The 49819-nt window shown below is 65.4% G+C and carries 38 protein-coding genes (1 of these 38 running past the window's edge); 13 read left to right on the top strand and 25 right to left on the bottom strand.

Features of this window, described 5'->3' with window-relative positions; translation table 11 throughout:
• On the top strand, window positions 1–797 hold a 797-nt coding region (locus HPY83_03970), incomplete at its 5' end, for an MFS transporter (protein NPV07108.1).
• A 28-nt stretch (window positions 798–825) separates the two neighbouring features.
• Here HPY83_03970 and HPY83_03965 read toward each other — a convergent pair.
• The 5 genes from HPY83_03965 to HPY83_03945 form a co-directional block, all read right to left on the bottom strand.
• Window positions 826–4701: a tetratricopeptide repeat protein gene (locus tag HPY83_03965; GenBank protein ID NPV07107.1), complete on the bottom strand. Its 3876-nt coding sequence runs from the start codon at window positions 4699–4701 to the stop codon at window positions 826–828.
• A gap of 60 nt (window positions 4702–4761) precedes the next feature.
• On the bottom strand, window positions 4762–6990 hold the full coding sequence (locus HPY83_03960; GenBank protein ID NPV07106.1) for a trypsin-like serine protease: 2229 nt from the start codon (window positions 6988–6990) through the stop codon (window positions 4762–4764).
• A 74-nt stretch (window positions 6991–7064) separates the two neighbouring features.
• Complete coding sequence (locus HPY83_03955; protein NPV07105.1) at window positions 7065–9359, bottom strand: trypsin-like peptidase domain-containing protein; 2295 nt, start codon at window positions 9357–9359, stop codon at window positions 7065–7067.
• A gap of 74 nt (window positions 9360–9433) precedes the next feature.
• Window positions 9434–10021 (bottom strand): hypothetical protein, encoded by a 588-nt coding sequence (locus HPY83_03950; protein ID NPV07104.1) that lies wholly within the window; start codon window positions 10019–10021, stop codon window positions 9434–9436.
• An 11-nt stretch (window positions 10022–10032) separates the two neighbouring features.
• Complete coding sequence (locus HPY83_03945) at window positions 10033–10980, bottom strand: PrsW family intramembrane metalloprotease (GenBank protein NPV07103.1); 948 nt, start codon at window positions 10978–10980, stop codon at window positions 10033–10035.
• Between the two features lie 643 nt (window positions 10981–11623).
• Between HPY83_03945 and HPY83_03940 the strand changes: the two genes are divergently transcribed.
• A complete protein-coding gene (locus HPY83_03940) occupies window positions 11624–12781 on the top strand; it encodes a Gfo/Idh/MocA family oxidoreductase (GenBank protein NPV07102.1) in 1158 nt (385 codons plus the stop codon).
• Between the two features lie 120 nt (window positions 12782–12901).
• Entirely contained in the window at window positions 12902–14371 is a 1470-nt protein-coding gene (locus tag HPY83_03935) for an L-fucose/L-arabinose isomerase family protein (protein NPV07101.1), read from the top strand.
• 64 nt (window positions 14372–14435) lie between these two features.
• On the opposite strand, the gene HPY83_03930 is transcribed toward HPY83_03935, so the two are convergent.
• From HPY83_03930 to HPY83_03840, 19 genes are all read right to left on the bottom strand, one after another.
• Window positions 14436–15143, bottom strand: coding sequence for a hypothetical protein (locus tag HPY83_03930; protein ID NPV07100.1), 708 nt, complete (start codon window positions 15141–15143; stop codon window positions 14436–14438).
• 20 nt (window positions 15144–15163) lie between these two features.
• Complete coding sequence (locus HPY83_03925) at window positions 15164–15901, bottom strand: methyltransferase domain-containing protein (protein ID NPV07099.1); 738 nt, start codon at window positions 15899–15901, stop codon at window positions 15164–15166.
• Window positions 15898–16698 carry a creatininase family protein gene (locus HPY83_03920; protein ID NPV07098.1) on the bottom strand — a complete coding sequence of 267 codons (801 nt, stop codon included), beginning with the start codon at window positions 16696–16698 and terminating at the stop codon, window positions 15898–15900. The genes HPY83_03925 and HPY83_03920 overlap by 4 nt, the downstream gene beginning before the upstream one ends.
• A 10-nt stretch (window positions 16699–16708) precedes the next feature.
• Window positions 16709–17290, bottom strand: a complete 582-nt coding sequence (locus tag HPY83_03915; GenBank protein NPV07097.1) for a hypothetical protein — start codon at window positions 17288–17290, stop codon at window positions 16709–16711.
• 108 nt (window positions 17291–17398) lie between these two features.
• Entirely contained in the window at window positions 17399–19120 is a 1722-nt protein-coding gene (locus HPY83_03910; protein NPV07096.1) for a polysaccharide deacetylase family protein, read from the bottom strand.
• A gap of 133 nt (window positions 19121–19253) precedes the next feature.
• Window positions 19254–20030, bottom strand: a complete 777-nt coding sequence (locus tag HPY83_03905; GenBank protein ID NPV07095.1) for a sugar phosphate isomerase/epimerase — start codon at window positions 20028–20030, stop codon at window positions 19254–19256.
• A 139-nt stretch (window positions 20031–20169) separates the two neighbouring features.
• Entirely contained in the window at window positions 20170–21030 is an 861-nt protein-coding gene (locus tag HPY83_03900) for an AAC(3) family N-acetyltransferase (GenBank protein ID NPV07094.1), read from the bottom strand.
• 145 nt (window positions 21031–21175) lie between these two features.
• Window positions 21176–22342, bottom strand: a complete 1167-nt coding sequence (locus HPY83_03895) for a DegT/DnrJ/EryC1/StrS family aminotransferase (protein NPV07093.1) — start codon at window positions 22340–22342, stop codon at window positions 21176–21178.
• A 113-nt stretch (window positions 22343–22455) separates the two neighbouring features.
• Window positions 22456–23478 (bottom strand): Gfo/Idh/MocA family oxidoreductase, encoded by a 1023-nt coding sequence (locus HPY83_03890; GenBank protein NPV07092.1) that lies wholly within the window; start codon window positions 23476–23478, stop codon window positions 22456–22458.
• A 23-nt stretch (window positions 23479–23501) separates the two neighbouring features.
• Window positions 23502–24668: a Gfo/Idh/MocA family oxidoreductase gene (locus tag HPY83_03885; GenBank protein NPV07091.1), complete on the bottom strand. Its 1167-nt coding sequence runs from the start codon at window positions 24666–24668 to the stop codon at window positions 23502–23504.
• Window positions 24669–24843: 175 nt separating this feature from the next.
• Window positions 24844–25746, bottom strand: coding sequence for a carbohydrate ABC transporter permease (locus tag HPY83_03880; GenBank protein NPV07090.1), 903 nt, complete (start codon window positions 25744–25746; stop codon window positions 24844–24846).
• 4 nt (window positions 25747–25750) lie between these two features.
• Window positions 25751–26686: a sugar ABC transporter permease gene (locus HPY83_03875; protein NPV07089.1), complete on the bottom strand. Its 936-nt coding sequence runs from the start codon at window positions 26684–26686 to the stop codon at window positions 25751–25753.
• Between the two features lie 185 nt (window positions 26687–26871).
• Entirely contained in the window at window positions 26872–28251 is a 1380-nt protein-coding gene (locus tag HPY83_03870) for a sugar ABC transporter substrate-binding protein (protein NPV07088.1), read from the bottom strand.
• A 164-nt stretch (window positions 28252–28415) separates the two neighbouring features.
• Window positions 28416–29708: a DegT/DnrJ/EryC1/StrS family aminotransferase gene (locus tag HPY83_03865; protein NPV07087.1), complete on the bottom strand. Its 1293-nt coding sequence runs from the start codon at window positions 29706–29708 to the stop codon at window positions 28416–28418.
• A 134-nt stretch (window positions 29709–29842) separates the two neighbouring features.
• Window positions 29843–30904, bottom strand: coding sequence for a Gfo/Idh/MocA family oxidoreductase (locus HPY83_03860; GenBank protein ID NPV07086.1), 1062 nt, complete (start codon window positions 30902–30904; stop codon window positions 29843–29845).
• Window positions 30905–30965: 61 nt separating this feature from the next.
• Window positions 30966–32225 carry a DegT/DnrJ/EryC1/StrS family aminotransferase gene (locus tag HPY83_03855; protein NPV07085.1) on the bottom strand — a complete coding sequence of 420 codons (1260 nt, stop codon included), beginning with the start codon at window positions 32223–32225 and terminating at the stop codon, window positions 30966–30968.
• A gap of 181 nt (window positions 32226–32406) precedes the next feature.
• On the bottom strand, window positions 32407–33588 hold the full coding sequence (locus HPY83_03850; protein ID NPV07084.1) for an ROK family transcriptional regulator: 1182 nt from the start codon (window positions 33586–33588) through the stop codon (window positions 32407–32409).
• Between the two features lie 214 nt (window positions 33589–33802).
• Entirely contained in the window at window positions 33803–34483 is a 681-nt protein-coding gene (locus HPY83_03845) for a hypothetical protein (GenBank protein ID NPV07083.1), read from the bottom strand.
• 146 nt (window positions 34484–34629) lie between these two features.
• Window positions 34630–35880 (bottom strand): DegT/DnrJ/EryC1/StrS family aminotransferase, encoded by a 1251-nt coding sequence (locus tag HPY83_03840; protein ID NPV07082.1) that lies wholly within the window; start codon window positions 35878–35880, stop codon window positions 34630–34632.
• Between the two features lie 298 nt (window positions 35881–36178).
• Between HPY83_03840 and HPY83_03835 the strand changes: the two genes are divergently transcribed.
• From HPY83_03835 to HPY83_03820, 4 genes are all read left to right on the top strand, one after another.
• The gene (locus HPY83_03835) at window positions 36179–37609 is read left to right on the top strand and encodes an extracellular solute-binding protein (GenBank protein ID NPV07081.1); all 1431 of its coding nucleotides are present in this window, start codon (window positions 36179–36181) and stop codon (window positions 37607–37609) included.
• Between the two features lie 178 nt (window positions 37610–37787).
• Window positions 37788–38600: a sugar ABC transporter permease gene (locus HPY83_03830; GenBank protein ID NPV07080.1), complete on the top strand. Its 813-nt coding sequence runs from the start codon at window positions 37788–37790 to the stop codon at window positions 38598–38600.
• Entirely contained in the window at window positions 38600–39664 is a 1065-nt protein-coding gene (locus HPY83_03825) for a carbohydrate ABC transporter permease (protein ID NPV07079.1), read from the top strand. The genes HPY83_03830 and HPY83_03825 overlap by 1 nt, the downstream gene beginning before the upstream one ends.
• A 205-nt stretch (window positions 39665–39869) precedes the next feature.
• Window positions 39870–42071, top strand: coding sequence for a response regulator (locus HPY83_03820; GenBank protein ID NPV07078.1), 2202 nt, complete (start codon window positions 39870–39872; stop codon window positions 42069–42071).
• On the opposite strand, the gene HPY83_03815 is transcribed toward HPY83_03820, so the two are convergent.
• Window positions 42001–43173, bottom strand: a complete 1173-nt coding sequence (locus HPY83_03815) for a response regulator (protein NPV07077.1) — start codon at window positions 43171–43173, stop codon at window positions 42001–42003. The two genes, HPY83_03820 and HPY83_03815, sit on opposite strands and share 71 nt — an antisense overlap.
• Window positions 43174–43607: 434 nt before the next feature.
• Between HPY83_03815 and HPY83_03810 the strand changes: the two genes are divergently transcribed.
• The 6 genes from HPY83_03810 to HPY83_03785 form a co-directional block, all read left to right on the top strand.
• Window positions 43608–44420, top strand: a complete 813-nt coding sequence (locus HPY83_03810; protein ID NPV07076.1) for a sugar ABC transporter permease — start codon at window positions 43608–43610, stop codon at window positions 44418–44420.
• 69 nt (window positions 44421–44489) lie between these two features.
• A complete protein-coding gene (locus tag HPY83_03805; GenBank protein ID NPV07075.1) occupies window positions 44490–45323 on the top strand; it encodes a carbohydrate ABC transporter permease in 834 nt (277 codons plus the stop codon).
• A gap of 81 nt (window positions 45324–45404) precedes the next feature.
• Window positions 45405–46781 carry an extracellular solute-binding protein gene (locus HPY83_03800; GenBank protein NPV07074.1) on the top strand — a complete coding sequence of 459 codons (1377 nt, stop codon included), beginning with the start codon at window positions 45405–45407 and terminating at the stop codon, window positions 46779–46781.
• A 93-nt stretch (window positions 46782–46874) separates the two neighbouring features.
• Window positions 46875–47939, top strand: coding sequence for a hypothetical protein (locus HPY83_03795; GenBank protein NPV07073.1), 1065 nt, complete (start codon window positions 46875–46877; stop codon window positions 47937–47939).
• Window positions 47940–48014: 75 nt separating this feature from the next.
• Window positions 48015–49145, top strand: a complete 1131-nt coding sequence (locus HPY83_03790; GenBank protein ID NPV07072.1) for a hypothetical protein — start codon at window positions 48015–48017, stop codon at window positions 49143–49145.
• Window positions 49146–49259: 114 nt separating this feature from the next.
• Window positions 49260–49819: the 5' portion of a hypothetical protein gene (locus tag HPY83_03785; GenBank protein NPV07071.1), read on the top strand. Its footprint extends 541 nt past the window's final position; the window shows 560 of its 1101 coding nt (coding positions 1–560); the start codon lies at window positions 49260–49262; its stop codon lies beyond the right edge, outside the window.

Below are 49819 nucleotides of genomic sequence, written 5' to 3'. Positions count from 1 at the left end.
TGGTGCCGCCTCACCGGTTGGGGGTCGCCTTCGCCATCATCTTCACCGGCACCACCTTGGGGGGAGCGGCGGGCAACCTGGCGGCTGCGGCCGTCATCAGGGAGCGGGGCTTCGGCGCCCTGGGCGTGCTCGCCATCGTGGTAGGAACGCTGGTCTTCCTGGGGGTCGGCCTCGCCATTCCCGACCGGCGCGCGAGCCTGTCTGACCGCAGGGAGGCCGCCCTCACCACCTACCGGGCGCTGGTCGCCCGACCGAGAACGCTGCTGCTTCTCTGTCTTCAGGCCGTGCCCACTGCGTACTACGGGGCGGCGGTCCTGCTCATGCCTCTTCTCATATACCGCGTGTCCGGTCGCCCGTCGGATTCGGCACACTACGCTACGCTGACGCTAGTGGGCTCTTCCATCGGGCAGTTACTGGCTGGGAGGCTCATGGACCGCCACGGGGCTAGGCGCCCGCTGGCGGTCTTGGTGGCAGGCATCGCTGCTGTGTCGCTGTCGACGGCGGCCCTCACGGGCAGCTTCATCGGGCTGTTTGCCTGCGGAGTGACAGGTGTATCGCTGGCATGGGCGCTGTCGGTAGCCTACCCAGTGCTGGTGAAGGAGCTATGCCCTGGGCCGGAGCACGGCCGCATGCTGGGGCTCCTCTACCTGGCCTGGAGTGCCGGTATGCTGCTGGGCACGCAGTTGGGCGGGTTGCTCGTCGGCTGGGGAGGTGGAGTGCCGTTCCTCGTGCTGGGGGCGGCCAACCTGCTGATCCTGCCCCTGGCGGTCAGGCTAGTGCGGGCGATAGCTCACTGAGGCGGCATCGCGGCAGGGCACGAGGCCACTAGCGTGGTCGAAGAGTGGCGATTCGGGCCAGGGCGCGGTCGCGTGCGGCGGCCATGGAAGCATCGCAGCCGATAGCGGCCTCAAGATACGGGCCGGCCTCCTCCTCGCGCCCGGCAGCGTACAGCGCCACTCCCAGCTGGTGGGTGGCGCGAGCGTAGTCGGGCAGGGCGGCCACAGCTTCCTCGGATAGACGGACAGCCTCCTCGAACTCGCGCCTAGCTTCGGCCTCTCGCCCCAAGTGCTGATAGGCTAGACCGAGGTAGATACGGATCGAGACCGAGATGGTGTGGGCCGGATCGGGAAGGGCGGCAGAGTAGGCGGGCTCATGCTCAAGCGCCTCTCGGAGGTAGTCCAGCGCCGACTGCGGGTCGCCACGCTGGAGAGCGATCGCTCCCAGGCCGAGGTACGCGGTGCTGTCGTCGGGCATGTGTGCTAGTGAGGTACGGTAGGACGTCTCCGCCGCGGCCAGATCCCCGGCCCAATCCTGGAACTGGCCCAAGGCGCTCCAACCGAGCGCGAACGTGGGCATCAGACTGACCGCTCTGTCGGCTTCAGCGATGGCCTCGTCGAGGCGACCCTGGCGGTAGTGGAACCAGGCAACCAGGTAGTGTGCGCCGGCCAGGTCTGGGTATGCGCTGAGCAGGGCTGAGTAGGTCGTCGCGGCGCCGGCCGGGTCGCCCTGGGCCTCCTGTAGGCCGGCAAGCGTGGCCAAGTACTGCGCCGAAGGCGTGCCGTCACCCCCCAAGCTGTCTAGCGTGGCCCTGGCCTCATCCAGTCGGCAGAGCTTACTCAGCGCCCCGGCCAACGCGATCCGGATCGGTTCCTCGGCGTCCTCATCGGGCAGCGCCGCCAGGGCAGCCTGGTACTGAGCCACTGCCGCCTCCACATCATTGGTGGCCTCATAGAGTGCGGCCAGTGACAAGCGGGTGTAGGGGTCGTCCTCGATGGCGAGGAGGCGGCTGTAGGAGGAGATGGCCGCCTGTGTCTCGCCCATGGCCTCGTAAGCTTCAGCCAGGCCGGTCAGGGCGGCCACGTGCTCCGGCTCGAGCTGAAGCACTGCCTGGTACTCAGCCACTGAACGGCCATACTCGTGTAGCATGTAGTACACGCTAGCCAGCAGGTAGTGGCCTGCCGAGTCGGGATTGAGGGACACGGCCAACTCGGCGGCCTGGCGAGCGCCGTCGTAGTCCTCGAGCATGAAGGAGATGGCACCGAGCATGTAGGCCACCCCGGCGTTATGAGGGTCGCCGGCGAGGTAGGTGCGGGCTCCCTGGGCAGCTTGCTCGTAGGCGGCTTTCGCTTCTTCGGGGCGCCCCTGCTGCTCTAGGATCTCGGCGATGGAGTTCCAGGCAGTGAAGTCGTCGGGGTCGGACTCCACTGCTGCCCGGTACTCAGCCAGGGCTTCGTCAAGCTGGCCGCGCTGGAGGTACAGGTTGCCTAGAAGGCCACGGGCGTTAGCGTTGCAGGGCTGGCGTGCTACCGCTGTCTCGAAGTGCGCCTGGGCTTGCTCCAGGTCGCCCAAATGCTCATAGGCTATGCCGAGGGACACGTGGTCGCTATAGAGGCCCGGGGCCATAGCCGCTGCCTGTCCGTAGGCGGCAGCCATCTCCGCCCAGTCCTCCTTCTCCCAGTAGCCCATGCCCAGCGACCGGTACAGCCAGGCCAAGCGCTCCCGCCTCAAACCGAGCGACTCTGCCCTCTCGATGGCGCGCCTGTACTCGGCCAGGGCGCCATCTACGTCGCCCTGGCTCAAGCGGATGTCCCCCTTAGCTGCGATGGCCTGCGGTTCGTCTGCCTCAGCGGTCGGCTCCGCTGCCAGCCGCGCGGCCTCAGCGTACTCGGCTTCCGCCTCCTGCTCGCGGCCGAGGTGGAACAGGGCCTCGGCCAGGGCGCTGTGGGCGGCCGCGTCCGTCGGATCGAGACGCACAGCTTCGGCGAGGGACGAGGCTGCCTCCTGCCAGCGGTTGTCGGCGGACAGGAGCAGGCCGTGGAGCACATGGGCATCGGCGCTGTCGGGCCTCAGGCGGACTGCCTCTCGGGACTGCTCGAGGGCACCATTGGGGTTGCAGTAGGCGTTATAGGCGATGGCTAAGTTCCGGCGAGCCTCGTAGAACTCGCCGTTGATAGCGACTGCGGCCTCCAAGGCCGCCACGGCCTGATCGAAGGCGTAAAGGTTGAAGTGACAGGAGGCCTTGTAGAGCAGTATCGCCTCTTTGCCCATCAGCACCGCTTCGCCCGGCACAGACTGTAGCGCGGCGTCGAAGAAGCTCAGGGCTTGGGCGTCTTGGCCGTCGGCGAAGTAGACTAGGCCTATGGTGGCCGTGGCCAAGTAGCTCAGCTCGCGCAGTTCCTTGTCTAGCCGCACCTCAAGGTGGTCTAGGCTAGCCAATCCAGCCGACGATTGCCTCACGATAGGGGCGTACTGCTGAGGGGCGTTAACCAACTCGAAGCGCGGGTTCACTCCGGCATCGTCGTACCAGCCGTAGATGACGATGGCAGCTTTGCGAGAGGCCGCTCGCCTGCGAGCATCTGACTCGGTGTAGACCTCATCGACCCGCTCCACATAGACCCCCTCCACCCCCAGCTCGGCCAGCGCCTGGTTGAGCCCAGCCTCGATTCGGCGGGCGTAATCCACGCTCTTGGAGCCGGGCACTCGATCGAAGGAGGAGATCAGGACGATCAGTCCTTTGGGTGGCCGGGTCATGTCGTAGACGGTCCAACCGCCCCAGCCTGCTGCTGCCAGAAGCGTGATGGTCAGACCACCTGCCGCCAGGATGCGCTGCCTTCTGGTGAAGGCCCGGGGCCGCGCCAGCACGTAACCGGCGCTCAGGACCATAGCCCCCACGCCTATCCCTACCACTACCAGGCCCACCAGCGGGTTCCGCAGCAGGCCCACCGCGTGGATGAACTTGTCTATGAGGGCCATCACGGCAGTGAAGATGGCCAGAATCTGGACCAGGAACTGCCGGATGCCTTCCCTGGCGGGCTTGGCGGGCGACCCTTCGGGCCCGGAACCTGGGCGACCGTCCTGGGCCGAGGTTGGCGGAGGCGTCGCAACTGCCGCAGCTTCCGGAGGCGCCTGAGCGAACTCCGGAGACGCTTTCAGGGAATGCTCCAGGGCGGCCACCAGTTCCGCCGCCGTCCGAAAGCGCTGAGCCGGGTCGGGGTGCAGGGCGCGCAGCAGCACCGGGGATGGCGCCGTCTCCTGTCCTGGGACGGCGCTCGCCTCGCTGGCAGGCGGGGAGTGGCCGACCAGGAGGTGGTAGGCAATGGCCCCTAAGGAGTAGACGTCGGCACGCGCGTCGGTGGGGCTGTCCTCGGTGAGTTCGGGCGCCCGGTAGGGATCGGGACCCTCGCGCCCGCTCATCCCGAGTGTAGCTCCGAGCCCGAAGTCTGTCACCGCTGGCTCGCCTTTCGGGCCGAGAAGGATGTTGGCGGGCTTGAGGTCTAGGTGTGTCACTCCTCGGCGGTGGGCGTAGTCAAGGGCCGCAGCCACGGCCCGGAGGATGGCCAGGGCGCGCTCCTGGCTCAGCTTGCCGCCGCTCACTTGCAGGCGGGCCAGCTCCTCTTCCAGGCTATGGCCCTCGATGAAGGGGGCAGCTAGATAGGCGATCCTTCGGTCGCCGGCGGTGACCACATCGTAGGCGGTGACCGGGAGGATGTGAGTGTGGTGCAGCGAGGCTGCCGACCGCGCCTGGCGCCAGAAGCGCTCCACCAGGGCATCGCCGTCGGCGGCATCGGGGTAGATGACCTTCAGGGCGACTTCCGATCCGGACTCAGTGTCGTGCCCCAAGTAGAGCTCGCGTAGCCGGTCGCCTCGCACTCGCGAGGTGATCTGGAAGCAACCAAGGGTCCATCCAACTAGGTCCTGCATGACGTCAACACCCGCCGGGCACTGCTTCAGGAGAACCCGGTGCCTGGATCCCTGAGCGTCTCACCGCACCCGCTGCAAGGCTACCGATAGCTCGACAGGGCTCTCGACCCCCTCGCTGATGTAGACATCATCCTCGGCGACGCTGTAGTAGCCGTCGGCGCCCACGATGATGCTGTAGGTCTCACCTCGTACCAGGGGCCGGACCAGCTCGTAGTAGCCCCACTGGTCCGCCTCGCCCCAGCTGTAGACCTGATCCTCCACCCACTCGAAGTCGTCGACGTAGATCCCGGGCTGAAGTACCAGTACAAAGGCTCCCGGAATGCCCCGCCCGGTGGCAGCGTCCACGATGTATCCATACATCTGCAGGTCGCCGGTGCGCGGTACCGGGGTGGGAGTAGGCCGACCGCTACCCACGATGGAGCAGGTAGCCTCCCGAACTGTCCTGCCCAGGACGGACAGCTCCAAACGGTACTGCCCTGCGGGTAGAGCGTCGTCACTGCTGATAGCTACCCAGAAAGCTTGCCCGCTCTCACCGAAGGCCCAGGTGTCGTCCATCGAGGTAAGGGGCTCGCCGTCCAGAGACCACTGACGGGACCAGTACCAGCCGTCCTGCATGCGTTCGTAGTCGAAGAAGGCGTAGAGCTCCGCGATGCCGTACGGAAACGACGTCCCCGGGTTGACCGGATCGCCTCTGCGGTCCACCCCTTGGGCGAAAGTCACCGGGCCGAAGAAGCTGTCCTGCTCGACGGTGCCGCCGGCGAGAAAGTCGCTGGTGGCGGCGAGCGTCTCGCCCAGGTAGAGCTCCAGGCGATAGGTCCCCGGCTCAAGGCCACCGGCCTGGCTCAGAGTCACGGAACCGACGCCGGACGCTCCTGGCAGCGGCTCCCCCGAGGCACCCTCTATGCGCTCGCGGTCGCGGTACCAAACGTACGACCACTCCTGGCCGGTGCTCACACCCTCGTAGGTGAAGCTGGCCCGCACGTCCTGTCCCCCAGCTGGCAGGACGTACCCCGTGTGGCCGTTGGCCTCAAACATGATGTCAAAGAATGCGGGCTCGGCCACGACGGGCCCGCCCACCTCAACCGAGGCAGAGCCGATGAGCATCCCCTCGTAGTTGATCAGGAACTCATAGGTGCCATCCGCCAGGGGCTCATTGTGGATGCTGATCCATGAGGTGCCGCTTGCGCCGCCGGCCCAAGAGGCGGGGGCCCAGACGTCGTCGTAGGTCTCGCCCTCGTACACCAGCACCGGTTGCCAGGCGGCACCGTCATCGAAGCCGCTGTAGTCGAACAGCATGTATATGTCTTCCACGCCGCTGGGGAAGGACCGCGATACCGTAATCGGCTGGTCGTACTGGTTGACTGCCGGGGCAAAGATGAGACGACTGACTGAGGCCTTGCCGCTGGCGGGTTGCCTGGAGGGCTCGGAGGTAGGGGAGGGCTGCATGTGCAGTCCTCGTTGGGCGGCGTCAATGAGCGGAAGGGCCAGGTTGATTGGACGCAGGGCATTGATGAAACCACCCATGGGTATGCAGGCATCGTTCTCGTCTATCCTGCCGTCGTTGTTGGTGTCGGCGTAGGGACGGCAGTCCAGCCGTAGGTCATCGCCGGAGCCGAACTTGGTGGGCACACCGACCAGGAAGCCCTGGTCGTCCACCGCAGTGCCGCCGCTGTTTCCCCCGGCTACGGTGGCGTCGGTCTTGATCCAGGCGCGCCCCTGGATGCCCCGGGCGCTAGAGAAGCCGCTGACGTTGCCGCTGGTGAAAGTGATGGTCTCGCCGCCTATCCCGGGATACCCGAAGATGGACACGGTGTCGCCTATCTCGAGTTGATCCGAGTCCCCAAGGGGCACGTAGGGCAGGTTGAGGCTGCCGGGATCTATGGCCGATCCGTCGATGCTTCTCGCGAGCCTCACCACGGCCAGGTCCAAGTCAGGGCTGTATTGCACCACCTCGGCTATGTACGTGGGCCGCGGTGGCTCGTCTGAGCGTATGGTGATGGCCACGATGAGCAGGTCGTACTCGAACTCAGCCCCGCCGTACATGGATACGGGATTGGCCACGTGGCAGTTGGTGAGCACCAATCCGTCGGGGGAAACGATGGTGCCCGAGCCCGTCCACTTGGGGATCAGGACGCCTCGCCTGCCCTCGTCCACGGCGATGAACTGCACCACGGCGCTCATCACCCTCTGGGTAGTGGGGCGGTCCAGGGCCTTGGCGGCCGGCGAGATCAGCAGCGAGACCATGACAACGGCGAGGGCCACGATCGGTAGACTGCGCCTCAGTCCCATTCTCCCTCCGCGTCCATACCCATCGCGGTGGGCAGGGGCGCTGGCCACGCCCTGGCGCCCCTGCCCACCAGCGTCTACCTTATGCGAGTCAAGGCGATGTCAATCTGGTACGACGGCTCGGCGTCCTGGCCGATGTAGATGCCATCCTCGGCGATGAGGACATAACCTTCGGCCCCCACGATCATGCTGTAGGTCTCGCCGCGCACAAGGGGCAAGGCCAGTTCGTAGTAGCCCCATTGGTCCGTCTCGGCCCAGGTGTAGACCTGATTCTCGTCCCAGGTGAACGTGGCGGTGGTGATGCCAGGCTGAAGGACCAGGAAAAAGGCTCCCTTGATGCCGCGCCCGGTAGCGGCGTCGTAGATCGTGCCGTACATCTCTACGCCGGCTCTGGGCGGCAAGGGAGTGGGCGTAGGCGCTGGGCCGCCGCCGATGGTGCAGGTTGCCTGCTGCACCAACTCGCCTCGCACATAGAGCTCCAGCAGGTACTCCCCTTGAGGCAGCGGGTCCCTGCTGCTGTTGATGGCAACCCAGAAGTCCTCGCCGCTTTCGCCGAAGGCCCAGGTGTCGGCCATCGAGGTCACGGACCGGCCATCTATGTACCACTGACGGGACCACTCCCAACCATCTTGCATGCCTCGGTAGTCGAAGAAGGCATACAATTCCTTGAGGCCGTACCGGAACACGGTTCCCGGGTTCACTGGCTGGTCGTTGCGGTCCACACCTTCGGCGAAGGTGATGGGACCGAAGAAGTCCTGCTCTGCCTGGCTGGTGGCCAGGAAGTCAGAGGTGGCCGATAGGCGGTCTCCGACATAGAGGTCCAGCCTGAAGACACCTTCCTCCAGGCCTCCTCGCGCCGTCAGGGCGAAGTCGGCAGTACCCGAAGTGCCGGGCAGGGTCCCGCCCTGGCCGCTGTCGATCTCTTCACCGTCGAGATACCACACGTAGGACCAGCTGTCGCTCGGCGTCATGTTACGGTAGTCGAAGGTGACATCAACCCGGTCGGCGCCGGCGGGGAGCAGGTAACCCTTCGCGCCTCCGGCGGTGAAAGTTATGTTGGCCAGCGACGGTCCGGTATCGGCCGGACCCCCCACTCTGACAGAAGCGGTCCCCACCTCCTGGTTGTCGAAGTACAGGATGAACTGGTAGAGGCCATCAGCAAGGGGTTCGGCATGGATGCTAAGCCAGGATGTGCCCGTTGGGCCCCAGCCCCAGCTGTATGGGGACCATATGTTGTCATAGAGCGTACCCTCGTAATCCAGCATGGGCTGGAAGACGGGGCCATCCACGAACCCAGCGAAATCGAAGACAAGGAAGATGTCCTCGGTGCCGCTGGGGAAGGACTGCACCACGGTGACGGGTTGGTCGTACTCGTTGATCGCCGGGGCGAAGATGGCGCGGGTGATTCGGGGACCAACGGGCCGTGGTGTGGGCCTAGGTCCGGGCGTGACGGTGGCCTCCGGTTCTGGGGTGACGGTAGGCTGCGGAATGGCCGTGGGAAAGGGTAGCGAGGTTGGCTGGGGCTCCACGCCAAGGCTGGCCGCCTGAATGATGGTCGCGGCCAGGTTGATAGGCCGGATGGCGTTAGTGGAGCCACCGGTGTTGGTGCACTGGTCGTTCTGGTCCACCAGGCCGTCGCCGTTGGTGTCGTCCATGTAGCGGCAGTGGAGCACGTCGTCTGCAGATCCGGCAGCGCCGACGGCCACCACCCCCACGACTGATCCCTGTGCATCGAAGGCGGGGGCGCCGCTGATGCCACCTCCCAGATCGGCATCTGTACCGATCCAGGCGCGGCCGGCAACGCCGCGTCCACTGGCAAACCGGGTCACCTGGGCCTCAAGGGAAGCCATATCAGCGCCTAAGCCTGGGTAGCCCAGGACCTGGAGCGAATCGCCAGCCTGCAGGGCATCGGAGTCGCCTACGGAGGCAAAGGGTAGGCCGAGCGACCGTGGTGTCACCGGGCTGCCATCGAGCCTCTGAGTGATGCGCGCCACCGCCAAGTCGAGGGCAGCGTCGTACTGCACCACCTCGGCCACGTAGGTCGGCTGCGGGGGTTGACCCGGCTGCACCACCAGGGAGACGACCAGCAGGTCGTAGTCGAACAGACGATCGTCCCAGATGACGCGTGGGATGGCGACCTGGCAGTTGGTGAGTATCAGGCCGTCCGCGGAGATCAGGGTACCGGTTCCCGTCCACTTGGCGGTGAGCCGGCCGCCGCGGCCCTCGTCTACCGCGGTAAGCTGAACTACAGTCGGCAAGTTGGCATCGTGTTGGCGGGGACCCTGCGCCGCGGCCATATCGGAGCCGAACCAAGCCAATAGCACCATCAGGGCCAGTGCTACCAGCGGAAGATGCTTCGCTCTCATGCTCATGGCTTCCTCCCTTCGTGTCGGGAAGCGCTTGGCTGCACCGGTGCTCCCACGGGCAGAGCGCTGTCAGCAAATGCTCACTTCGGCGACGAGCGCAGGAACGCGTGGAGATCCTTGAGGGCCCGGTCGAAGTTGGCCTCGGCCGCGGTCAGTGTCACCACCTGGACGTTCTGGCCGACAACGAAGAGGTACTCCTCCCCCAGCATTACCACCGGAGCCGCCTTCAGGAACGGGTTGGCGTTGGTCTCCACGTAAGCGAAGGTCACGCGCAGCGCCTCCCGCCCGGCGACTGCAGCGGAAGGCTCGACCTCGAGGACGCGGTACGCGGTCCAGGTTCGGCCTCGCTCCAGCGTCAGGGCCTGGTGAACGGCGTTCAGGGGGCTGGCCGCGTCGGCAGTGACAGGGCGGCGCTGCAGAGTCAGGGTAGTGCGAGCGGGGCTGTCAAGCTTCTCCACTTGCAGGAGCACCGGCGGATCGGCAGTCGCTCTTATCCAGCCGGCCGGATAGGGTATGCGCAGCCCGTCAACCTCGTGTACCCACGTGCGGCCCTCGGCCACGGCCTTCACAGCCCAGCCCAGCAGCAGAGCCACGATGACAAGGCCAACCACGGCCCAGGAGGCCCAACGATCGCGCCTGACGGCGAGGGCAGTCGCTTCGGTGTCCATATGTGTGCCTCCTATGCCCCTACGGCTTGCGGGGCCCGGCGAGCGAGGCGCCGGATGAGGTAGAAGAGGACGGCGAAGGTGAGAGCCGCCACCACCGTGCCCAGGATGAGCCCGGGCCAGGGATTGTGGGTGCCTCCCTGCAGGGTGATGCCCGTGGTGCTAACCTCGCCGAGGAAGTAGACGAAGAGGCCGTTGAGGGTGGCTGCCAGGGCAAGGCCGGCCGGCATCCACCAGATCGGCTCATCGTCGAACTTGCAGCGCCCGAGGAAGTAGCCGCTGAGGCCGCCGAAGCTGGCCAGGGCAAGGGCCGTCACGGCCACGCGAATGGCTCCGGACGTCAGGTCCAGTCCGCCGCTCTGGACCACGAACTGGACGTTCACCAGGCTGGCATAGCCCAGGCCGGCAGCGGTCCCGTAGATGATGCCATCCACCCGCTCATCGAACTCCGACGTGGGGTAGACGCTATAGCGGACCGCGGCATAGATGAGGAACTGCTCGGTGAAGCCGATGATCAGGATGGCACCGAGGATGTGGTAGAGGACTCCGGCTGTCAGCCAACTGCGGACCTGGAACACGCCCTCAACCAGAGGAATGCCCACAGCCCGTGCCAGTAGCGCTGCCAGGACGAACACGCCTAGCACCATACGTTTGGGCTCGGGCTCGCGGACGTCCTGCAGGTAGAAGACGGCCATCCAGATCAGCGCCGGAACCAGCGCGAGCAGCACGCTGACGACGAGCAGCGCCGATCCCTGCAGGCTTGGCTGTGCCGAGCGGGCCAGGAGGGCCACCACCGCCACGAAGACCGCGGTGGCCACTACGCCGACCAGGCTGGCCCACCACAGCCCTCCGCGGTCGCGATCCACCCGCGCCTGACAATCAGCGCAGTATCGGGGCCCACCTGCCTCGGGGGGTGTTCCCATCAGAGGCTTGCCGCATGCGGAGCAGATGTCACGATCCATGAGCACCTCCCACGCGAGAACAGTGGACTGGGCGGCAGTCGAGGATTCGATGCCGCGGGCGGTAGCCCAGCCAGAGGAGCGACAACCATGGCGCCTTGGCGATGCGTCGCAGACGCCACCGGCGGCGCCCCGGGCGGGCAGCGACGACGTCCGTACTCAGCGGGTCACGTGGCGGATGCCGTGCCCCACGGTGGGAGCAACAGGCCCGCCGGCTAGAACAGGCGGCAGTCCGGGGCGCGCCTGCCGTGGCCGAAGCCAAAGAGCAGACGCGTAGACCCAAGGCGAGTGCCTGTCAGAGGCACCCATGGGCGGGTCACGAGGCAGAGTGTGCCGAGCGCCGACAGGTGCTGTGCCAGCGACGGTCACCATCGCCTACCCTCCAAGCGGTGGCAGCCATCGGGCACAGCGCTCCCGGCACGAAGGCACAGTCTACATGATAGTCAAGATGGCACCCGCCATCAATGCCAACAGGCGGGAAACTGGGCGCCATTGTGCCTCCAATGGGCAGATGGGCGAGACGGATGGCGCTGCGAGAAGCGTGCTTTCGCCACGTTGTTGCGGCTGGACAGACGGGATGCGGAAGGATAGGTTACCGGTAGCTGGGAATCGCGCTGGGCGCAAGGCGGAGGTGCAGGCTCACGCTATGGCTGAGATCGGTGTTGGGATAGTGGGATACGGGTTCATCGGCAGGATACACGCGCTCGCCTATCTTTCTGTTCCCTGGACCTACCCGGGAGCTCCTCGGGTGCGGCTGGTGGGCGTCAGCACGGCCACCGAGGAGAGTGCGGACCGGGTGCGGAGGGAGGGTGGCTTCGAGCTGGTGACTACAGACTACCAGGAACTCCTGGAGCGCGACGACGTGCAGGTGGTGAGCTGTTGCGCTCCCAACGATGCTCATCGGGAGATCGTCTTGGCTGCCTTGGCGGCGGGCAAACACGTGTATTGCGATAAGCCGCTGGCGCTGAATCTGGCTCAGGCGGAGGAGGTGGCTGGAGCGGCCGCCGGCACCACGTCGGTGTGCCAGATGACCTTCCAGTACAGGTTCGTGCCTGCCATTCGCCGAGCGCGTCAGATGATCGCCGAGGGTTTCCTGGGGCGTCCGCTGCAGTTCCGGGCCGCCTATCTCCACTCCGGGTACGTGGACCCGCAGCGTCCCCACTCATGGCGCCTGGATCGGAAGCGTAGCGGGGGCGGGGCGGTGATGGACCTGGGGGTGCACGCGGTGGACCTGGTGCGGGCCCTCTGGGGCGAGTTCCGCTCGGTGGCGTGCCTCCAACGCACCTTCATCCCGTGGCGGCCGCGTCCCGATGGTGCAGGCCTGAGCCACGTGGATGTTGACGATGTCAGCCTGGCCCAGGCGGAGCTGGCGAACGGAGCCGTGGGCACGCTGGAGTTCTCTCGTCTCGCCACAGGGAGCGAGGATGAGTTGCGGATCGAGCTCTACGGCGACCGGGGCGCCCTACGGTTCAACCTCATGGAGCCAGACTGGCTCTATGCCTATGACGGCCGACCACCCGATCAGCCCCTGGGCGGGGAGCGAGGCTGGCAGCAAGTCGCGGTGCTGGGGCGGTACCCGGAGAAGGGGGCCCTGCCCGGAGCCAAGTGCACTCAAGGCTGGATGCGCTTCCACGTAGCCTCCGCCTACGACTTCCTGAACAATGTGGCCCGCGAGGAGATGTCCTGGTACTCCCCTGGCTTCAATGAGGGGCAGGAGGCGCAGAGGGTGGTGGAGGCCCTACAGAGGTCAGCGACCAACAACGGCGCGTGGGTTTCGGTGGGCGAGGTGAGGGGCCAGGGCTGAACAAGGGGGCCGGAGATCTCTCGCCGATCCTGAGGTCGGAGCCCCTGCGGGCGACCCGACCGGGGCCAGGAGGGGGTATTGGTGACGGCAGTGGCAAGCGAAGTCGGGCGAGGAGGCGAACTGCGACTTGGGGTCTTCGGCTGCGGCTGTTGGTTCTACTGGGACCAGTTCCCGGGCCTCAAGGAGCGGCTATTGGCCCACCAGGCCTTCTTCGAGGAGAGGCTGCGCCAGGCCGGGGTGACGGTGGTGTCGGGCGGCCTGGTGGACACGGCGGAGGAAGCGGTCCGGGTGGGGAACCGCTTCCGGAGCGAAGGCGTCGGGTTCCTGCTCTGCTACATGAGCACCTATGCCCTCAGCAGCACCGTGCTCCCCGTGGTGCAGCGGGCGGCGGTCCCAGTGGTGCTTGTGTCGCTGCAGCCCAGCCGGGCCATGGACTACCAGCGCGCCACCACTTTCATGCAGCTGGAGCACGACAACCAGACCAGCCTGCCGGAGGTGTGCAACGCCCTGATGCGGGCCGGCATAGAGATACCTGGCATAGTAGTGGGCGCACTGCACGATCCGGCTGCCTGGGACCGGGTGCTGGGTTGGTGCCGGGTGGCCAGGGCCTACGCAGCGGTGAGGAACGCTCGCATAGGGGTGATGGGCCATGTCTACGAGGGCATGCTGGACATGAACTCGGACCCCACCATGTTCGATGCCCAGTTCGGGATGCACTGCGAACACCTGGAGCTGGACGACCTGCACGCCCGGGTGGAGGCGGTGAGCCAAGCCGAGGTGGAGCGCAAGCTGGAGCAGATCCGCGAGACTTTCATCTTCCCGCCCCCGGGCTCGGACCCGATCGCGGGGCTGGCGGCGCCGGAGGACCTGGCCTGGGCGGCGCGGGTGGCCTGCGGGCTGGACCACCTGGTGGATGACTTCCGCCTCACCGGCCTCGCCTACTACTACCGCGGGCTGGCCGGCAACCCCAACGAGAGGTTGGCGTCGGCGCTGATCGTGGGTAGCTCGCTCCTGATTGGTCAGGGCGTGCCCATCGCGGGGGAGCTGGACATCAAGACGTGCGTGGCCATGCTGCTGCTGGATCGGCTAGGGGCGGGGGGCAGCTTCGCCGAACTTCACCCCTGCGACTTCGACAGCGACATCGTACTGGTGGGGCACGATGGTCCCCACCACATAGCTCTGGCTCAGGGGCGGCCGGTGCTTCGGGGGCTGGGCCTGTACCACGGGAAGCGGGGATCGGGCGTCAGCGTGGAGTTCCAGCTCAAGCATGGTCCGGTGACTTGCGTGGGCCTGACCCAGACCTATGACGGCCGGTTCAAGCTAGTCCTGGCCGAGGGGGAATCCCTACCGGGACCGATCCCTGCCACCGGGAACACCAACACCCGCTGCCGCTTCCCGCCGGACGTGGGCCGGTTCATCGAGAACTGGAGCTTGGAAGGCCCCACCCACCATTTTGCCCTCGGGTTGGGGCACGTGGCGCACCTGGTGGAGGATCTGGCACGCTGCTGGGGTACCGAGTGCGTGAACGTGACTGATCCCCACTACCGCCGACAGTCGCCGATGGGGCGCCGCGGGCGAGCCTGGCTGTAGGGCTGGGCCGTTGGTAGTACAGCCGTGGCGGCGGCGCTCGCCGCCAGGTCGCTGCCGTGAGTGGTCATGGCACCAGAGCCAGGACGCGGCAGGGCGAGGCGCAGGCCCCTCGGATGCGCAGGGGGGTGACCACCAACTGCACCCGGGTCACGGGCACCTGGGCGAGGTTGACCAAAGGCGCCAGAAGCAGAGTCGGCGAGCGGAAGAACATGGGGAAGAACGAGGGCTTCTCGCTGAGGTCGCTCCAGTTGGCGGCGTCGGAGCCGAGGATGCCGCAGCGGTGCCGGACCACCCAGTCCACGGCGGAGTAGCGGAAGTGGGGCGACCGGCTCATGAAGTCGGGCTCGTCCCAGTGACTGTCCCAGCCGGTGGCGAGCAGTAGGGCGTCGCCTGGGCGGACCGTCTCTCCGGTGGCGGCCAGGGCCTCCTCGATGTCCTCGGCGGTGATCACCTCCTCGGGGTCGCGCGGGATCCGCAGCACCACGGCGGAAGGCAGCAGCCGCTCGAGCGGCAGCTGGTCTATCGTCTCTCGGCCGGGGTACATGTGGGCGGCAGTCTCCAGGTAGGTGGATGCCTGCACCGGCAGGCGGACTTCCTGGGCGTAGATGTCGTAGTCCACGATGTTGAAGTTGCCGGCCAGGGGGATTTCCTTGACCTCCACCGCTGGGTAGGGCGGGGGCAGGCGCCACATGCCGTTGTAGACGTCCCCCGTCAGGTCAATCACCCGGCCCACGTGCCAGGTGTCGCCAATCTTTGCCCATCGGTCGTGCATGTCTCCTCCCTACCTACCTCTCACTCGCCCTCGGGGCCGGGCTTACGGAAGGTGAGCACGTACCACAGACAGCCTCCGGCCTCTCGTTCGGGCTGGAAGCCTACAGCCGTGGCCCAGCGGCGCACGGTGGCCCGCCGCGGGTAGTCCGGATCGGGCAGGAACTCGCTGACTCCCAGGAGCCCGCCCGGGCGCAGTACCCGGCGGACCTCTGCCAGGGCTCGCTCCCGGTCGGGCACCTCGGCCAGCACTGTCACCATGAAGGCCACGTCCACGCTCTGGTCCGGCAGCGGAAGGTGGTAGGCGTCGGCCAGACGAAGCTCCACGTTCGTGATCCCCAGCCTTCGGACCTTGTGGCTCAGCCGGGCGAGCATGCCCGCCTGGGCATCGGCAGCGATGACGCGACCGCCAGGCGAGGCCTGGCGAGCTGCCTCGATGGTATAGGTCCCGGGGCCGGGTCCGAGCTCCAGCACCGTCATGCCGGGGGCTATGCCGAGGGGCGCCAGCACCTCTTCGGGCGGCTGCAGAGCCCGGCGAAAGGGGCTGTCCAGCAGGGCGCCCACAAAGGCGGGCGTGGGGAAGCGCAGAAAGCGCCGGGCCACCCGAGCCCCTATGCTCCAGAGCAGTGCCAGGCCCAGAAGAGCCAGAAGCGCTCTTCCCACCGCCAGGGCGACGGCATCGAACCCTGGCCCGAGTGGTCCGCGGCCCGGGGAAACGGCGCTCGCCGTCCGTGACCGGGGTCCCGGGGATGCCCGCGTCAATCTGCGCCTTCCATAGTGCGGATCAGCTCCACCAGGCCGGCTACCGCCTCCTGGCAGACCTTGCGGCCGAACTCGGCGTTGGCGTTGCTGGGGTCGCCCATGACGCCGACCTTCGTGTCGGGGTTCTGGGTCACTATCGGCACTACCAGCGGGTGGTTCACCAGCTTCGTCCTGGTCTGATACGCGTCCTGGTCGCGGCGGAAGAGGTCCATCAGCTCGGGCGTGTCCGTCACCCACAGCTCCTTGGGGCGAACCAGCTCCGGGTGCCAGTAGAGCATGAGAGAGGTCTCCAGGTAGCCGGCATGGAAGTCCTTGGCGGCGAAGCACTCCTTCACCGAGGGGGTCAAGTCGGTGAAGGTGACGGTGGCCAGGCGGACGTCGCGATAGCGGACGTTGCGGCGATAGAACATGTCGGCGGCATCGAGGGCTGCCTGCTGGTTCTCGCTTCCCCCGTGACCCAGCAGGATGATGATGTTGCGGAAGCCCTGATTCGCCAGGGACTTGATGATGTCCATGGTGAGGAGAGAGAGGGTCTGAGGGCTGATGTCAGTGGTGCCCGGCAGCTCGCCGCCGGAGAAGCTGTACATGATGGGCGGGGCTACCACGCAGCCAGCCACCGGCGCCACCCGCTTGGCGATCTCGTAGCAGTTGTAGACGTCGGTGTTGAGAGGCAGGTGATAGCCATGCTGCTCGATCACGCCCATGGGCAGGATGACAGTGCGCGTCTTGCTCAGCGCCTCCCGCATCTCCCGCACGGTCATGAACTCCATGATGTAACCTTGGTTTGGTGTGTCCATAGGACCTCCTTCATTGCCCGGGCCCGATTCCCCGGCGGAACCTGTCCACCCGTCCCTGGATATCCTCTAGCACCTCTTCCACTGCGCTCAGGTCGGTCTCGCTCAGATACGGACGTAGTTCCTCTAGCAGCGGGTCAAGGGGCGGGTCGTATTCCTCGATCAGGGAGGCAATGTCGTTCTCGTACAGGCCGACGCGGACGAAGTCGCCCTGGCGGTAGAGAGACGGCAGCGCGTACAACTTCAGCAGGATCAGGCCTTCCACGGTGACGCAACGGATGCGCTGTCCAGCGAATCGCTTCTCAGTGGCGTAGTCACGCTGGACCTTAGCGAACAGCGGGTTGCGGGTGAGCAGTATGTGCACCGGTAGGCCGCCAAAGCTGCCCGTGGCAAAGTACAGCTCCTCATTGGCGATCTGGAGTTCGGGCAGTTCGCGCGTTGAAGCGAGAGCGAGGATCAGGTCTATGTCCTGGGTGTTCCGACCCTCTACGTACTGGAGCATGGCTATTCCTCCCACCAGCAGGTAGGGAATCTGCCTTTCCTCCAGCAGCGCGAACAGCCGCACCACCGCGGCCTGCATCCCAGGTGCCTCCATAGGTGCTCCTCCACGTCGTGGATCGAGCGCCAGGGCCCAGTAGATCACGTCGCCTATGACGATGTCCTCTCCGGTTCCAGCGTGGCTGTTCACTCGTCACTCCCCGCGCTACCTGAACACTACCCGCACCTGGCTCTGGGTGCCAGTGCTGCCGGCTGGCAGCGGTACGAAGGCGTAGTCGTGCCCGTGCACGGAGCGCACGGTGGGCTCGACCTCCTGGCCGTTCAGGCTGGCTTCCGCCGCGCTCCTGCCTTCGGGCACCGGCGCCATGGCTGTCAGCCCGCTGCCGTCGCGCCCGCGGGTGACACTGAAGGAGAGGGTCTGGCCGTCCCAGGCGGTATCGCGGATGCCGGCGGCGTCACGGGCCAGGGTGAACTCCAGCCACTCGTCGGCGCTGAGCACGGGCAGGCCCATGTCGTGGGCCGCCCGGAGCACGCCCTTGACGAAGGGGCTGCTGTAGGTGAAGAAGCTCACTGGATGGGAAAGGAAGCCGAAGGGCGTGTGGTACCGATCGGCGGCCTCACGCAGGGCCAGCGTGGCCCGGGCGATCTCGGTATCGGGCTCGCCCGTCAGCACCTTCTGCACCGAAGCGTCGTCGTAGAAGTTGACCGATTGCTCGAACAGGTCAATGATATCGCCCTGCTCGTCCACGAAGCGCATGGGCCTACCCGAGCCGTTGACGTACAGGCCCCAGTTGTCCAGCAGGCTGATGACGCTGCTGTCCATCTGGAACCCCAGGTCGGCTAGTATGCGGGCCGACTCCACGTAGCCCTGCCAGTGCACGCAGTGCGAGCGATAGATGCGCGAGGGCATACCGTACTCGGCCTCGACCTGGGCCTTGTGCCGTCGCACTGACTCAGTCATGTGCCAGTACGGGTCTATCTCCCGGATGCGGGGATTGGTGTGCACGGAGAAGGAATGCCCGCGGCGGATCCACTCCCGTACCTGCTCGGGGGACTGGCGCGACCCTTCCACCATGAAGACGTGGATGTGTCCTCCCACCTCCTCCACCGCCTCGATGAGGGCGCTGAACTGCTCCAGGGTGGACCAGTCGTCGTCGCTGGTCATCACCACGACGCTTCTCAGCTCGGGACGCTGGAAGTACCAGAGGCGCGGCAGCGGCTCCCGGGTCACGCTGTTGAGCACGTGGGTGAGGAGGTTGCAGTGCACGTCGGCCTGGGGGATGTGGCCCCGGCTGAGGTCCAGGTGCCCGGTGAAGAGATCGTTGGGGCGCTGCAGGTGGTCGGAGGCGAAGCCGGCGGTAGACTGATAGGCCAGTCGGGGGTCGCCCTGGCGGATGGCCGCCACCACAGCGGGGAGGTCGTAGGCGAAGAAGGTGAAGGTCCCCTGGCCTACGTTCCCGGTGGCCACTGCAGGGTAGGGGGTGCGCTCCTCCGGGGAGGAGTAGAGCCAGGCTTGTACTTCCCAGCCCTCCGGCAAGGACACCTTGGTGGCGGAGCCGTGGAACTGCACGCTCTCCCCGCCGATGGCGCGCCCGATGCGGTACATGCCCACCGGCTTGACGTAGGCGTCCACCAGAGCCTTGTTCTCGGACTTGGCACCGAAGGCGGCGAGTAGGTGAGCCATCGGCTGAAAGGCGATGAGCCTGCCGCCGCTTTCCACGTAGGCGCGCAGCCAGTCTATCTCAGGATACTGCAGGATGACGGGAGTGAGGATGACCGCTGAGGCATCGCCGATCTGCGGATCCGAGCCCACCTCCCATTGCTGGAGGCGAAAGCCGTGAAGGCCCTCGGTCTTAAGTATTTCGGCGGTGAAGCGCCCGTAGGTATTGACGCGCTGCTGGGCACGAGTGAGGACCACAATCTCCATCGGTTCTACCTCCACGACATCGCTGGTGTCGGGGGCCGACGCGGGGGCGCGGGCCCTGGACCAGACTGTCACCGTCCTACTGTGGTTGTGGGGGAGGCACGGGTCCTGCCCCTAGACCTGCACACCCTCCCCATCACAGCGAGGCTAGGATCCCGCGCACGGCGTCGTAGGCCGCCTGCAACCGGTCCGGATAAGGCCCTCGCCCGAAGGGTGAGAGGATGTACCACCCCTGGTAGCGACGAGACTCCAGCGCCGACACCAGTTCCTTCAGCTCGGCGTTGCCCTCGCCCGGCCGTACCTCTCGGCCGTTTTCGAACAGGGCGTCCCGCAGCCGCAGACAGCGCATCCCCTGCTTGAGGGGGCCGGACAGGAAGTCGGTCAGGAAGGGGTGCCTCTTGAGAGCCGCCGAACGAGCAGGATCATAGCAGGAGAGCAGGCCCGGATGACCGACCTCGGCCACGAAGCGGCCCAGAGTCTGGCCATCGGGCGGCCAGGCTTCCGGGTCGTTCTCCAACAGCAGCGTCGCCCCGGCGGTGTGATATACCTCCGCCATCTCCGCCATCAGGCTTATCGAGGGCGCCATCTGGCCGAGCTGTCCGCTCGGCAGCAAGAAGTGATCGGCACGGCTGACCAGATCCCAGAGGGGCAGACGCCCTGGATCACCGGGATGGAGCGGGGGCGCCGGCAGCCGGGCGATGCGCGCCTCGATCCCGGCGTCTTCCAGAGCGTCCGAGAGATCCGCCGCCCTGATCTGGTTGGATTCGAGAAGCCACTCTGGCCCCAGCTCCACCGTGCCGATACCCAGGGCCGCGATCCGCTTCACAGCGGCGCGCCAGCCTCGCATCATGGGCAGGGGCGCACACAGCCGCCTCATGGCGACCTCACCTACCGGCATCAGCAACTCAGCCAACGCCTCACCCTCCGGATTGGGGGGAGAGGGGGTGATGGGGAGACGCGGGGACGCGGAGACAAGCAGCCCTTGAGCATCTCCGCGTCACACAGTCTCCCCCTCTCCCCCTCTTCTTCTTGCTGTGTCTCCGCGGTAACTGCTAGACGACGCAGCACTCGCAATGCGGGTCGCCGCAGCCCCAGCGGCGCGTCAAGTCCGGCCAGTCAGTCTCGTCCGGCTGTCCCGTCTGAGCGGAGCGGATCTGCGCCCGGGCCCACAGGCAGAAGATGCACCTGGGCTTGTCGCAGAGGAGCGCCGCAGGGTCGGACCGCAGCAGCCGGACGGCGAAGTCCACCAGATCGCGCACCCGGATAAGCCGCACTATCGCGTTGCCGATGATACCCTGCCGTTGGAGGTTGGCCTCACGAAGGGGCCAGTCTATGCGGATGAACTCCCGGTGACCGTATGCCATCTCTCGGGCCCGGTAGTGGCTTGCGGAACCGTCCGGGTTGACTACCCTCAGCTGACTTGTGCGCAGGTAGGGCACCCGTACCAGTGCCTCCGCCAGGTGCAGCATGGTATTGCGGTCGTGGTCCACCCCGATCAGGAGCACCCACGATCCTTCCTGTTGGTACAGCTTGTGGTAGGGGCTGCCGATGCCGGTGGGGTCGGTGTGCTCGTGCCCCTCGGTGAGCCAGCGGGCCTGCGGCCCGATGGCGGCCACCGAATGGCTGGGGTGCCGGCTGCGGAAGGCATCGGGCCGGCGCCAGAAGACTTCGCTTACCAGGCCTGCGGTGGAGGGGGAAGTGCGCACGTCGAAGGGCCGGTAGATGTCGGGAAGGGCGGGCATCATGACGGTGCCACCAGGCGACACCGCCTCCAGGACAGCGTCTATGAGGGTATCGGCGCCTCCCTCGACGTGGCCGAGGCTGCTCAAGGAGCAGTGCATGATCAGGCTGTCCCCCGGCGAGAGGCCCCCAGCCCGTAGCCCGTCGCGGATGTACGCTTTGTCCAAAGTCACCGGCAGTCTCCCCGCCCTGGCCCATGGTGGCCGTCAGGGCCCTTGACCTCTTCGATGCGTCTGGCGGCGCCGGCGAAGGCCGCGGAGTAGTATACCGAGGCGAGGCCAGCCATTCCCAGCCTCAAGGTGCTCCCTCCCTTGTCTGCTAGCTCACGCGCTCGATGGCCCGGCGCAGGCCCTCGGCCCCTCTGGCGATGTCGTCGGGTAGAGCGCTGCTGAGGCCCCTGAGGCACAGGCGCGGCACCAGGTCCTCGGCGTTGGGGCAGTAGCCGTTACGATAGGGCAGGTCCTTGCGGTAGTGAGGGCAGTGGGTGGGGCAGCCCTTGCCGTAGGCCACCGGCTCCTTGAACACGGGGAACTGGTAGGCGGCCACGATCTGCGCTTCCCGCCAGGTGCGCTGGGTGTAGCCGAAGCCTAGCCCGGCCTTCTCCTCCCGGCTCACCCGCTTGAACTCCTCGTAGTCAATGCCGTGCTCCTCGCCCCGGAAGGCTACGGCGAAGATGTGCTGAGAGTGGGTGTTGTAGGGGGCAACGACCTGGGGCACCAGCCACTCACAGCCCTCGAGGGCCTGATGGTACAGCTCGGCACTTTGCATGTCCTGCCGCACGTAGTCGTCCGCTCGCTCCAGTTGGGCCAGCCCCACGGCGGCCACCACCCCCGGCATGCGGAAATTGTAGGCCATGCGGTCCGGCGCCGCCCCCCAGTTCATGAGGGAGCGGATCTCCTGGAGGAGGCCCTCGTCGCTGGTGGTCAGCATCCCCCCGTCCCCGGTGCTAAGGTGCTTGGAGGCCTGGAAGCTGAACATCGCTGCGTGGCCCCAGGTGCCCACACGCCGACCTTTGTGCTGGGCCAGCAGGGCGTGGGCGCAGTCCTCCACCAGGACTATCCCCTGCCTGTCGGCGACAGCCCGCATCTGCTCCACCTCCGCCGGCAGCCCCCACAGGTGCGTCACCACCGCCGCCTTGGTGTCGGGGGTGAGGCGCTCCTCGAAGGAGCGGGGGTCCATGTTGTGGGTGGCGGGGTCTACGTCGGCGAAAATGGGCACGCCGTTGTTGTAGAGCACGGAGAGGGCGCCGAACTGGACGATGGGGTCCACGATGACCTCGACGGCCGGGCCCACCCCGGCAGCCGCCAGCAGGGTGTGGAGGCCGCACATGCCATTGGCCACCGCCACGGCGTAGCGAGAGCCGACCTTCTCGGCGAATCTTTCCTCGAACTCCGCCACCACCTTAGCGCCGGTGATGTCCTGCGGCTCGTCGAGGACGCGCTTGATGTAAGCGATGTCGCGATCATCGTAGACCTTCTTGCCCATTCCGGCTGCTCCACTTCGTGCTTAGTCGTGACTCCCACCAAGGCACGGAGTGACGGAGGTTCCTTCTCTGGTGCTCCGTGCCTCTGTGTCCCTGTGGCCGGTTCGCGGCAGGGCTACAGCAGCGGCAGCTTCACTGGCCTGCCCGAGACCGCCGCCATGTCCACCGCCAGGCAGGCCTCGGTGGTCTTGACCCCGTCCTCCAGGTTGATCTCCGAGTCCACGCCGCGGTCTAGGCAGTCCAGGAAGTAGTTGATCTCGGCTTGGAAGGGATGGGCGCTGACCTCGCCGCTATGGGGAGCGGCCACGCCCAGGTCCACCCATTCCTTACCGTCTCCCAGCTTGCGGCTGCAGACGCGCTCGTCTCGCAGGGTACCCTCTTCCCCCAGCAGGTCGATGTTGAAGGTGTAGGGTAGGTAGGCCTCTACGCAGGCGCTGATCTTGGCGATGGCGCCATCCCGAAAGCGCAGCAGTCCCACGGTGGTGGTGGGGTAGTCGTAGTCCCCCGAGGGCTCGGTGGAGTAGCCGCAAACCTCCTCGATCTCGCCGCCCAGAAACCAGCGCACCGCGTCCATGGGGTGGGACCCGCCGGCCAGGAAGATGCTCCCCGCTTTCTCCCTACTCACCAGCCAGGCGTAGAGGGGGAGTTGGTCCTCGGCGGTCAGGCGGTGCCAGTAATCCAGCTGGGCCATGATCACCCGGCCCAATAGCCCGCCGGCGACCACCCGCTTCACTGCCTGGAACAGCGGGTGCCAGTGTAACACGAAGCCCACGAGCGTCTTGACGCCCGCCTGCCGGACGGCGTCCCGCATGGCCCGCAGGCCTTCCAGGTCGGTGGCGGGTGGTTTCTCGATGAGGATGTGCTTGCCCGCCGACGCGATGGCGACCACGTCGGCGGCGTGGCGGTAGTTGGGGGTACACACCGAAACGACGTCCAGCTCCGGGTGGGCCAGAAGCTCCTCCAGGTCATCGTAGGCCCGGCAACCGACGATGCCCCACTCCTCGATGCGCCGCCTGGCCCCTTCCAGCGTGCGGCTGCCCACCGCCACCACTCGAGCTTTGGGGTTGTTGGTGTAGGCGCGGGCGTGCTCTCCTGCCACCCATCCGGCTCCCCAGATGCCTATGCCGTACTCGGCCATGGCACTCTCCTCGCTCGCTCTGCTCACTTGGGCCCGGAGCCCCTGGCCCGGCCGTTGCCAGGCCGAAAGTCGGGCACTTCCAGTGGGACGCTGCCCTCGGCGATGGACTGGGCGGCCAGGATGGCGGGTGCGGCCGTGTCCATGGCCTGGTAGACGTCGAACTCCAGGGGCTTGCCCTGCAGGACGGCATCACGAAAGGCGGCGTGGACGTAGTAGTCGGCGTCGCCGTGACCGCTGCCACGCGCTTCCGCCGGGGCGTCGGTGCGCTCGTAGCGCCAGTCCACCTCGGCCATGTCGTGCATCTGGGCGTTGGCCAACCACATGCGGGGCCGGTCTCGATTGGCCCGCTTCCACTCCACTGCGCCGAGCGTCCCCATGACGTGATACCAGTGATAGTTGGCCTCGGGGTGAGGCTGAGAGAAGGAGACTCCCATCCGGAGGATGGCATCCTTCTCGGTCTTCATGAGAGCCATCTGCATGTCGGCCGTCTCGATCTGGGGATGAGCGTAGCTCCGGTCCCGGGTGCTCATGGCCACCACCTGCGTCACCCGATCATCCAGGACCTTAAGCATAGGGCTGAGCTCGTGGGGGAGGTAGTGGATAGGTGGCATGCGGTTGAGCCAGGTGCCCTCCGCTCCCGGGTAGCGGCTCACTTCGCTGGGATGCAGGAATCGCCCCGAGGCCCGATCGCGGAAGTGCTGACCCACGTAGTAGTGGAAGTACTGACCCTCGCACAGGGTGACGTGGCCTAGCTGACCCTGGGCCACCATCTCGCGCCAGGCCTCCACGAAGCCCCAGTAACGTGTCTGTTCCGCCAGTTGGTACACCTTGCCCGAGCGCTCTTGGGCCAGAACGATCCGCCAGCAGTCCTCGATGCTGTGAGAAGCCGGCACCTCGCTGTTGACGTGCTTGCCCGCCTCCAGGGCCATGGCGGCCAGGGCTCCCTGCTCCTGGCAGCGCACGGTGAGGGCCACGGCGTCAACGTTGTCGTCGGACAGGACGTCCTCGTAGTGGGTGTAGACCTTGACCTCGTCCGGGCGCTTCAGCCGCGACACCGCCCTCTCGTGCAGCTGCTCAAGCGGGTCACATATGGCAGTGATACGGTAGCCTGGCATGGACTGCAGGATGCCGAACCAGGTGCCGATGCCGCGCCAGCCGAGTCCCACAACGGCTATGCGTATCTCATCCAACCGATGCCTCCTCGGGGCAGCCACCGAAACACGGAAGCACAGTAAGGGAGAGAAGGGGAGACAATGAGACACGGAGAGGGAGTGAAGTCGGTGTCTCTTCCTCTCTCACTGTCTGTGCTTTGCGCTTCTCCGTGTCGCTCCCTCTCCCCCTCTCGGTGTCTCCGTGTCTCTGTGGCTAGCCCTTGATTCCGGTGAAGACGATGCCCTGGATGAAGTATCTCTGGGCCACGAAGTAGAGCACGATGCATGGCAGCGACACCATGGTGGAAGCGGCCATGAGCAGGTTCCAGGCGGTGTACTGGGTGCCGCGGAACAGGTTGAGGCCCAGAGCCAGGGTGTACTTGTCAGGCGAGTTGAGGTAGATGAGGGGCAGGAAGAAGCCATTCCAATTGCCCATGAACAGCAGGATAGCGATCACGCCCAGGGCCGGGCGACACTGCGGGAGCAGGATCCGTCGGAAGATGCCGAAGGAGCTGCAGCCATCTATCCGGGCGGCGTCGTCCAGCTCGAGGGGCAACCTCATGTAGTACTGGCGCAGGAGGAAGATGTTGAAGGCACCGCCGCCGAAGAAGGCGGGCACGATCAGGGGATAGTAGCTATCCAGCCAGCCCAGTATGCGGAAAAGCACGTAGGTCGGGATGAGGGTCACCTGTTCCGGGATCATGATGGTGCTCAACAGCACTAGAAAGAGAACGTCCCGGCCGGGGAATCGAAGCCGAGCGAAGCCGAAGGCCACAATCGCCGCTGACGCCGAAGCTCCGATGATGCAGAACACGGTTATCACAAGGGTGTTCCGCAAGTAGAGACCGAACGGGATCATCTCCCAGACCTGGGCGTAGTTCTGCCAGGCGATGGGGTCAGGAATCCACTGGGGCGGTACCACGAATATCAGCCCCGAAGGCTTGAGAGAGCTGGAGAGCAGCCAGGCCAGAGGCATCATGAGGACGACGGCCCCGGCTACTAGGAGTAGGTAAATGAGCGTCCTGCCGATGTACCTCTGAACCGAGCGCCTGGCGAGGAAGGCTCTGGCGCCGGTGGGCCGGGTGCTGGTCTTGGCGACTGCCGCGGTGTTCGCCATCTGTCTAGCCCCTCCCCCGCAGTTGCCCCTCGTAGTACACCCAGGCACTGGACGACCGGAAGACCAGGAGAGTGAAGAAGAGAATGATGATGGCCAGGATCCAGGCCAGGGCAGAGGCGTATCCCATGCGGAAGTACTGGAAGGCGTTGTTATACAGGTAGAGCACGTAGAAGTAGGTGGCGTATCGGGGCCCTCCGCCGGTCATGATGTAGCCGGCGGTGAATACCTGGAAGCTGCCGATGATGCCCATCACCAAGTTGAAGAACAGCACGGGCGTCATCTGAGGCACGGTCACGTGAAGGAACCGGCGCCACTGCCCCGCGCCATCCACCTCTGCTGCCTCATATAGGTCCGTGGGAATACCCTGCAGGCCGGCCAGGTAGATGAGCATCCCCCCTCCTACGCCCCAGAGGCTCATGATGATCAGGGCCGGGAGGGCCCACTTGCTGTGAGCCAGCCACAGGGGCCCCTGGATGCCGATGCTGGCGAGGAAGGTGTTGAGCAGACCGAACTCAGGGTTGAAGATCCAGATCCAGAGGATGGCCGAACCCACCGCTGGCACCAGATTGGGCATGTAGTAGGCCGTGCGGAAGAACCCGATAAGGCGCACTTTCTGGTTCATCAGCAAAGCCACGGCGAACGACAGCAGGATGCCCACCGGCACCGAGACTCCGACATAGGTGCCGGTCACCTTGAGCGACTGCCAGAAGAGACGGTCTCCCACCAGGCGCTGGTAGTTGTCTAGCCCGATGAAGACCGGCGTCTTGACCACTTCGTATTCGGTGAAGCTGAAGTAGAGCGAAGCGACAATGGGGCCGAGGGTGAAGATGACCAGCCCGAAGAGCCAGGGCGAGATGGAGACGTACCCCTCTATGGCCTCGCGTCGCTCGGAAGGGGACATCCTGCGCCTGCCGGCCCTTACCACGGCCCTCGCTTGCATGTCAGCCTCCTTAGGTTGCTCCTCCGGTGGGCCTCACCCGTCATGGAGAGGGAGAGACAGGGAGAGGCGCAGAACCGTCCTGCCCCGTTCCCCCTGTCTCCGTATCTCCCCCTCTCTCCGTCGCCGCGTCTCCCCCTCTCCCCTCGCGGCCGAGAGCAGAGGGCGGGTGAGGGCTGCTCCCGTCGCTACTTCTCGTAGATGGGAGGACGTCGCGCGAACACCTCGTCCATGGCGACACAGGCGTTCGTCAACGCTTCTTCCACGGTGAGCTCGCCGGACCAGATCGCGCTCCACTCCTGGCCGCACGCGGTCCACCATTCCCCGCAGTCCGCCGTCGGGTAGTAGTCGTGACCGCAGCAGGCGAAGTCATCCACGACGACCTGGATGTTCTGAGGCGCGTGCAGGTCCTTGAAGGCCTGGCTCTCCACCACACTGGTGATGCCGGGAATGCCGAATCTCATCATCCAGGTCTGGCCCTCGACCCCCATCATGAACTTGACGAACTGCCACGCTTCCTCACGGTTGCGGGTGTTGGCCAGGATGGACCAGGTGTTGGAGCCGAGCTGGACGCTCTTCTTACCCGTCACCGGATGCTTGGGCATGGGAGCGAAGTCCCAGTCGAACAAGTTGGCGTCGCGCGTCTGGCTCTCTGCCCAAGTCCCCTGGAAAGCCATGCCGATCTTGCCGGTCAGCCACGGGCTCTCCTGCCCCGTGAGGCTCGCCGGAGTAGGCATAACCTGGTCGGTAAACATGCGCTCGTAGAGCCAGTTCACTGCCTCGACCGCCGGGTCCTCCGTGAGGGTGCACTTGTTATAGGCGTCGTTGAGGACGGTGCCCCCGTTGCCGTGGATGAAGGAGCAGGACCAGTAAGGCGGAGCGCTCGTAGCTCCGAAGAGCCCGTACTGGCCTTTCTCTGGGTCGGTCATGGCCTTGGCGTAGGCCAGCAAGTCATCCCAGGTCCAGTCGGCGGTGGGCATCTCCAGCCCAGCCTCGCCCAGGATGTCTTTGTTGATCATGAGCGTCTGGCCGCCGGCGTAGAGGAGCCCGCCGTAGAGCCCGCCCTGCCACTCCCACTCCAGGTCCATGGGGTAGAAATACTGGCTCATGTCGAAGCCATCACGCTCAATGAACGGCTTTAGGTCCAACCACATGCCTCGGGCAGCGCCCGGGATCACCCAGTCCATCTGGTTCACGCTGACGTCGGGAGCGACGCCGCCGGCGAACTCCGTCTGGAGCTTGGTCCAGTACTCCGCGCCGGGCCGCCACTCGATGTTGACCTTGACGTTGGGGTTCTTGCTCTCGAAGTCCGCGATGGCCTCCTCCGCGTTGGCCATCCAGGAGTCGCCCATGACGTAGAAGGCCACTCGGATCTCCACCGGTTTGGCGGCTGCCGGCACTTCTACCGTCTGCTCGACAATCTTGGTGACTTCCTTCTCGACTTCGACGACCTTCTCCACCACCTGGGGAGTGGCCGCCTGGCACGCCGCCAGAGCGGCCGCTCCCATGGCTGCTGCCCCGGCCTTCATGAGCCTACGACGAGAGATTCCTCGACTCTGAGCAGACATCTGCCTTACCTCCTCGCCAGGTCGCTGGCTTACGGCGGGAGCTACGCTGTACTTACTCCCCTGCGAAGCGGACGCTCCACCTTGGGCGCCTCGCGCCGGGCGCGGCGCCCCTCGAGCTCGACACCACCTCCTTTCCTTGCACCTCGTTCATCCTCGCGGCGTGGTCAGGCCAACTCCCTGACGTTGGTGCCGACCTTGGCCAGCGCCTCAGCTATGTCGTCCATGTCGCCCTGATCGCCCAGGAAGAGCCGGTGCTCCAGCCAGATGGACTCCTCGTAGCAGGCTCTCTCAGTGACAGGGCAGGTTCGGGCGAAACTGGCGTAGTCTACGGTGCCGCCGTAGTGATGGCAGTTGACCGGGCACCCCTTCCCGTGGAAGTTTTGGTCCAGAAACATGGGATTGGCATACACCGGAAAGGTGTAACCGGTGAAGGCGGGCACGCCCTCCGCCGCCAGGGCCTCCACGAACCGGGCCCGGGGCAGGCCGCCGAACGCGGCCGGGTCGTAGCGCAGGATGTAGAGGTAGAAGCTGTGCTTGGTGGCCCTTTCGTCCCAGCGCAATGGCTGAAGGCCCTCCATCCCCGCCAGCCTATCATTAAGGTAGCGGACGTTCTGCATCCGGCGGGCGTTCTGCTCCTCCAGCCGCTGCAGCTGAACCAGCAGGATGGCAGCCTGGAACTCGGTCATACGGTGGTTCCACCCTAGCTGGTGGAACTCATACCAGGGCCGGCCCTTCTGGCGGCCGGCCCAGAGCAAAGAGTCGCACTTCTCCGCCAGGGCTCGATCGTTGGTGAGGACGATGCCTCCCTCGCCCGCTGTCATGTTCTTGGAGGACTGGAAGCTGAACGAGCCCACGTCACCCAGGGCCCCGACCTTGCGGCCCTTCCACTCGGACCCGTGGCCGTGGGCAGCATCCTCTACCACCGCCAGGCCGTGCCGGCGGGCGATCTCGAGGATGGCGTCCATGTCGCAGGACTGGCCTCCGAAGTGCACCGGCATGATGGCCCGGGTGCGCTCGCTGATGGCGCCCTCCAGGAGGGACGGATCGAGGTTGTAGGTATCGGGCTCGACGTCCACGAAGATGGGGACGGCGTTCACCTGCAGCACGCTGGTGGCGCTGGCCACGTAGGTGTAGGCGGGTACGATGACCTCGTCGCCGGGGCCGACGCCCAGGGCCCTCAGGGCCACTTCCAGGGTGCCGGTGCCGTTGGCCATGGCGATGCCGTAGCGAGCCCCGTGGTGGCGAGCGAAGGCAAGGCCGAACTGCACCACCTTGGAGAGCTCCCGGGCGCTCAAATCCTCGTTAAGTTCCACTCCGGAAGCGTAAGCGAAGCGCCACCACTTGCCGCTCCGGGTGACCTCGGTGATGGCTTCCACCTCGCGCTCATCGTGGACCGGCCAAGCCGGCCACTCCCTCGTCCTGACCGGAGCTCCGCCGTTAATCGCCAACTCAGCCAAAGTCATCCCTCCCGGTCAGCCACGGAGTCGCAGAGACACAGAGCGGAACCGAGCGAGAGCCGGTGTCGCCATGCCGCTCCCAGCCTGGTCCCTATTGGCCATCGCTCTGTGCCTCCGTGTCTCTGTGGCGAGCCCTACGCGTAGCTGATCTTGACCGGCCTGCCGCTGCGAGCCGCCTCGTAGATGGCCATGATGACCCGCAGGTTGTGCAGGCCCACCTCGCCGGGCACGGGGGGCTCGCCCCCCTCCTCGATAGCCTGGCTGAACAGCTTGACCATGGTCCCGTACATGGGGACGCCCTCGAACTGGTAAGTCTTGGCCTGCACGCGCGAGGTCGAGTCTCTCACCTGGTTGGGCGAGTAGGTCTGCCCCGGGGGGGCCAGGTAGGAAGTGAAGGTGCCGGTGGGGTCCTGCCCGATGGTGCCGGAGGCTAGGATGCTGCCCTGGGTGCCGTAGACCTCGAGGAGGTTCTTGGCGGCCTCGTCGGGGACGTTGAAGTAGTTGTCTACAATGCCATGGGCGCCGTTCTCGAAGCGCAAGATGGTGGTAGAGGTGTCCTCGACGTCGTACGAGTGGGTGATGGTATCGTGGAAGGCGAAGACCTCGGTGATGCGGCTGTCGAAGATCCACTCCAGGATGTCGAGGCAGTGGCTGCCCATGTCTATGAGGGAGCCGCCGTAAGCGGTTTCTCGCTTCTGGCGCCAGGCAGTGGGCATGGGGGGATACCAGCAGGTGAGCTCTGCTCGGCCCATCACCAACTGGCCCAGGGCGCCGCTAGCCACCAGCTCGCGTATCTTCTGGTTATGGATGTTGAAGCGCATCATGTAGTCGAGGCCGAGCTTGACCCCCGCTCTAGCGCAGGCCTCGATCATCTCCTCGGCGTCCGCCATACTGGTCGCCATTGGCTTCTCACACAGCACGTGCTTGCCGTGACGGGCCGCCGCCAACACCTGGCGGTGATGAACGTTTTGCGGCGTGGCGATGTACACTGCCTCCACCTGAGGATCGCTTAGCAGAGCTTCCTCGTCGGTGTAGATGGCAGAAACGCCGTACTTGGCGGCGACGCGGGCTACGGCCTCCGCGCTCACGTCCATGAGAGCCACCAGCTGCGCGTTGTCGGCAACCTGCAGCATCTCCGGGATGGTCCTGCGATCGGCGATCCCGCCGGCTCCGATGACACCCCATCTCACTGCCACGGTAGGCTCCTCCTTGCTGGGGGGTGACGAGCGGTGAGTGCCCGGTGGTACTCACCACTCCTTACTTGCCGCTGCCCCTCACCTTCTCGGCGGCGTTGCGGACGCCGGTGATGATGTTGTCGGCGTCCTCCATGGTGAGCCGCGGGTGGATGGGCAGGTTCATCTGCCGGCGGTAGAAGAACTTGTCGGCGATGGGGCAGAACTGGCCCCCGTATCCTCGCTCCTCCAGGTACTTCTTCACTCCGGTGAAGTCGTAGTTGGGCTGGTAGTGGAGGATGCCCTGCACTCCCTCCTCGTAGTACAGCGCCCGCAGGAACTCATCCCGGCTGGCGCCCAGCTCCTCAGGCTCCACGCAAAGGGTGTAGAGGTGGTAGGAGTGGTGGCAGTTGGGGTCCTCGTACACCGGGGTGATGCCCGGAATGCCCTGCAGCCCAGCGTTGATGCGGCGGCCCAACTCGCGGCGCTTCTCGACCATCATGGGGAGCTTGCGCAACTGGCACCGGCCCAGGGCGGCCTGGAACTCGTTCATGCGGTAGTTGACCCCCCACTTGCCGTCCACATCCACCACGTCGAAGTGGGAGGGGAGCCAGTAGTACTTCTGGTTCTCCCAGCTCTTTATGTTCATGTTGCGCAACAGCTCGATGCGGGGAACCAGGTCATCCCGGTTGGTGGTAATCATCCCACCTTCGCCCATAGTCATGTTCTTGAGGGAGTGGAAGCTGAAGCAGCCCACGTCACCCACCGCGCCCGCCTTCTGGCCCTTGTATTCGGAGCCGTGGGCGTGGGCGCAGTCCTCCAGCACCGCCAGGCCGTGGGCCCGGGCGACCTCCATGATGGGGTCCATGTCGCACATCTGCCCGGCATAGTGGACCACGAAGATGGCCTTGGTCTTGTCGGTGACTTTCTTGGCCACCTCCGCCGGGTCTATGTTGTAGGTGCGGGGATCTATGTCGGCATAGACTGGGATGCCGCCCTCTTTGAGGACGGCCAGGGTGGTGGCGATGAAGGTGTTGGGGGTGATGATCACCTCGTCGCCCTCGCCGATGCCCAGGGCCTGAGTGGCCACGTGCATGGCGGTGGTGCAGCTGGTGGTAGCGAAGGCGTGCTTCACTCCGCACCACTGGGCGAACTCCTTCTGGAAGGAAGCCACTTGGGGCCCGGCGGTGAGGGAGTCCTGCCGCATCACGTGCAGCAGGGCCTGTTCCTCCTCCTCGTCGTAGATCGAACCCATGAAGGAGTAGGGGACTTTGAGCTGGACTCCATCCGCGAAAGCGTAGCCACCTGTGATTCCACCGACGTTGTCTTCGAGATAGCGAGCCATTGCCTGACCTCCCTTGGAGACGCCTTCCGTAGGCTCCCGAATCAGCGACAGAATCCACGCAGCAGCGCGGACGCAGGCCGCGCGCAGTGCCGTGGACGCCCGATGGCCGTCAGGTCCCGGGGTGCTGGGCGACCCCGGCTCACATCGTCGGCACGGTACTCACCCTCGTCGGGTGCCGGACTCACACGGGCAGTAGACGAGGAGCAACGAAGGCAGCGTCCAGAGCCCGGGCCGCGCTCCCCAGCAGGGCGGCGTCGGACCCCAGCTGCGAAGGGACGATCTCTACGCGATCCTGGAGGAACTCGAGCAAATGTGAACGGGCGTGTGCGCGCACCTGGGGCACCAACTGGTCGCGCCAGGCCTCCACTACCGACCCGCCAAGCACGAGGAGGGCCGGAGCGAAGATGCTGGATATGCTGGCTACCGCCAGGCCGAGGTGCTCGGCGGCGGTGGACAGGATACTCTGGGCCACCGGATTGCCTTCGTGAACCAGGCGCGCTACCTCCTCCAGCCCCAAAGGCGGGTGCCCGGGCGCCCCCAGGAGGCGATTGGCCGTGGCCACGAGGGCGGTCTCGGAGACGAAGGCTTCTAGGCACCCGCGCCTGCCACAACCGCAGATAGGGCCGTCGGCGTCCAGGACCATATGCCCGAACTCGGCGGCGAATCGGGGTAGCTCCGGCGTGCCCGCCGGGGACAGAACAGCCCCGCAGGTTCCGCTGCTAATGAGGAGGAAGACCAGCGGGCGCGGGTCCTTGGGATAGACAAACCAGCGCTCCCCCAGCGCCATCAGGTAGGCGATGTCCTCCAAGTAGACGGGCTTGCCGAAGTGCTCCGCCAGACGATCGAAGCGAAAGCGCCCCAGCTCGGAGAAGGTGCTGCTGAAGATGGCTTCGTTCGCGGTGGTGTCCACCAGGGCGGAGACGCCCACCCCTATGGTGTGCACGGAGGAGAGGGGTACCGCGGCGTCTGCCAGGACCTCCTCCGTGACCGCAATGGCGGCATCCTCCAGAGTCTCAGGTGAGCTGCCGGCATCCACGGACTGCAACGGAGCGCGGGCGAGAATGGTCCCGTCCCACTGCACTAGGGCAGCGGCGATGCCCCTGGGCTCCAGGGTTATCCCGATGGCGTAGTTGCCCGCCCGGGCGATGTCGAGCAAGACCGGAGGCCGGCCCCCATCGGAGCCCCCCTGTCCCACTTCGCAGATCAGACCCTCTGACATGAGCTCTCGCACTTGCTCCGTGACCGAGGACGGCCTCAGATGCAGCCGCCGGGCTAGCTCGGCTCGCGAGATCGGGCCTTCTGACCTGATGGCGGCCAGTATCGCCGCCCGGTGCATAGCTGGGATCTGGTGACGCGACGCCACGGGACTTCCCAACTCCTGTGTTAGCAACGGTAGCGTGAGTATACTCGCTTTCAGACCCCACGTCAAGGGGTATTGCAGACGGACGGGCGCACGCATCAGGTGCATCGAGCCCCAGCTATGTAACGCTTCCGAGGGTAAGATGCGGCGCGGCTCACAGGCGGCCGGGACCGGAGGGGGAGGACGAGCATGGGACGGAATGGGTGGGCCGGGTGTCCTAGCTCCCTCCGGCCCTCCAGCCGTCCTCCGCCAGACGCACCAGGAAGGCGCCGTGGATGGCTCCGACCACAGCTCCAGCTGCCAGAAGGACGGCAGCGAGAAGCAGAGCGACCTGCCAAAGGGCCTGAGCTCTCTGGGCCAGGTCCATTCCCCAGAAGATGAGGGGCATCCCGATCATCCAGGCGAGGGCATTGGCAGGGACCCACAGGACTGCGCCCCGGACGTGCCTGCGAAGTGCCAGCCACTGAGCCAGGGACAGGGTGGCTCCCGTCACTATCCCGAGGCCGGCAGCCAGCGCCAGCACCACCCACTGGGGCGCCTCAGCCAGCGGGCTTTCTGCCGACTCCTCCCCCAGGCTCCCAAGGGTACTGGGCAAGTAGCCGAGGAGGTAGGCGATCAGGGCGCCGGCAAGCGTAGCCAGCCACCAGGACCGCCGGCCGAGAGTCGGGAACCAGGGACGCATGGCCCACCATTGAGCCAGCCCGAGCACGGTGGCCTCAACCGACCCGCTTGCCACAGCTAGAACGAAGGCTGTCAGTATCGCAAAGGTGTCGTTCTGCTCGCCGAGGTTAGCGAAGACTAGGGCAGCGATCGCCCCGGTGGCACCGAGGCCCACCAGCTCCCCCAGGGCGTTGGCGGCTACCCAGCGTCGCCAGAGTGCCAACTTGTCCCCCTTCATGGGGCTTGGCCTCCCGTGCTCATCTCCATCGAGCCTGCTGTGGCGCACCCGCGGCCACTGGGGCGGAGCGCGATGTGGGGCCCGACGATCGCTGCCGGACCTGGGCATCGGTGGCCTCAGCCGTGGGCATCGCGCCGAGTCGAGGGCTAGGCCGGCGCTGCCGCGAGCTCTCCTAGGTTGGCCTTGATCTTGGCCACTGCCTCCACGAAGTCATCTATGGCCCTCTCATCGGCGAGCATGACCTCCTGGGGGAAGCCTATCCAGCGGCCGGCAGCGTCCTCGGCGTTGGGGCAGTGCACCTGGCGGTAGTCCACCCGCCGGGAGGTATCGAAGCGAAAGCTGGACTCGGTGAAGAGCGGATGCCGGTAGAGGGTCCAGCCAGAGCCGGCGCCGCAGGGGATGCCCTCCGCGCGAAGGGCCTCGGCGAAAGTGGCGGCGGACAGGCCATCGAACGCCTCGGCGTGGTAGCGCAGGCGAGGGTAGACGTAGCTCTGGGCAGTGATGCGCTCGTCTTCCCGCGGCCAGCTCAGCCCGCCCACCTGGGCCAGCCCCGCCCCGAGCCTGCGCGCGTTGCGGTTCTTCCTCTTCAGCAGGTCGTCCAGGCGGGACAGCTGGGCCAGAAGCAGGGCCGCCTGGAACTCGCTCATGCGGAAGTTCCAGCCCTGAGCCACGAAGTGCCCGCCGTGCTCGCCCAGGCCCCGACCGTCGTTGTGAAGCACGTAGCACTGCTCATAAAGCTTCTCGTCGTTGGTGGTCACCATGCCGCCTTCGCCCGCGGTGATCTGCTTGTCCTGCTGGAAGCTGAAGGCGCTCAGGTCCGAGAAGGCGGCTACTTTCCGGCCCCGCCACTCGGTGCCCGCGGCGTGGCAAGCGTCGGCAACGACGGTCAGGTCGTGCCGGCGGGCTATCTCCATGATGCGGTCCATGTCAGCAGGGTAGCCCCCGAGGTGGAGGGGCACGATGAGGCGGGTACGGTCGGTGATGGCGGCTTCCACGGCATCGGGATCAAGACAGAGGGTCTCGGGATCCACATCGGCAAAGATGGGCACAGCCCCCAGGTGGAGGGCAGGGGTGGCCGTGGCGATGAAAGTGTTGGGCGGCATGATGGCCTCATCGCCGGGGCCCAGGCCAGCGGCGGCGTAGGCGATCTGGAGAGCGTCGGTGCCGCTGCCGGTGGCGATGCCGAAACGGCAATCGTGGTAGGCGGCGTAGTCCCGCTCCAGCCGGTACGTTCGCGAGAGGGACATGTCTCCCTTGAAGATGTAGGGGGCGCTGGTCCAGCGGCGGCTGGTCAGCACCTCCTCCAACGCCGTCAGCTCCAGTTGGTCGAAGATGGGCCGCTCGGGAAAGGGAGCGGACCGTACCGGGGTTCCGCCGTTGAGAGCCAGTCTCCTCATGGCACCACTCCTCTGCACGCTGCGGTCATGCATGTGCGCCGGGCGGGAGGCAGATGTCGCCCTAGCGACGAAGGGCCTCTGGCGACGCGATACAACCATACTAGCTGACCTCTGGCGGCGTGAAAAGGACGTTGACAGGCGTCTGATGGGTCGCCATACTCGTATTGAGGTTCGTGCCTGGGGCTCTGGTCGAAGGGAGGTGATGAGGCCGAAGACGGTCGTACCCGTCCGCATGCTGATTTGACGTAGGTCGGGCGTAGCTGGTTCCTGGTCTTGGATCGGAAAGAGGAGGGACGCAATGCACCGGACCAGAATGACTCGCCGTCGAGTTCTGCAGCTCTCTGCCGCGGTTGCCGCCGCGACTGCCGCCGCCGCCTGTGCCGGGGCCACCGGGACACCGGTCCCCCGGGAGGAGACGGCTGCCCCGGCCGCGGCAGAGGCCCCGGCCGCCGCAGGTGAGGCGGTCACGGTAACCATATTCGTGGGCATGGGCACGGGAACGGCACCCGAGCAGCAGGAGGCGCAGAACCGCCTGGCAGCGGAGTGGAACGCGTCGCATACCGACATCAAGATCGAGCATATGTACGTGCCTCACGACGAGAGCCGCACCAAGTGGGCCGCCATGCTAGCCGCGGGTACTCCACCGGCCATCAACATGCCTTCGGGTGTGGAGCAGGTAGGCCGCTTCCGCGACACTAACCTGGACATCGGGCCGTACGTGGAGCGCGATCAGTACGACCTCAGTGACTTCGGTGATCTCATTCCCGAGATAGGCAAATACCAGGGCGTGATGTATGGGATAGTTATGGGCGTGTATCCCAGCGTCCTCTACTACAATGAGGACCTGTTCGATGCAGCGGAGGTGGACTATCCTACCCAGGAGTGGGAGGCTGAGGGCTGGACGTACGACGCCCTGGTGGAAATGGCGAGACAGCTCAGCCAGGATGGCAGCGGCAGACGAGCCACTGAGGACGGCTTCGACCCGGCAGATCAGGTCCAATGGGGCTATGACGAAGTCGACTGCGGCCTGGGTTTCAACGCACTGGCCGTAGCCTGGGGTGCGGAGAACATGGGCTGGAGCGAAGACTTCCGTACTCTGTACTTCAATGCTCCTGCCTGGGTGGATCGGCTGCAGTGGGCCAGTGACGCCATCTGGAAGTGGTACATCATGCCTTCGGCGCAGCAGTCTCAGGCATCGGCGCCAGGGTTCAACACGGGCAAACTGGGGATCGATCACTGCCACTCCTGGCGGATGGGGGAGATGGAGGAACTGCCGTTCCACTGGAACGTGGGAGCGATCCCAGCCAGCCCCCTAGGGATCACTCTGGCCCAGTGCGACGTAGACGGTTTCCTCATCTGCAACCAGTTCGCCCACCTCGACGCGGCCTGGGAGGTGGCGAAGTGGATGCTGGAGCCGGATCAGATGCTCCGCCTGGATCTCACCTGGGGGGCGCTCCCGCCTCGGGCTTCTCTCCAGGAGAGGTACAAGGAAGAGATGGCCGCCAGGTTCCCGAACCTGCAACTGCAGGTGTTCTTTGACTCGCTGAACTATATTGACGTTCCCAACCATGAGTCGTACATACCCCGGTACGGCGAGGTATGGGACGCGTTCTGGGCCGGCTATGACCGGATCCTGACCGGGGAGCAGAAGGACGCTCAGATCGTGCTGGACGAGGTCCAGGCGACCGTCCAGGGCTATCTGGACGACTACTGGGCGGAGCAAGGCTAAGCGCGACGGCCCCGGGGGAGCAGGTGTGCCTCCGGGGCCTATCCTAACAGGCGAGGTTGCATAAGTGAGGAGCACTGCGTGGGGGCGCAGGACCTCGCCCGCCCGGCGGGAAGCTCTTTCGGCCTATGTCCTGGTCAGCCCCTGGGTCATCGGCTTCCTGGTGTGGACGGCCGGGCCGATGGTGGCTTCGTTTGTCCTTTCATTCACGGACTACAACGTGGTCAGCCCGGTGTCATGGCGCGGGGTGGGCAACTACCGCGCCATCTTCACCTTCGACCCTCTTTTCTGGCAGTCCCTACGGGTCACCTTCACCTATGCGGTGCTGTCCCTGCCCGCAGGGCTGGCGGTGGGGTTGGCGGTAGCCCTGCTCCTGAACCTGAAGGTGCCGGGGCTGTCGGTGTGGCGGGCCATCTACTACCTGCCTTCGGTTATCTCCGGCGTGGCTGTGGCCGTCTTGTGGCAGTACGTGCTCAACCCACGTTTCGGTGTGCTCAACTGGGCCCTCAGGCTTGTGGGGATCAAGGGGCCGGGCTGGCTGGCTGACCCCAACTGGGCCCTGCCCTCGCTGGCCATCATGAGCCTGTGGGGGGCGGGTGGGGGCATGGTGCTGTACCTGGCGGCGCTGCAGTCGGTGCCTACAGCGCTGTACGACGCTGCCAAGGTGGATGGAGCCACGGCCCTCCAGCGTCTCCGCTACGTCACTCTGCCCATGATCTCGCCGGTCGTGTTCTTCAACCTGGTGATGGGGACGATCGGCACTTTCCAGTACTTCACCAACGCCTACGTCATGACCCAAGGGGGGCCTAACAACGCCACCCTGTTCTACAACCTGCACCTGTACAACAACGCCTTTCGCTACTTCCGCATGGGATACGCTGCGGCGCTGGCCTGGGTGCTGTTCGTCATCATTCTGTTCTTCACCCTTCTCATATTTCGCAGCTCGACTGCGTGGGTCTACTACGAGGGCCAATTGAGAGGAGGCAGGGCCTGATGGCCGTAGCGAGAACCGCAGGCAGAGCGGCCGGGCGGACGAGGACACTCCGGCTCCGGGGGGAGGCGCTGGGGCAGGCACTGGCGTTGGTCGCCTTGAGCCTGGGCGCGGTGGCCATGGTGTTTCCCCTGGTGTGGATGATCTCCTCCTCCCTCAAGCCTCTGGCCCAGATAGACCTGTTCCCGCCGGTGTGGATCCCGACCGAGCAGGTGAAGCTGGAAGTCGGGGGCCAGGTCTACCCGCTGTACGAGGTTCAGCTGGACGGGGAGACGCGCCGCCTGGTGATGGTGGCGAAGGCGCAGCGGGTGGGGACGTTCGCCGATCCGGATGACCTGTCCGCCACGGTGGAGGCCGACGTGAACCGGGCCAAGCCGGTGGAGCGGGTCCGGCTTCGCTGGGACAACTACGTAGAGGCCATGACGGTGGTGCCTTTCGGCACCTACGCCATCAACACGGCCAAGGTGGTGTTTGGCTCCATGGCTGGGATGTTGATCTCGACATCGCTGGTGGCGTACGGGTTCTCTCGCTTTCGCGCCCCCGGGCTGGGGTTGCTCTTCCTCCTGCTGCTCTCCACCACGATGCTGCCCAGCCAAGTGACGCTGATCCCCACCTACATTCTGTTCAGCAAGCTGGGTTGGGTGGACACGCTCAAGCCACTGATAGTGCCGTCGTTCTTCGCCGGGGCCTACGACGTCTTCCTGCTGCGGCAGTACTTCATGACCATACCCCTGGAACTGGACGACGCCGCCAAGATGGACGGTTGTGGCACCCTGGGCATTCTGTTTCGTATTCTGCTGCCGCTGGCTAAGCCGGCCATCGCCACCCTGGCGATCTTTCACTTCATGTGGGCCTACAACGACTTCTTCAGCCCCCTAATCTATTTGCACCACCAGCGCAACTTCACCATAGCGCTGGGCCTGCAGAGCTTCAACGCCTTCCGGGCCACTCGCTACGACTTGCTGATGGCAGCGTCTCTGGTGACAGTGCTGCCCTGCATACTGCTGTTCTTCTTCGCCCAGCGCATCTTCATCCAGGGAGTGGTGGTCACCGGGGTGAAGGGGTAGCATGCGGCTGGGTACGACGAGCAGCGTGGAAGGCTGGAGCTGAGGAAGGAACCGACCGGGCGAGCGGCAACGCCCCGGTAGTTGTCCCCGCTTTGGGGCGTGCCCGCTTCAGGGCTGCGGTCCTGGCGCCTGCCTCCGGTGTCTCTTGGCCATTTCGGTGACCTATATCGAGTATCTGTTGTCGCGTGGTGGGGGAGTCACTCTCATGGGTGCTTACAGCCGGCTGCAGGTTAGGCAGATCCGCGAGGTGAATCAGAGGGAGATCCGCTCGCGGACGGCGAGTGGACTGGCGGGGATTCTCATGGTCGCCTGCCTGTTCTGGTGGTGGGGGCTCTTGGCCGAGGACTGGCCCGACCTCCAGTCCGTCGCCCTATCGTCGGCGCTCATCCCGACTTTTTTCGTCGCGCGGCACTGGGCCGAACGTAAGCCCACGGTGTCCGCGGCTCTCGTGCTCTCAGGCTGCCTAGCCACGGCTGTGCTGTCTCCCACGCTCTTGCCGCGAGAGGCGGTGGCGCCCCTGCTGGTCCTGCCGGGAATGGCCGCTGCTGGGCTTCTCGGGCTTCCAGCCGGGCTGGGGCTGACGGTGCTGGTATTGCTGCTCGCTGTCGCGGATCTGGCGGGGACGGGCCTGCTGCTCGGGGCCCAGGTGCTGCTGGTCTACCTGGCGGTCTGGGCCGTTCTGTCTCCTCGCGACAGCGTGCTCGACTGGTCTTGGCTGAGGAGCGCCGAGGCCACCTACCTGGCGGAGCAGTTGCGCGACCGGCAAGGGGAGCTGAATAAGGCCCTGGCTGCCCTGCACGTGGCGTACCAGCTCCTCGAGAGAAGCAACCGCGAGTTGGCAGTGGCCCACCAGGAGGCGGAGGAGGCGCGGCGTCTGAAGGAGGAGTTCGCCGCCAACGTCAGCCACGAGTTGCGCACTCCCCTCAACATTATCCTAGGGTTCGCAGAGATCATGCACCGAGCCTCTGCCACCTACGGCGCCATCGAGTGGCCACCCATGCTACGCCGGGACGTGGCCGAGATATGGCGGAGTGCCTGCTACATCAGCGAGCTGGTGGATGACATCCTGGAGTTGGCGCGGGTAGACGCGCTGCGCATGCCGGTGAAGCGGGAGTTGTCCGACCTTGCCGCGATCATACAGGAGACGGTGTCGCTAGCTGAGAGGCTGGTGGACGGCAAGGCCATCTCTCTCGAGCTCGACCTGGGTCCGGGCCTGCCGCCGCTGTATCTGGACCGCACTCGCATGCGGCAGGTGCTGCTAAACCTGCTGACCAATGCCATTCGCTTCACCGACGCCGGCACGGTGAGGGTCTCGGCCGTGGCACGGGACGAGGACGTGCTGGTGACCGTGTCCGACTCGGGAGTGGGGATACCGGCTCATGAGCTTGAGCTGATCTTCCGGGAGTTCTACCGGGCACAGGGGCCGGGCGAGCGGGGCGGGAAAGGGTTGGGGCTGGCGATCGCTCGCCGATTCGTGCAGCTGCATGGTGGCAGGATCTGGGCTGAGAGCCGCATGGGCTCCGGCTCGCAGTTCCACTTCACCATACCCCTTCAGGGCAAGCAGGTGTCCAAGCTGGCGGGCCACCTGAGCGCGTCGGTGCCGGGCAGCCACTCCATCCCGGTGCTGGCTGTCAGCCTCGGCGGCCATGAGCAGGCTTATGGTTTCCTCGCCCGCCACCTGGATGGATTCGACGTGATCCCGGCCTCGCGTCCGGAATCGGTGGCGGAACTGCTGGACCGGCATCACCCCAGAGCCCTCCTTGTGGAAGGCCCTCTGCCTCAGGTGGCGACGGAGGCCGAGCGGCTGGCCGAGTCGCTCCCGCCGGGGGTCCCGATCATCGCAACGACGCTGCCCGCGCCGTCGGTCATGGGAGCCGACGAATGCTTCGACGCCCTCCTGGGGAAGCCGGTGACCCGGGAGCGGCTCCTTTCGGTGCTCCGTCGCTTCGTGCAGTCGGGCTCGGTCCTGGTGGTGGATGACGACCGCGGGTTCGTGCAACTCGTGCGGCGCATGCTGCTGTCATCCGAGACCCATTTCGACGTTCGCTGGGCCTACGAGGGGGCGGAGGCTCTAGAGAAGCTCAGGGCAGCTCCGGCAGACGTGGTCCTGCTGGATATGGTGATGGAGCCGATGAGCGGCGCGGAGGTGGCTCGAGCTATCAGGCAGGAGGAGGCCTTTGCCGGGATTCCCATCGTGGGGGTGACTGGAGCCACAGGGCTTCGAGACGAGGCACGGATCTCCTGGGTGCAGGTGAGCAAGCGCGGCGGCATGCGAGATGCCGAAGCGCTTTCGGTGCTGCGAGCGATTCTCGAGGGAGCCAGGGCCGAGTACGTGGTCAGCGAGCCCAGCGGTTCACGGCGGACAGCAGCTGGACCTGGGACACTGGCTTGCGCAAGTGCGCCTTAGCTCCCAGAGCCTCTGCCAGCAGTGGGTCCTCGAATACGGAACAGACTATCACCGGTATGTCCGCCGTGTCTTCTCTTGCCCGCAGGACGTTAAGGATAGTCCACCCATCGGTGCCTGGCATGAGCAGATCCAGGACTATAACGGACGGCTGAAGGTTTCGGGCCATGTCGTATGCCAACCTGGGTTCGGACACGCCCACCACGCGCCAGAATCCGCCCGGCTCCAGGTAGCGCCGGTACAACTCCACCGCCACCGTGCTGTCCTCCACCACCATCACTGTTTTGGGTTGGTGCAGAGGCACTTTGAGGGCGATGCCCAGGGACGTCCTGTCCTCTCGGATTGATAGCTCCAGGTTAAGGGCGGTTGCCAGCTTCCGGAGGCCCTCAACTGCCTGGGGGCTGACAATGCCTGCGAGCGGGACCGGGCCGATCTTGACCTCAGCCATCCTCTCGCTCGCGCCGGACACAACAATCCGTACACAACCCTCGGCGGAACTCTGCAACACCAGACTCAAGCTCTGGATGAGCAACTGGCGCAGAACCCCCTCGTCGGCGAACAGGTGATCGTCGGTCAGGTCGACGTCGAGGGACACCGTGCGCCCCAGGCTCTTGGCCAGGGGCTCAATGGTGCCAATGGTGGCCTGTATGGCCCGGGCGAGCCCGAACTGCGCCGGCCGGACGGCCACGCTTATCTCTTGAGTCTCTCGACTACCCGGTCCGGCGGCATTGCTGGTCTGGGCGATCGTGGCCAGGTGGGTGGATAGCACGTCGGCGAACTTGGCTTCGGCTGCCCTGAGCTCTCGGTGAACCTGGCGCTCGCTGAGGTTGATCTCCTCACCCACCTCCTCGACTGTCATTCCCTCCACGTAGCGGAGCCAGAGGACGGCGTAGCTCCGGGCCTCAGGGCTGCGGATGGTGCCCCCTCGGGGAGGGCGCAGGAACTCTATACAGTCCAGCACTATGGCCCGGAGGGCATCGGCCCGGCTCAGGGGCTGGGCTTCCCGCAGGCCGGGCAGGCCAGGCAGCAACTCGGTACTACTGAGGGCCGGGTTGTCGTTGAGGTGGGCCAGTAGCCAGCGAGCGGTGTCCGTGTCCACGTTCATGCGGCCGTGATGCTCCCAGCGGTCTGCCAAGCCGGGGTGGGGCGGGCCTGCTCGGCCTCTGCGGGAAGACAGGCCGGATGGCCGACCCCGGCGGATAGCCGAAGCTGAGAGTTGGCAGCCAGATGGCAGAGCGATGACATTCCTCTTGCGCTCCTCATGCGTCATCATTATAGCTGCTGACATAGGCGGCGGGAATCCATAGGGATCGGTAGCTTGCAGGTCCCTATGGCGGCCGGCCTCTGAGGGCCGGTGAATGTGTCGAGGTGTAGCTGCTCGAGGGCTACGCCACCACGGAGGGTGTGTCTTTGGCAGTAGCGGAGGTGTCCACTGAGCGCAAGTGGTTCCGCTTGAGCTCCAGCGATCGGGAGAACCTGGACGGCTACCTGTTCATCCTACCGTGGCTGATCGGGTTCTTTGGGCTGACTCTGGGGCCTATGGTCGCGTCGCTGTACTACAGCCTGACCGACTACCCGCTGCTGAGCGGCGCCACGTGGGTCGGCCTGGCCAACTACCGGGAGCTGCTTTCGGACCGGCTGTTTCCCACAGCGCTCAGAGTCACCTTCGTCTACAGCGTCTCGAGCATTCCGCTCGGAATGAGCCTCGCCATACTTCTTGCTCTCCTGCTGAATGTCCGCATCCGGGGCATACTGGCCTTCCGGACGGTGTACTACCTGCCCACCATTCTGGGCGGAGTGGCCGTGTCGCTGATCTGGATGCTGCTCTTCAGCGCCAACTTTGGCCTGTTCAACTGGCTCCTGGAGCTGGTGGGCATACAGCCGGTTCGCTGGCTCACCAGCCAAAGGTGGGCACTGTGGGCGCTGGTGCTCATGAGCCTCTGGGGCGTAGGCGGCAGCGTTATCATCTTCCTGGCGGGCCTGCAGAACATCCCTGCTCATCTGTACGAATCAGCTAAGATTGACGGTGCCAACACGCTGCAGGAGTTCCGGTTTGTGACCATTCCGCAGCTGACCCCGACCATCTTCTTCAGCCTGGTGATGGGAATCATAGGGGCGCTGCAGACCTTCACTCAGTCCTTCATCATGACCGGCGGAGGGCCCAACAACGCCACTCTCTTCTATGTTCTGCTCCTGTACAGGAACGCTTTTCAGTACTTCAGAATGGGGTACGCGTCGGCTATGGCTTGGGTCCTCTTCGTCATCATCCTGGTCCTGACGCTCATGGTGTTCCAGAGCTCGCCCATGTGGGTGCACTATGAGGCGTCACTGCGCGGCGGCAGGAGGGGCTAGGTGACCTCAGCATCCCGGGCGTCAGCGAGACCGGCGGGAATCGAGGGCCGTAGTGCAGCTGGAGTAGGCATGAGAACCGCCCGGCGATTGCAGCGGCTGGCAGTGGTGGCTACTCTGAGCGCAGGTGGGTTCTTCTACCTGCTGCCCCTCTTCTGGATGGCGATGTCGTCGCTAAAGACCGGAGGAGAGGTCTTCGCCTATCCGCCCAAGTGGTTCCCTTCAGAGCCTCAGTGGCACAACTACGCTACCGCGTTCGAGCAAATGCACTTCCCGGTCCTGCTGAAGAACTCGCTTCTGATCACAACGACTACCATCATCGGTGCGATGCTGTCTTCGTCAATGGCGGCTTACGCCTTCGCCCGCCTGAGGTTCAAGGGCCGAGATATCTGGTTCATGATCGTGCTGGCGACCATGATGCTGCCCGGGTATGTCACTATGATCCCAGTCTACATAATCTTCAGGCACCTGGGATGGATCAACACCCTGAAGCCATTGATTGTCCCTTCGTTCCTGGGCGGAGGCGCCTTCTACATCTTCCTGCTCCGGCAGTACCTAATGACCATACCCTACGACTTGGATGATGCGGCTCGAATAGATGGCTGCAGCAACTTCCGCATCTACTGGAACATCCTGATGCCTCTAGCCCGGCCGGCGCTGGGGGCAGTGGCCATCTTCCTGTTCATCGGCCACTGGAACGACTTCTTTGGCCCCTTGATCTACTTGCACTCTCAGAAGAACTTCACCCTGGCCCTCGGTCTCTACCGGTTCAAGGGACCGTATACCACCGAGTGGAACTACCTCATGGCTGCCACCCTGATGGTGGCGGTGGCACCGCTCATCATCTTCTTCCTGTTCCAGCGTTACTTCATCGAGGGGCTGGTGATGACGGGCATCAAGGGTTAGGCAAGCCTTGCGCCACCGGCTGTGCACCGGGCCGCGGGGCTCAAAGCGGATAACCGTCGCGTGACTAGAGGAGGCAGAGAGATGGAGAGCAAGGGGATTAGCCGCCGTTCGTTACTGAAGGGCTCTGCTCTGGTGAGTGCGGGGGTCCTACTGGCCGCTTGCGCTGGAGCCTCACCTGCGCCACAAGCGGGTGAGCCAGCGGCGGCCGCAACCGAAGCTCCCGCTCAGGCTGAGCCTGCCGCTGAGGGGGAGAAGATCAAGCTAGTGGTGGAATGGCCGCAGTACACGCCGGCCAAGACTCGGTGGGGGGAGACGGCCTTCGCTTCGTACATGGAGGCGTTTCCCCACATCGAGATCGAGCCCATGTACAACACCAACCCGGATGAGAAGCTCACGGTGGCCATTGCTGGTGGCACGCCGCCCGATGTCGCCTGGCATGGCTACGGCTGGCCCAAGTGGGCGGTGGAAGGCGTGTTCATGCCTCTGGACGAACTGTTCGTTCAGAACAACGTGGACAAGAGCATCTTCTGGGACGTCGCCATCTCTGGTCTGACTTGGGACGGGAAGCTGAGCGCCATGCCTCTCGGGCTGCTTTCCTGCGTGGTGGCGAACAACCTCGACATCTACGCAGAGGCAGGAGTCGAGCCACCGGCGGAGACGGGGGACTGGACCTTCGGCGACCTCATAACTTGGGGCCCGAGCATGACCGACCCGGCCAACAAGAAGTTCGCTGCTACGCTGGACCAGGGCTACTCGATGCACTGGTTGGTGGCCATGGGCGGGAACATGGGATCCAAGAATGACCAGTGGTTGGAGATGGACCTCAACAGCCCGGAGCGGGTCGCAAGCATGCAGATGTACTATGACCTGGTGCGCAAGTACGAGATCGCAGCCCCACCCGAGGTCACCAGCGAGATGGGCATGATGCCCTACTTCGCCTCCAACCTAATCGGCAACCACTGGGGTTACATCTGGATGGTGCCGACCTTCCGCAACGATGTCACCGACTTCGAGTGGGACATCGCCCCGGTGCCGTACCTGGAGGCCAACGGCAAGAAGTGGCGCTACTCTTCGATCTACACTGAGGAGATGGCCATCATAAGTGGAACCCAGCATCTGCAGGAGGCCTGGGACTTCACCCTCTGGTTCTGCACTACCCAGTTAGAGCAGGCAGCCCTGGATGCGGCCACGATCCCGGCAGTACGGGAGATTGCGGAGAGCGATAGGTTCCTTCGCCGTGATCTCCCCCCGAAGCACATTGAGCGCTACTTGGAGGCACTCGACTTCGGCGTGCCTACGATGAACCATCCTGAAGTGAACCCGATGCTGGAGCGCTATAACGAACTGTGGCCCTCTATCCTGTCCGGTGAGGTGGAGATGCCCATCCAGGCGTTCCTCGATGAGGTCAACCAGTTTGCTCAAGAGGTGCTAGACGCCTGGAACGCCAAGCACAGCTAGCTGCGTCGTCTTAAGGCACCCTCTGACGCAGGGGGCAGGCAGCAGGCTGTCTGCCCCCAGTTTCTGCACTCCAAGACCTGTGGGATCAGGATCATGACTGGCCGAGAGCGCATCATCACAGCCTTGAGTCATCAAGAGGGTGATTGCGTGCCCATGGTGGACATCTCTTACTGGCCGGACACCATCCGTCGCTGGGAGCAGGAGGGACTCCCTGTGGGAACCGACCCGCGGGACTACTTCGGCCTGGACCGGATCCACACGGTGGGCATTGACTCTACTCTGCAGCTTCCCACCGCCATTCAGGAAGAAGGCGAGGCCTACCGGCTGGAGTGGAACGCCGACGGCGTCCTCATGAAGACTTGGAAGGACTCCTACGCCCCGCCCTCGGAGATCGGGTGGCGCATCGCAACCTTCGACCAGTGGCGGAAGGTCCGGCACCGCCTGCAACCAGGACCGGACCGGTTGTCACCAGGGGCGCGGGAGGCGGCGGCGGCAGCCCAGGCGCGAGGCGAGTATGTGGTGATCTCACCGGTTGAGCCGGCCTGGTTCTTCATCCGCACCCTGGGCGCGGAGACCGCTCTGCCAGCCATGCTGGAGCAGCCGGGCTTTCTCGACGACGTGCTGGAGACGGTGACGCAGTTCGTGCTGGGGATGCTGGACGAGGTCACCAGGCAGGAAATCGCAGTTGATGCGCTTTGGTTCTTCAGTGACCTGTGCTACCGCAATGGGATGCTCTTCTCGCCCCGAGTCTACCGGAGGCACGTGTTGCCGCGTCTTTGTCGGATCTGTGATCGCTGCCACGCGCTGGGCCTCAAGGTGATCTACCACTGCGACGGCGATGTCTCGGAGCTGATACCGTTGCTGATCGAGGCTGGTGTGGACTGTGTTCAGCCGCTGGAGGCTCGGGCGGGCAACGACGTCCGGGAGTACAGGAGGCGATACGGACACGAGATCGCCTTCTTCGGGAACATCAGCGCCGACGTAGTGGCGCAAGGGGACAGAGACGCGATTGAGGAAGAGGTCCGCAGCAAGGTAGGCTATGCTAAGAAGGGGGGAGGCTACCTCTACCACATAGACCACTCGGTGCCTCCGGGGGTAAGCTTCGCCGCCTACACCTGGCTGATGGAGTGTGTCAGGAAGTACGGTTCATACCAGTAGCCTTTGCCCGAAGCCAGCTTCGCCCCTGTTGAGCCGGGGTGGTGGGCAGCAGCTCTAGATCGCCACGGAGTTCCCATGACCGACGATCCCATCATTGACTACGCCGACATAGACCAACGGCGCCGGGCCCTCTACGAGGGGTTCGACGCCTACTTCACCCGGCGCTGCCACCAGGCCTTCGACACCCGGGTGGAACGCTGGGACCGGCACTACGGCAGCATCCCCGAATACGAGCGCTCTATGGAGCCCATGCGGGCCCGCTTCGCCGCCATGATCGGCTACGGTGGCCAGCCCGATTGCGACCCCCAACCCCGGTGGGAAGACCTGGGCCAGACCGAGCGCTTCTCCCTGAAACGGCTCTGGCTGCAGGTCTTGCCGGAGGTGTGGGAGGATGCGCTGTTCCTTATCCCTCACGGCTCCGGCCCGCGCCCTCTGGTGGTGGCGCAGCACGGCTTGTGCGGCACCCCAGAAGAGGCCTGCGGCTTCGTGGTGGATGCCATCAGGCCGGACTACAGCTACCACCGCATGGGCATCCGCCTGGCGGAGCGGGGCTTCGTCGTGCTGGCGCCGCATATGGTTGGGGGCTTCGGCACCGACGAGGGAGGAGCCCGGTACGTGCCTGCCCTGGGCGATCAGGAATGGGCCCGGGCCCGTACCCAGCTCTACCGCAAGGCCTACCTCATTGGCGAGCGCCTCATCGGCACCGAGTTCATGTGCACCTCCCGGCTGCTGGACTACGTGTCCACCCTTCCCGAAGTAGATCCCAATCGGATCGGGTTCTACGGGTTGAGCCAGGGTGGCCAAAGCGCTCTCTTCTTCCCCGCGGTAGACACCCGCATCAAGGCGAGCGTGTCCTCGGCCTTCTTTCAGCGGCGCATCGGCAAGATGATTGACTATGACTACCCTCGCACCCCGTACGTCAAGACCTTCGAGGAAGACAAGTTCTTCGCCGGCTGGCTCAAGTACTTCGATGACTCCGACGTGGTGAGCCTGATCTGCCCCCGCGCCTTCGCCGCCGAGACCGGCCGGCAGGACGGAGCGGTGTGGTACGAGGCCTCGCGCGCCGCTTACGAGGATGCCCGCGAGCACTACCGCCGGCTGGGCATCGAGGATAGGATCGCCTATCTCGAGCACGACGGGGGCCACGTGGCGCGGGGAGTCGAAAGCCTCGATTTCCTGGCCCGGTACCTCAGTCTGGCGGGGTAGGGGAGGACCACTGCGTCCGCCCTTTGCACCACGCAGGTGCGGTGCCCTGCCCTACCGATCCCAGGCAGCGGTACCCGCCCGCGGTGAATGACGCCTTGGGAGGCTGACAAGCCAATGAGCATGACCTCACGAGAGCGCTTCCGCGCCATCACCCGGTTCCAGATGCCCGATCGGGTTCCCCTTTGGGACCTGGAGGGCATCACTGAGCAGGCCGTCCGGCGCTGGTGCACGGAGGGGTTCCCCTGGGGCCGGGACATCCGGGAGTACGTGGGCTTCGACGGCAACACCTTCGTTCCCATCCACACCGGTCCCATCCCCGCCTTCGTTCAGCGCACCTTGTCGTCGGACGAGGAGTGGACGACGTACAGGGACGAGTTTGGCTTCACCGTCCGCCGGCTCAAGGCTCAGACGGTGGCCCCCACGGTGTATGTGTATCTCAAAGGGTCGGTGGAGACGCGGGAAGACTGGGAGGCGATGAAGCGTCGCTACGACCCCGCCGACGTAAGGCGGCTGCCCCTGAGTTGGGGGCCGGAGCTATTCGAGGCCTATCGCACTGGCGGGAGTGCGGTGGGGCTGAGCATGATGTGGGGGCCGGGGCGGGGGCCCAAGAACGGCTACATGCTGGGGTTGGAGAGGTTCCTGGCCGCCCTTCACGATGAACCCGCCTTCGTGCA

The sequence above is a fragment of the Anaerolineae bacterium genome (assembly GCA_013178015.1).
Taxonomy (GTDB): Bacteria; Chloroflexota; Anaerolineae; order DRVO01; family DRVO01; genus Ch71.
The sequence above is the reverse complement of the archived record's forward strand: the minus strand, read 5'-3'. Positions and strand labels throughout refer to the sequence as shown.

Excerpts from the sequence above, each read along its gene's own strand:
- HPY83_03965 (NPV07107.1), bottom strand. The coding sequence starts at position 4,701 with ATGCAGGACCTAGTTGGATGGACCCTTGGTTGCTTCCAGATCACCTCG.
- HPY83_03960 (NPV07106.1), bottom strand. The coding sequence starts at position 6,990 with ATGGGACTGAGGCGCAGTCTACCGATCGTGGCCCTCGCCGTTGTCATG.
- HPY83_03955 (NPV07105.1), bottom strand. The coding sequence starts at position 9,359 with ATGAGCATGAGAGCGAAGCATCTTCCGCTGGTAGCACTGGCCCTGATG.
- HPY83_03950 (NPV07104.1), bottom strand. The coding sequence starts at position 10,021 with ATGGACACCGAAGCGACTGCCCTCGCCGTCAGGCGCGATCGTTGGGCC.
- HPY83_03945 (NPV07103.1), bottom strand. The coding sequence starts at position 10,980 with ATGGATCGTGACATCTGCTCCGCATGCGGCAAGCCTCTGATGGGAACA.
- HPY83_03940 (NPV07102.1), top strand. The coding sequence starts at position 11,624 with ATGGCTGAGATCGGTGTTGGGATAGTGGGATACGGGTTCATCGGCAGG.
- HPY83_03930 (NPV07100.1), bottom strand. The coding sequence starts at position 15,143 with ATGCACGACCGATGGGCAAAGATTGGCGACACCTGGCACGTGGGCCGG.
- HPY83_03920 (NPV07098.1), bottom strand. The coding sequence starts at position 16,698 with ATGGACACACCAAACCAAGGTTACATCATGGAGTTCATGACCGTGCGG.
- HPY83_03915 (NPV07097.1), bottom strand. The coding sequence starts at position 17,290 with ATGGAGGCACCTGGGATGCAGGCCGCGGTGGTGCGGCTGTTCGCGCTG.
- HPY83_03910 (NPV07096.1), bottom strand. The coding sequence starts at position 19,120 with ATGGAGATTGTGGTCCTCACTCGTGCCCAGCAGCGCGTCAATACCTAC.
- HPY83_03895 (NPV07093.1), bottom strand. The coding sequence starts at position 22,342 with ATGGGCAAGAAGGTCTACGATGATCGCGACATCGCTTACATCAAGCGC.
- HPY83_03890 (NPV07092.1), bottom strand. The coding sequence starts at position 23,478 with ATGGCCGAGTACGGCATAGGCATCTGGGGAGCCGGATGGGTGGCAGGA.
- HPY83_03880 (NPV07090.1), bottom strand. The coding sequence starts at position 25,746 with ATGGCGAACACCGCGGCAGTCGCCAAGACCAGCACCCGGCCCACCGGC.
- HPY83_03875 (NPV07089.1), bottom strand. The coding sequence starts at position 26,686 with ATGCAAGCGAGGGCCGTGGTAAGGGCCGGCAGGCGCAGGATGTCCCCT.
- HPY83_03870 (NPV07088.1), bottom strand. The coding sequence starts at position 28,251 with ATGTCTGCTCAGAGTCGAGGAATCTCTCGTCGTAGGCTCATGAAGGCC.
- HPY83_03855 (NPV07085.1), bottom strand. The coding sequence starts at position 32,225 with ATGGCTCGCTATCTCGAAGACAACGTCGGTGGAATCACAGGTGGCTAC.
- HPY83_03845 (NPV07083.1), bottom strand. The coding sequence starts at position 34,483 with ATGAAGGGGGACAAGTTGGCACTCTGGCGACGCTGGGTAGCCGCCAAC.
- HPY83_03840 (NPV07082.1), bottom strand. The coding sequence starts at position 35,880 with ATGAGGAGACTGGCTCTCAACGGCGGAACCCCGGTACGGTCCGCTCCC.
- HPY83_03835 (NPV07081.1), top strand. The coding sequence starts at position 36,179 with ATGCACCGGACCAGAATGACTCGCCGTCGAGTTCTGCAGCTCTCTGCC.
- HPY83_03830 (NPV07080.1), top strand. The coding sequence starts at position 37,788 with ATGGTGGCTTCGTTTGTCCTTTCATTCACGGACTACAACGTGGTCAGC.
- HPY83_03825 (NPV07079.1), top strand. The coding sequence starts at position 38,600 with ATGGCCGTAGCGAGAACCGCAGGCAGAGCGGCCGGGCGGACGAGGACA.
- HPY83_03820 (NPV07078.1), top strand. The coding sequence starts at position 39,870 with ATGGGTGCTTACAGCCGGCTGCAGGTTAGGCAGATCCGCGAGGTGAAT.
- HPY83_03815 (NPV07077.1), bottom strand. The coding sequence starts at position 43,173 with ATGAACGTGGACACGGACACCGCTCGCTGGCTACTGGCCCACCTCAAC.
- HPY83_03810 (NPV07076.1), top strand. The coding sequence starts at position 43,608 with ATGGTCGCGTCGCTGTACTACAGCCTGACCGACTACCCGCTGCTGAGC.
- HPY83_03805 (NPV07075.1), top strand. The coding sequence starts at position 44,490 with ATGAGAACCGCCCGGCGATTGCAGCGGCTGGCAGTGGTGGCTACTCTG.
- HPY83_03800 (NPV07074.1), top strand. The coding sequence starts at position 45,405 with ATGGAGAGCAAGGGGATTAGCCGCCGTTCGTTACTGAAGGGCTCTGCT.
- HPY83_03795 (NPV07073.1), top strand. The coding sequence starts at position 46,875 with ATGACTGGCCGAGAGCGCATCATCACAGCCTTGAGTCATCAAGAGGGT.
- HPY83_03790 (NPV07072.1), top strand. The coding sequence starts at position 48,015 with ATGACCGACGATCCCATCATTGACTACGCCGACATAGACCAACGGCGC.